General features: G+C 65.0%; 53 protein-coding genes and 1 riboswitch (2 of these 54 cut by a window edge). Of the genes, 18 read left to right on the top strand and 35 right to left on the bottom strand.

The genetic code is table 11. From position 1 onward, the window contains the following. Positions 1-1,233, bottom strand: the 5' portion of a protein-coding gene (locus HV765_RS17635) for a GDYXXLXY domain-containing protein (protein WP_175170475.1). It extends 1,395 nt beyond the left edge of the window; 1,233 of the gene's 2,628 nt are visible here — the first part of the coding sequence; the start codon lies at positions 1,231-1,233; the stop codon falls past the left edge of the window. Positions 1,234-1,295: 62 nt separating this feature from the next. On the opposite strand from HV765_RS17635, the gene HV765_RS17630 reads away from it, so the two are divergent. The 5 genes from HV765_RS17630 to HV765_RS17610 all read left to right on the top strand — a co-directional run bounded on the left by HV765_RS17630 (position 1,296) and on the right by HV765_RS17610 (position 7,663). Beyond that, positions 1,296-3,944: a DNA topoisomerase III gene (locus HV765_RS17630; protein ID WP_175170474.1), complete on the top strand. Its 2,649-nt coding sequence runs from the start codon at positions 1,296-1,298 to the stop codon at positions 3,942-3,944. 172 nt (positions 3,945-4,116) lie between these two features. Next, a complete protein-coding gene (locus HV765_RS17625; RefSeq protein WP_054420951.1) occupies positions 4,117-5,175 on the top strand; it encodes an ABC transporter substrate-binding protein in 1,059 nt (352 codons plus the stop codon). Then, complete coding sequence (locus tag HV765_RS17620) at positions 5,175-5,945, top strand: ABC transporter ATP-binding protein (RefSeq protein ID WP_054420950.1); 771 nt, start codon at positions 5,175-5,177, stop codon at positions 5,943-5,945. The genes HV765_RS17625 and HV765_RS17620 overlap by 1 nt, the downstream gene beginning before the upstream one ends. Before the next feature lie 13 nt (positions 5,946-5,958). After that, on the top strand, positions 5,959-6,813 hold the full coding sequence (locus HV765_RS17615) for an ABC transporter permease (RefSeq protein WP_054420949.1): 855 nt from the start codon (positions 5,959-5,961) through the stop codon (positions 6,811-6,813). A 70-nt stretch (positions 6,814-6,883) separates the two neighbouring features. Then, positions 6,884-7,663, top strand: coding sequence for an SDR family oxidoreductase (locus HV765_RS17610; protein ID WP_054420948.1), 780 nt, complete (start codon positions 6,884-6,886; stop codon positions 7,661-7,663). Positions 7,664-7,671: 8 nt separating this feature from the next. On the opposite strand, the gene ilvB is transcribed toward HV765_RS17610, so the two are convergent. Then, positions 7,672-9,498, bottom strand: coding sequence for a biosynthetic-type acetolactate synthase large subunit (ilvB, locus tag HV765_RS17605; RefSeq protein WP_175170519.1), 1,827 nt, complete (start codon positions 9,496-9,498; stop codon positions 7,672-7,674). Positions 9,499-9,591: 93 nt separating this feature from the next. Between ilvB and HV765_RS17600 the strand changes: the two genes are divergently transcribed. Further along, positions 9,592-10,062 carry an Lrp/AsnC family transcriptional regulator gene (locus HV765_RS17600; protein WP_006227770.1) on the top strand — a complete coding sequence of 157 codons (471 nt, stop codon included), beginning with the start codon at positions 9,592-9,594 and terminating at the stop codon, positions 10,060-10,062. 39 nt (positions 10,063-10,101) lie between these two features. On the opposite strand, the gene HV765_RS17595 is transcribed toward HV765_RS17600, so the two are convergent. Then, a complete protein-coding gene (locus HV765_RS17595) occupies positions 10,102-11,022 on the bottom strand; it encodes a bestrophin family protein (protein WP_054420946.1) in 921 nt (306 codons plus the stop codon). Positions 11,023-11,149: 127 nt separating this feature from the next. Between HV765_RS17595 and HV765_RS17590 the strand changes: the two genes are divergently transcribed. After that, positions 11,150-11,803, top strand: coding sequence for an SET domain-containing protein (locus HV765_RS17590; RefSeq protein ID WP_175170473.1), 654 nt, complete (start codon positions 11,150-11,152; stop codon positions 11,801-11,803). A 486-nt stretch (positions 11,804-12,289) separates the two neighbouring features. After that, a riboswitch (FMN riboswitch) is annotated at positions 12,290-12,441 on the top strand. A gap of 116 nt (positions 12,442-12,557) precedes the next feature. Next, entirely contained in the window at positions 12,558-13,271 is a 714-nt protein-coding gene (gene ribB / locus HV765_RS17585; protein ID WP_175170472.1) for a 3,4-dihydroxy-2-butanone-4-phosphate synthase, read from the top strand. A gap of 85 nt (positions 13,272-13,356) precedes the next feature. Here the strand turns inward: ribB and HV765_RS17580 are convergent, their stop codons facing one another. Beyond that, positions 13,357-14,556 (bottom strand): MFS transporter, encoded by a 1,200-nt coding sequence (locus HV765_RS17580; protein WP_054420943.1) that lies wholly within the window; start codon positions 14,554-14,556, stop codon positions 13,357-13,359. A gap of 150 nt (positions 14,557-14,706) precedes the next feature. Between HV765_RS17580 and HV765_RS17575 the strand changes: the two genes are divergently transcribed. Then, complete coding sequence (locus HV765_RS17575; protein ID WP_254600618.1) at positions 14,707-15,444, top strand: TetR/AcrR family transcriptional regulator; 738 nt, start codon at positions 14,707-14,709, stop codon at positions 15,442-15,444. A gap of 33 nt (positions 15,445-15,477) precedes the next feature. Here HV765_RS17575 and HV765_RS17570 read toward each other — a convergent pair whose 3' ends face one another. The 6 genes from HV765_RS17570 to HV765_RS17545 all read right to left on the bottom strand — a co-directional run bounded on the left by HV765_RS17570 (position 15,478) and on the right by HV765_RS17545 (position 19,842). Then, complete coding sequence (locus HV765_RS17570) at positions 15,478-15,987, bottom strand: nucleoside 2-deoxyribosyltransferase (protein WP_175170471.1); 510 nt, start codon at positions 15,985-15,987, stop codon at positions 15,478-15,480. Positions 15,988-15,992: 5 nt separating this feature from the next. Then, on the bottom strand, positions 15,993-16,562 hold the full coding sequence (locus tag HV765_RS17565) for a flavin reductase family protein (RefSeq protein WP_054420940.1): 570 nt from the start codon (positions 16,560-16,562) through the stop codon (positions 15,993-15,995). A 10-nt stretch (positions 16,563-16,572) separates the two neighbouring features. Then, positions 16,573-17,031, bottom strand: a complete 459-nt coding sequence (locus HV765_RS17560) for a nuclear transport factor 2 family protein (RefSeq protein ID WP_054420939.1) — start codon at positions 17,029-17,031, stop codon at positions 16,573-16,575. Positions 17,032-17,168: 137 nt separating this feature from the next. Then, positions 17,169-17,780: an NAD(P)-dependent oxidoreductase gene (locus HV765_RS17555; RefSeq protein WP_054420938.1), complete on the bottom strand. Its 612-nt coding sequence runs from the start codon at positions 17,778-17,780 to the stop codon at positions 17,169-17,171. A 156-nt stretch (positions 17,781-17,936) separates the two neighbouring features. Beyond that, positions 17,937-18,863, bottom strand: a complete 927-nt coding sequence (gene panE / locus HV765_RS17550; protein WP_175170470.1) for a 2-dehydropantoate 2-reductase — start codon at positions 18,861-18,863, stop codon at positions 17,937-17,939. Positions 18,864-18,909: 46 nt separating this feature from the next. Further along, a complete protein-coding gene (locus tag HV765_RS17545; protein WP_175170469.1) occupies positions 18,910-19,842 on the bottom strand; it encodes a DedA family protein/thiosulfate sulfurtransferase GlpE in 933 nt (310 codons plus the stop codon). 430 nt (positions 19,843-20,272) lie between these two features. Here HV765_RS17545 and HV765_RS17540 point away from each other — a divergent pair, with 430 nt between their 5' ends. The 5 genes from HV765_RS17540 (at position 20,273) to HV765_RS17520 (ending at position 26,395) form a co-directional block, all read left to right on the top strand. Continuing rightward, complete coding sequence (locus HV765_RS17540) at positions 20,273-21,307, top strand: BMP family protein (RefSeq protein WP_054420935.1); 1,035 nt, start codon at positions 20,273-20,275, stop codon at positions 21,305-21,307. Beyond that, entirely contained in the window at positions 21,304-22,833 is a 1,530-nt protein-coding gene (locus HV765_RS17535) for an ABC transporter ATP-binding protein (RefSeq protein WP_175170468.1), read from the top strand. The genes HV765_RS17540 and HV765_RS17535 overlap by 4 nt, the downstream gene beginning before the upstream one ends. 70 nt (positions 22,834-22,903) lie before the next feature. Beyond that, positions 22,904-23,977, top strand: coding sequence for an ABC transporter permease (locus HV765_RS17530; RefSeq protein WP_050728326.1), 1,074 nt, complete (start codon positions 22,904-22,906; stop codon positions 23,975-23,977). Between the two features lie 10 nt (positions 23,978-23,987). After that, entirely contained in the window at positions 23,988-24,938 is a 951-nt protein-coding gene (locus HV765_RS17525; protein ID WP_046804007.1) for an ABC transporter permease, read from the top strand. Positions 24,939-25,081: 143 nt separating this feature from the next. Then, positions 25,082-26,395 carry an amidohydrolase family protein gene (locus HV765_RS17520; RefSeq protein ID WP_175170467.1) on the top strand — a complete coding sequence of 438 codons (1,314 nt, stop codon included), beginning with the start codon at positions 25,082-25,084 and terminating at the stop codon, positions 26,393-26,395. On the opposite strand, the gene HV765_RS17515 is transcribed toward HV765_RS17520, so the two are convergent. From HV765_RS17515 to HV765_RS17475, 9 genes are read right to left on the bottom strand one after another with little or no spacing between them, the layout of a single operon-like run. Beyond that, complete coding sequence (locus HV765_RS17515; RefSeq protein WP_054420932.1) at positions 26,337-26,726, bottom strand: RidA family protein; 390 nt, start codon at positions 26,724-26,726, stop codon at positions 26,337-26,339. The genes HV765_RS17520 and HV765_RS17515 overlap by 59 nt on opposite strands. After that, positions 26,723-27,886 carry an NAD(P)/FAD-dependent oxidoreductase gene (locus tag HV765_RS17510; RefSeq protein WP_175170466.1) on the bottom strand — a complete coding sequence of 388 codons (1,164 nt, stop codon included), beginning with the start codon at positions 27,884-27,886 and terminating at the stop codon, positions 26,723-26,725. The genes HV765_RS17515 and HV765_RS17510 overlap by 4 nt, the downstream gene beginning before the upstream one ends. 4 nt (positions 27,887-27,890) lie before the next feature. After that, a complete protein-coding gene (locus HV765_RS17505; RefSeq protein ID WP_175170465.1) occupies positions 27,891-29,333 on the bottom strand; it encodes an FAD/NAD(P)-dependent oxidoreductase in 1,443 nt (480 codons plus the stop codon). Further along, positions 29,330-29,638 carry a (2Fe-2S)-binding protein gene (locus HV765_RS17500; RefSeq protein ID WP_046804012.1) on the bottom strand — a complete coding sequence of 103 codons (309 nt, stop codon included), beginning with the start codon at positions 29,636-29,638 and terminating at the stop codon, positions 29,330-29,332. Before HV765_RS17500 ends, HV765_RS17505 begins: the two co-directional genes overlap by 4 nt. Further along, positions 29,622-30,779 carry an NAD(P)/FAD-dependent oxidoreductase gene (locus tag HV765_RS17495; RefSeq protein ID WP_175170464.1) on the bottom strand — a complete coding sequence of 386 codons (1,158 nt, stop codon included), beginning with the start codon at positions 30,777-30,779 and terminating at the stop codon, positions 29,622-29,624. Before HV765_RS17495 ends, HV765_RS17500 begins: the two co-directional genes overlap by 17 nt. Then, positions 30,779-31,579: an ABC transporter permease gene (locus HV765_RS17490; protein ID WP_054420928.1), complete on the bottom strand. Its 801-nt coding sequence runs from the start codon at positions 31,577-31,579 to the stop codon at positions 30,779-30,781. Before HV765_RS17490 ends, HV765_RS17495 begins: the two co-directional genes overlap by 1 nt. Before the next feature lies 1 nt (position 31,580). After that, positions 31,581-32,447, bottom strand: a complete 867-nt coding sequence (locus tag HV765_RS17485) for an ABC transporter permease (RefSeq protein ID WP_175170463.1) — start codon at positions 32,445-32,447, stop codon at positions 31,581-31,583. After that, positions 32,444-33,505: an ABC transporter ATP-binding protein gene (locus tag HV765_RS17480; protein WP_054420927.1), complete on the bottom strand. Its 1,062-nt coding sequence runs from the start codon at positions 33,503-33,505 to the stop codon at positions 32,444-32,446. Before HV765_RS17480 ends, HV765_RS17485 begins: the two co-directional genes overlap by 4 nt. Positions 33,506-33,560: 55 nt before the next feature. Continuing rightward, positions 33,561-34,592 (bottom strand): ABC transporter substrate-binding protein, encoded by a 1,032-nt coding sequence (locus tag HV765_RS17475; RefSeq protein ID WP_175170462.1) that lies wholly within the window; start codon positions 34,590-34,592, stop codon positions 33,561-33,563. A 131-nt stretch (positions 34,593-34,723) separates the two neighbouring features. On the opposite strand from HV765_RS17475, the gene HV765_RS17470 reads away from it, so the two are divergent. Beyond that, on the top strand, positions 34,724-35,527 hold the full coding sequence (locus tag HV765_RS17470) for a GntR family transcriptional regulator (RefSeq protein ID WP_175170461.1): 804 nt from the start codon (positions 34,724-34,726) through the stop codon (positions 35,525-35,527). Positions 35,528-35,542: 15 nt separating this feature from the next. On the opposite strand, the gene HV765_RS17465 is transcribed toward HV765_RS17470, so the two are convergent. From HV765_RS17465 to HV765_RS17455, 3 genes are read right to left on the bottom strand one after another with little or no spacing between them, the layout of a single operon-like run. Then, positions 35,543-37,261, bottom strand: a complete 1,719-nt coding sequence (locus HV765_RS17465; protein ID WP_175170460.1) for a hydantoinase B/oxoprolinase family protein — start codon at positions 37,259-37,261, stop codon at positions 35,543-35,545. Continuing rightward, entirely contained in the window at positions 37,254-39,311 is a 2,058-nt protein-coding gene (locus HV765_RS17460; RefSeq protein ID WP_175170459.1) for a hydantoinase/oxoprolinase family protein, read from the bottom strand. Before HV765_RS17460 ends, HV765_RS17465 begins: the two co-directional genes overlap by 8 nt. Before the next feature lie 39 nt (positions 39,312-39,350). Beyond that, the gene (locus HV765_RS17455) at positions 39,351-40,331 is read right to left on the bottom strand and encodes a Bug family tripartite tricarboxylate transporter substrate binding protein (RefSeq protein WP_175170458.1); all 981 of its coding nucleotides are present in this window, start codon (positions 40,329-40,331) and stop codon (positions 39,351-39,353) included. A 159-nt stretch (positions 40,332-40,490) separates the two neighbouring features. On the opposite strand from HV765_RS17455, the gene HV765_RS17450 reads away from it, so the two are divergent. Beyond that, positions 40,491-41,387 carry a LysR family transcriptional regulator gene (locus HV765_RS17450; RefSeq protein ID WP_254600617.1) on the top strand — a complete coding sequence of 299 codons (897 nt, stop codon included), beginning with the start codon at positions 40,491-40,493 and terminating at the stop codon, positions 41,385-41,387. A gap of 15 nt (positions 41,388-41,402) precedes the next feature. Here the strand turns inward: HV765_RS17450 and HV765_RS17445 are convergent, their stop codons facing one another. The 9 genes from HV765_RS17445 to HV765_RS17405 form a co-directional block, all read right to left on the bottom strand. Next, entirely contained in the window at positions 41,403-42,236 is an 834-nt protein-coding gene (locus HV765_RS17445) for an AraC family transcriptional regulator (RefSeq protein WP_054420921.1), read from the bottom strand. Between the two features lie 540 nt (positions 42,237-42,776). Beyond that, positions 42,777-43,712, bottom strand: a complete 936-nt coding sequence (locus HV765_RS17440) for a 2-hydroxyacid dehydrogenase (protein ID WP_175170457.1) — start codon at positions 43,710-43,712, stop codon at positions 42,777-42,779. A gap of 209 nt (positions 43,713-43,921) precedes the next feature. Continuing rightward, the gene (locus HV765_RS17435) at positions 43,922-44,992 is read right to left on the bottom strand and encodes an ABC transporter substrate-binding protein (protein WP_054420919.1); all 1,071 of its coding nucleotides are present in this window, start codon (positions 44,990-44,992) and stop codon (positions 43,922-43,924) included. After that, on the bottom strand, positions 44,989-46,158 hold the full coding sequence (locus tag HV765_RS17430) for an NAD(P)/FAD-dependent oxidoreductase (RefSeq protein WP_175170456.1): 1,170 nt from the start codon (positions 46,156-46,158) through the stop codon (positions 44,989-44,991). Before HV765_RS17430 ends, HV765_RS17435 begins: the two co-directional genes overlap by 4 nt. Next, entirely contained in the window at positions 46,155-47,540 is a 1,386-nt protein-coding gene (locus tag HV765_RS17425) for an FAD/NAD(P)-dependent oxidoreductase (protein ID WP_054420917.1), read from the bottom strand. Before HV765_RS17425 ends, HV765_RS17430 begins: the two co-directional genes overlap by 4 nt. Further along, positions 47,537-47,878, bottom strand: a complete 342-nt coding sequence (locus HV765_RS17420; protein ID WP_054420916.1) for a (2Fe-2S)-binding protein — start codon at positions 47,876-47,878, stop codon at positions 47,537-47,539. Before HV765_RS17420 ends, HV765_RS17425 begins: the two co-directional genes overlap by 4 nt. Before the next feature lie 37 nt (positions 47,879-47,915). Next, positions 47,916-48,710: an ABC transporter permease gene (locus tag HV765_RS17415; protein ID WP_054420915.1), complete on the bottom strand. Its 795-nt coding sequence runs from the start codon at positions 48,708-48,710 to the stop codon at positions 47,916-47,918. An 18-nt stretch (positions 48,711-48,728) separates the two neighbouring features. Further along, positions 48,729-49,610 (bottom strand): ABC transporter permease, encoded by an 882-nt coding sequence (locus HV765_RS17410; RefSeq protein ID WP_054421372.1) that lies wholly within the window; start codon positions 49,608-49,610, stop codon positions 48,729-48,731. A 1-nt stretch (position 49,611) separates the two neighbouring features. Next, positions 49,612-50,742 carry an ABC transporter ATP-binding protein gene (locus HV765_RS17405; RefSeq protein ID WP_175170455.1) on the bottom strand — a complete coding sequence of 377 codons (1,131 nt, stop codon included), beginning with the start codon at positions 50,740-50,742 and terminating at the stop codon, positions 49,612-49,614. 192 nt (positions 50,743-50,934) lie between these two features. Here HV765_RS17405 and HV765_RS17400 point away from each other — a divergent pair, with 192 nt between their 5' ends. Next, positions 50,935-51,777 carry an IclR family transcriptional regulator gene (locus HV765_RS17400; protein ID WP_175170454.1) on the top strand — a complete coding sequence of 281 codons (843 nt, stop codon included), beginning with the start codon at positions 50,935-50,937 and terminating at the stop codon, positions 51,775-51,777. A gap of 55 nt (positions 51,778-51,832) precedes the next feature. Here the strand turns inward: HV765_RS17400 and HV765_RS17395 are convergent, their stop codons facing one another. Together HV765_RS17395 and HV765_RS17390 are read right to left on the bottom strand one after the other, a co-directional pair. Further along, the gene (locus tag HV765_RS17395) at positions 51,833-52,996 is read right to left on the bottom strand and encodes an alpha-hydroxy acid oxidase (protein ID WP_054420912.1); all 1,164 of its coding nucleotides are present in this window, start codon (positions 52,994-52,996) and stop codon (positions 51,833-51,835) included. Positions 52,997-53,206: 210 nt separating this feature from the next. Beyond that, positions 53,207-54,103: a phytanoyl-CoA dioxygenase family protein gene (locus HV765_RS17390; RefSeq protein WP_175170453.1), complete on the bottom strand. Its 897-nt coding sequence runs from the start codon at positions 54,101-54,103 to the stop codon at positions 53,207-53,209. 161 nt (positions 54,104-54,264) lie between these two features. Between HV765_RS17390 and HV765_RS17385 the strand changes: the two genes are divergently transcribed. After that, positions 54,265-54,573, top strand: coding sequence for an acylphosphatase (locus tag HV765_RS17385; protein WP_054420910.1), 309 nt, complete (start codon positions 54,265-54,267; stop codon positions 54,571-54,573). Positions 54,574-54,657: 84 nt separating this feature from the next. On the opposite strand, the gene HV765_RS17380 is transcribed toward HV765_RS17385, so the two are convergent. Together HV765_RS17380 and HV765_RS17375 are read right to left on the bottom strand one after the other, a co-directional pair. Next, positions 54,658-55,566: an EamA family transporter gene (locus tag HV765_RS17380; protein ID WP_054420909.1), complete on the bottom strand. Its 909-nt coding sequence runs from the start codon at positions 55,564-55,566 to the stop codon at positions 54,658-54,660. 41 nt (positions 55,567-55,607) lie between these two features. Continuing rightward, positions 55,608-56,462: the 3' portion of a threonine aldolase family protein gene (locus tag HV765_RS17375; RefSeq protein WP_175170452.1), read on the bottom strand. 204 nt of this gene lie beyond the right edge of the window; the window shows 855 of its 1,059 coding nt (coding positions 205-1,059); its start codon lies off the right edge, out of view; the stop codon is at positions 55,608-55,610.

The raw sequence follows: 56,462 nt of genomic DNA, 5'->3' as shown, positions 1-56,462 counted from the left end.
GCCGCATTGCCGCCAGAACGGCCCGGCGTCGCTGCGCAGCACCGCCACGCCCGCCCCGCACAGCACCAGCCCGGCCACCAGGGCGCCTTCTTCCGACGTGACGAAGCCCGAGAACGCAACGAACACCAGCAGCAGCAAGGTGGCCAGCCAGGCGCTCAGGCCCAGCAGGCATTGGACGTACCAGGGCGGTTCGGCATGCGGCTTGGCGGCCGGGGCCAATTGCACCACGGGCGTGCCCGCGTCGCCGGACTCGACCGCATTGCCCGCCGAGGCGGCGGCCGGTTCGGCGTCAGCAGGCGCCACGGCGGCGCCGGGTTCGGCCGCCAGCTTGCGCAGCCAGCGCGCAGCCAGCACGGCTTCGGCCATGAGCAGGGCGGCCAAGGGCAGCGCGGCCCAGACGCCGGGTTCCAGCCGCAGCAGCCATTCGCCCACCACACGCAGCGACACGCAGATGACGCCCGCCGCCAGCATGGCCAGAATGACCAGATCGCGCCGGCCGCGCTGATAGAAAAAGCCCAGTCCCAGCGTGACGGCAACCCACGCCACGGCGTTCAGCGAACCCGCCCCGCGCAGAATGAAGAAACCGAACATCAGGGACAGCACCAAAGCGCTGATGGCGATGGCCGCCAACACGCGGGGACCGATCAGCGTGCTGGCCTGCCAGCGGCGCGCGGCCAGCTCCCAGCCCAGCAACAAGGTCAGGTTAAGCGCCGCCATGATCAGGTTGGGCAGGCCGGTGCCGTCGTAGATGGCGTACCAGGTGAACACGCGTTCGCCCAGCCACAGGGCGGCCGCGACGTTGAGCACCAGCACCCACAATAACCACACGGCCTGGCTGGATGCAGCAAGCGCCCAGGGCAGCAGCAATAGCGCCCACCAGGCGAACAATTCCCAGGTATCGGCGCCAGTCTGGTAAGTTTGGCCTAATAACGCGAGCAAGGCGCCCAGCAACATGCCGGCCAAAGCCAGAAGCGCGCCAGGGATGCTGCGCCGCACGCCGGGCGTTCCCCGTAGGCGCAACCCGGTCCAGGCGGCAGCAAGCGCAGAAAACGCCAGCAGGCCTTGTGTGCCGGCAAAGCGTTGCACTTTTGTCATGTCCTGCCAGTTGGCGGCGACCCAGCAAACCGCAGCGCTGCCAAGCAGCAAAACGCCTAGCCACAAGGTGCTTCGCGCCAAGAATTGACGCCAAGCGTGCAGTTCGGATCCCGCTTGTCTTTCAGTGCCGACTTGCATCTGGCGAATCTCCGATCTTATTATCCGCGCTACTAAGGCGGGACTACCGCCACTGGATACACATGAATAAAACGCTGATTATTGCCGAGAAGCCCTCGGTGGCCCTTGATATATCACGCGCCTTGGGAGGCTTTGCGCGCGAGGGCGACTATTTTGAAAGCGAACGTTACGTACTCGCGTCCAGCATCGGCCACTTGCTGAGCTTGGTCGCGCCCAATGATCCGGTCAAGGGAAAGTGGAGCTTCACGCACCTGCCCGTGATTCCGCCGGAATTCGAACTGGGCCCCACCGACAAGAAATCCGCCGAGCGCCTGAAGCTGCTGGTCCGCCTGGCCAAGCGCAAGGATGTGGATTCGATCATCAACGCCTGTGACGCGGGACGCGAAGGCGAACTGATCTTCCGCTACATCATTCAGTACGCAGGGGTGAAGAAGCCCATCCAGCGCCTCTGGCTGCAATCGATGACGCAGGCCGCCATCCGCGACGCCTTCGCCAATCTGCGCGACGACGCCCAGTTAAAGCCGCTGGAAGCGGCCGCCCGCTCGCGCGCCGAAGCCGACTGGCTGGTCGGCATCAACGGCACCCGCGCCATGACCGCCTTCAACAGCAAGGACGGCGGCTTCTTCAAGACGCCGGTGGGCCGGGTGCAGACGCCCACGCTGGCAATTGTGGCCGAGCGCGAAGAGCGCATCCGCCGCTTCGTGCCGCGCGACTACTGGGAAGTGCGCGCGCAGTTCGTCGCTGCCGCCGGCCTGTACGAAGGCCGCTGGATCGACCCCCAATTCAAGAAAGACGACCGTGACCCGGAAAAGCGCGAATCGCGCCTGTGGTCGGCCGCTGCTGCGCAAAGCGTGGTTGCCGCCTGCCGCGACCAGCCGGGCAACGTCACCGAAGAATCCAAGCCGTCGACCCAGATGTCGCCGGCCCTGTACGACCTGACGTCGTTGCAGCGCGAAGCCAACGGCCGCTTCGGCTTTTCGGCCAAGACCACGCTGGCGCTCGCCCAGACCCTGTACGAACGCCACAAGGCGCTGACCTATCCGCGTACCGATTCGCGCTATCTGCCCGAGGACTACATCACCACGGTGCAGGAAACGATGCGCGCGCTGGCCAAGGGCGGCTCGAACGCCGTGGGCGGCCTGGCGCGCCACGCGGACACCGTCGTCAGCCAGCAATGGGTGAAGCCGAACCGCCGCATCTTCGATAACAAGAAGGTGTCGGATCACTTTGCCATCATCCCCACGCTGCAAATCCCGCACGACCTGAGCGAAGCCGAAGCCAAGTTGTATGACCTGGTGCTCAAGCGCTTCCTTGCCGTGTTCTTCCCGGCCGCCGAATACCGCGTCACCACCCGCCTGACCGAAGTGCAGGGGCACCGCTTCCGCACCGACGGCAAGGTGCTGGTCACCCCGGGCTGGCTCGCCGTCTACGGCAAGGAAGCCCAAGGCGAAGACGCCAACCTGGTGCCCGTGGCGGACGGCGAGACCGTGCGCACCGAGGAAGTGGAAGCCGTCGGCCTGTCGACCAAGCCGCCCGCCCGCTTCAACGAAGGCACCTTGCTGTCCGCCATGGAAGGCGCCGGCAAGCTGGTGGACGACGAAGAGCTGCGCGAAGCCATGTCCGAGCGCGGCCTGGGCACCCCGGCCACGCGCGCCGCCATCATCGAAGGCCTGCTCAACGAGGTGTACCTGCGCCGCGAAGGCCGCGACCTGGTGCCGACCGCCAAGGCGCGCCAGCTGATGACGCTGCTGTCGGGCCTGGACGTCACCGAACTGACCTCGCCTGAACTGACTGGCGAGTGGGAACACAAGCTCAAGCAGATCGAGCAGGGCGGCCTGGGCCGCGAGGCCTTCATGCGCGAAATCGCGCAGATGACGCAAGTCATCGTCAAGCGCGCCAAGGAATACGAGCGCGACACGGTGCCGGGCGACTACGCCACGCTGCAAACGCCGTGCCCCAAGTGCGGCGCGGTGGTGAAGGAAAACTATCGCCGTTTCGCCTGCACGGCATGCGACTTCTCGATCGGCAAGCACCCGGGCGGCCGCACGTTCGAACTGCCGGAAGTGGAAGAACTGCTGGCCAAGCGCGAGATCGGTCCGCTGCAAGGCTTCATCAGCAAGATGGGCCGGCCGTTTGCCGCCATCCTGCGCATCAGCGATGAGTACAAGCTGGAGTTCGACTTCGGCCAGAACGACGAAGACGACACCGAAGCCGTGGACTTCTCCGGCCACACGCCGGTGGGGCCATGCCCCAAGTGCCAGTCGCGCGTGTTCGAACACGGCATGAGCTACGTGTGCGAAAAGTCGGTCGGCCCCGAAAAGTCCTGCGACTTCCGCTCGGGCAAGGTCATCCTGCAACAGGAGATCTCGGCCGAACAGATGGGCAAGCTCTTGGGCAGCGGCCGCACCGACCTGCTTGAAGGCTTCGTGTCCAGCCGCACCAATCGCAAGTTCAAGGCGTTCCTGGTGCGCCAGCCCGACGGCAAGATCGGCTTCGAGTTCGAGCCGCGTCCTGAGAAGCCGGGCCGCGCCGGCGCGAAGACCGCGACCAAGACGGCAACTAAGACGGCAACGAAGACGGCGGCCAAGAAGGCGCCGGCAAAGAAGGCAGCGGTGAAAAAGACCGCTACCAAGACGGCCACTAAGACAGCAACTAAGACCGCTGCCAAAAAAGCCGTCAAGAAAGCCGCTCCCAAGAAAACCACCGCGTAGCAGGGGCGCAGCGCGATAAGCCCGGCACAAAAACCCCGACGCTGATCGCGCGAACCCATTGCTCGCAAACGCCCAACGCCCGGCACCGCCGGGCGTTTTCCATTGTTGGACGGCAATCGCTGGGGTATTGTTTACGCCAAACAGCTGCAACCAAACTCACTTCGAGGATGACATGAATCACCGCCCCGACTTCACTACCCGCCGCCGCGTGCTGGCGGCCGCTGGCGCATTGGCCGGCGTCACATTGCTGAACGGGCGCGTCGTGTTCGCCCAACCCAAGCTGGGCCGCGTGGTCTACGGGCAAGGCAGCATCGACCCATTTTTCGCAGCTGGCTATGTCGCGCTGAAGAAGGGTTATTTCGGTGAAGGCGGCCTGGACGTTGAATACCTGAACTCGCAAAGCGGCCCGCGCACCAACCAGTTGCTGGCGGCTGGCCAGATTGTGTTCGGCGCCACGGCGGCCACCGCCGCGCCTGCGCTGACCATTGCCGGCAAGCCCGCCGCACTGGTGTTCGGCTTTGACCGCAAGCTCACCTACGCCAACGTCATCGTGCGCCGCGAAGACTTCGACAGCGGCAAGATCAAGTCGCTGAAAGACCTGGCCGGCAAGCGCGTGGGCGCGACCCAGCCGCAGTCCAGCACCTGGCTGATGGCGGTGTACCTGATGCAGAAGGCGGGCGTGGCCGACAAGGTCGACATCCGTCCGCTGGGTGACCTGGCCACGATGCTGGGCGCGCTGAAGACGGGCTCGGTGTCGGCCAGCATGGCCACCATGTCCATGATGGAACAGGCCCGCCAAGAGGGCTGGGGCGTGCCGATTTTCGACGCCACCACCGAAGCCTCGTGGAATGAATTCATGGGTGGCGACGTACCCGGCATCGCGGCCCTGACCCTGGAAGACACCATCCAGAAGCGGCCCGAAGTGGTGCAGGCGTTTGTGACCGCGATGGTCAAGGCGCAGGACTTCATCACCGCCAACAGCGCGGCCGGCATCACGGATGTGATCTACGACGACTACCTGAGCGCGTTCCCGCGGGCCGCCATCGAGAAGACGTTGGGCGTCTACAAGGACACGGTGTTCCTCAAAGACAACCTGATCACCGAAGACGCCTACAACCGCATGACGGGCATCATGGGCGACGGCCGCCAGTTCTCGAACGACGAAATCAAGACCGTGCCTTACACCCGATGCGTGAACATGAGCTTCGTGCGTAAAGCCCGGGGCCTTTGATGATCACGCTGGACAAGGTCGGCAAGGCGTACCAGTCGCGCCAGGGCACGACGCATGCAGTGGGCGACGTCAGCCTGACGATCGAAGCCGGAGAATTCGTTTCCATCGTCGGCCCGTCGGGTTGCGGCAAGAGCACGCTCTTGAACATGATCGCGGGCTTTCTGCGGCCCACCACCGGCACGATCCGCGTCGATGGCAACGTGGTCGACGGGCAGGTGCCGCCTGCGCTGGGCTACATCTTTCAGAAAGACACGCTGCTGCCCTGGTTCAGCGTCAAGAAGAACGTGGCGCTGGGCCTGAAGTTTCAGGGCGTAGCCACCGACAAGATCGAACGCCGCGTGGCCGAACTGCTGGAGCTCGGCCATCTCAGCGCCTTTGCCGACGCCTATCCGCATCAATTGTCGGGTGGCATGCGGCGGCGCGTGGCGTTGCTGATGAGCCTTGCGGTTGAGCCCCGCATCCTGTTGCTGGACGAGCCTTTCGGCGCGCTGGACACGCATACCAAGACGCACCTGCACCGCGAGCTGATGGAGATCTGGCGCAAGCTGGGCCAGACCATCGTCATGGTCACGCATGACCTGGACGAAGCCATCCTGCTGTCGGACCGCGTGGTGGTGCTGTCCGGCCCGCCCAGCCGCGTGCTGCTGGATGAACGCATTCAGATTCCGCACCCGCGCGATGTCTTCACCCTGCGCGAAACGCCGCAATTCGTGGCGCACGTGCAAAGCTTGTGGAGCGTGCTGGGCCAGCAGTTCCGCGCCGCCGCCTGACCCTCTACGCACCATGATCCCGACCGAAACATCCGATTCCCTGCAGGACCAGCTGCGGCTGGACCGCCGCGCCAGCGTCGCCCGGCGCGTGCGCATCACGCTGTGGCAAGTGCTGATCCTTGCCATCATCCTGGGCTCCTGGGAGACGCTGACGCGCATCCCGTGGTTCACACAAAACACGCTGTTCGACCCCTTCTTCATCAGCCAGCCATCACGCGTGGCGGTGCGGCTGTGGGAATGGGTGCAACCTGGGCCGCGCTCGGTCTGGCCCCACTTGTGGCTGACCCTGCAAGCCACGCTGGTGGGGCTGGTCGTGGGTGTGGGCAGCGGCTTCATCGTTGGCATGACGCTAAGCCGCAGCCGCTTTCTGGCCGACGTTTTCAACCCCTTCATCGTGGCGTTCAACTCGATGCCGCGCATCGCGTTCGTGCCACTCATCACCATGTTCTTCGGCCTGGGGCTGGCGTCCAAGGTGGTGACTTCGTGGTTCGTCGTGTTCTTCCTGGTGTTCTTCAACACCTACAAGGGCGGGCGCAGCGTCGAACGCGAACTGGTCGACTTCTGCCGCACGCTGGGCGGTTCACCGCGCCAGATTCTGTGGCGGGTGCGCATCCCCACGGCCGCGGCATGGACGTTCGCCGCCTTGCCCAACGCCATCAGCTTTGCGCTGATCGGCGTGGTGCTGGCCGAATTTGTCGGGTCCACCACCGGCATGGGGTATCTGATGATCACCGCACTGGCCACGCTGAACGCCACCGACATGTTCGCCGCCGTGACATTGTTGTCCATCGTTGGCATCGCACTGGTTTATTGTGTGACCTGGCTGGAACGCCGGCTGCTGCATTGGGCGCCGGAGTTCCGCGAATAGGCGTTCAAGAAGTAAGCGCTCAGCAAATGAGCGCTCAGCAACTAAGACGGCAACAAGCGGGATAGCACTGATGACGACACTACCTTATCTGCGCAACTTCGATCTGACCGGCCAGGTCGCACTGGTGACCGGCTCCGCGCGCGGGCTGGGCTTTTGCATCGCGCGTGCGCTGGCGGGTTGCGGCGCGCGCGTGCTGATCAACGGCCGCAACGCCGCGGCGGTAGACGCCGCCGTGGCAGACCTGGCCAGCGCCGGCCTGGACGCGCACCCCTTGCCCTTCGACATCAGCGACGATGCCGACATGGAACGCGCCTTCCAGCGCATCGACGACGAACACGGCCGGCTGGACGTGCTGGTGAACAACGTGGGCGCGCGCAACCGCAAGACCTTGCGCGACACCAGCCCCGCTGAAATCCGCGACCTGATCGACACAGACCTGGTGGCCGGCATGCTGCTGGCGAAGTTTTCCGCCGAGCGCATGGTGCGCCAGGGCGGCGGCCGCCTGATCGCCATCACGTCGGTGGTGGGTGAGCTGGCCCGCGCGGGCGATGCCGTGTATCCCGCGGCCAAGCAGGGCCTGACCGGCATGGTGCGCGCGTTGGCCGCGGAATTCGGCGGCCACCACATCACCAGCAACGCCATCGCGCCGGGTACGTTCGCCACGGAAACCAACGCCGACATGGTGGCGGACCCGAAGGTCGGCCCGCGCATCGCGGCGCGTAACCCTACAGGGCGCTGGGGTGAGCCCGAAGAGATCGCGGGCGCCGCCGTGTTTTTGGCCTCACCGGCCGCGTCGTATGTGAACGGACACGTGTTGGTGGTGGACGGCGGCTTGTCGATTCAGTTTTAGAGGCCGAATCAGGTCGTCTCGTCCTGATACCAGACGCCTTCGGCCAGCATCATCTTCTGATGCCCGTGCCCGGCCGGCATCATCGGGAAGCAGTTTTCCTGCGCCGTCACCGCCACGTCCAGGAAATACGGCCCGTCATGCGCCAGGCATTCGGCCAAGGCGGCATCCAGCTTCGCCGGGTCATCCACCCGCGCCGCGCCCCAGCCGAACGCACGCGCCAGCGCCACGAAGTCGGGCAATGACGCGTTGTAGCTGTGGCTGTAGCGGCCGCCGTGGATCAGTTCCTGCCATTGGCGCACCATGCCCATGTAGCCGTTGTTGCACAACACGACCTTCACAGGCGTCTGGTGTTGCATGGCGGTGGACAATTCCTGGATGTTCATCAGCACCGACGCATCGCCGCTGACGCACACCACCGTCTTGTCCGGATGCGCCACCTGCGCGCCAATCGCGGCCGGCACGCCGTAACCCATCGTGCCCGCACCGCCCGACGTCAACCAGCGATGCGGCTTGTCGAAACGCAGATACTGCGCGGCCCACATCTGATGCTGGCCCACGTCGGTCGAGACGATGGCATCGCGATCAGTCAGCGCGGTGTTCAGGCTCGACATCAGGTGTTGCGGCAAGATCGCGTCGGCCGCGGGCGTGAAGCCCAGGCAGTCCTGACGGCGCCACGTGTCGATACGCTGGAACCACGGCGCCAGCCGCGCCGCGTCCATCGGCGCATCGCCAAGCTCGGCGCGCAGCGCGCGCACCAGCGGCAGGCAGTCGCCCACCAGCGCCACGTCCACGCGCACCACCTTGTTGATCGACGCCGGATCGATGTCGATATGGATCTTGCGCGCATGCGGGCAAAACTCCGACAGCTTGCCGGTGATGCGGTCGTCAAAGCGCGCGCCAATGCACACCACCAGGTCGGCGTTGTGCATGGCCAGATTGGCCTCGACCGTGCCGTGCATGCCCAGCATGCCGACGAATTGCGCATCAGACGCCGGGAACGCGCCCAGCCCCATCAGCGTCAACGTGCACGGCGCGCCGGTGTGGCGGACCAGGTCAGTGAAGGCCTCGCAGGCCTCGGGGCCGGCGTTCACCAGCCCGCCGCCGCCATAGAAAATAGGGCGCTTGGCCTGGGCGATCAACGCGGCAGCGCGGCGCACGGCCGACTGCGGCAACTTCGGCGCCAGCTTGCCTGCCTGACGGCGCGCACGCAGCGCGGCCAGCTTCTGCTGCGAAGGCAGGCCCATGCCATCATCATCCGCATCGCGCGGCACAGCCAACTGCACGTCTTTCGGGAAATCCACCAGCACGGGGCCGGGGCGGCCCTGGCGGGTCAGCTCGAACGCTCGCGACACCACGTTGCCCACATCATCCACGGCGCGGATCTGGGTATTCCACTTGGTCACGGAACGCGAGATGCCGATGGCGTCACATTCCTGGAAAGCGTCGGTGCCGATGGCGGCGGTGGCGACCTGGCCGCTGATGCACAGCACCGGAATCGAATCGCACATGGCGTCCAACAGACCCGACGTGGTGTTGGCCATGCCGGGGCCAGACGTCACAAACACCACACCCGTGCGGCCCGTGGTGCGGGCATAGCCTTCCGCGGCATGCACGGCGGCCTGCTCATGGCGCACCAGCACATGGCGCAAGCGCGGCTCGGCGTACAGCGCGTCGTAGAGCGGCAACACGGCGCCCCCGGGATACCCGAACACGGTGTCGACACCGTGCGCAATCAGCGTATCGAGCAGAATTTTCGCCCCGTTTTCAACGGGGCGATCAGTGGCGGCAAGCGCGGCGGCGGCGGTGGGGTGCAGGCGATCGTTCATGCTATCTATCTTATTCGTAGGCTCGGAGAATTTTTATCTTCTTTTCCACGAATACCGACGGATCGGAGTAAATTTATCTTCGATTTGGAGGAATCAAAGAAAATGAACCTGGACAAGTTTGATCTGGCCATTCTGAAGGTGCTGCAAGAGAACGCGCGCGCCAGCCTGAACGACATCGGCGCGGCCGTGGGATTGTCATCCACGCCCTGCTGGAACCGCATCAAACGAATGGAAAGCGCCGGGGTGATCCGCGGCTACACCGTGGACATCGACCCGGCCAGCCTCGGCTTCATGGACACGGTGATCGTGCACGTCACGCTCGAGAGCCACAGCGAAGAAACGCTCTATGAATTCGGCCGCGCGCTAGCGGCCATTCCTGAAGTGTTGGAAGCGTTCCTGGTGTCGGGCGACTACGACTATTACATCCGCATCGCCGTGCGCGACACCCGCGACTACGAACGCCTGCTGCGCGAACAGCTCTACCGCATTCCCGGCATCCGCCACAGCAAATCCTGCTTCGTGCTGCGCCGCCTGAAGGAAACCATGCTGCCGCTGACGGGTCCGGCAGGCTAAAGGGGAGGGGGAAGGTGAAGATGCCTGCGCTCCCCTCATTTAACGCAACACGTAATCCTCGGGCACCACCGCATCGGGCAACGGACGCACGCCCAGACCTTCCAGCAGATCAATCTCGATCACCCGCGCCAACGCCGACAACGGCAGGTCGTTCTCTTCCAGACCGAAGGGGTCTTCAAGCTCGTCGCCCAACGCGTCCAGCCCGAAGAACGTATACGCAATGATGATGACCGCCACCGGCGTCAAATACTCCAGCGTACCCACCAGCCCGAACGGCAGCAGCAGACAGAACAGCCATGCCGTGCGATGCAGCAGCAGCGAATACGCGAACGGACAAGGCGTGAACTTGATGCGTTCACAGGCCGCCTGAATCGCCGCGCACTGCGCCACGCGCTGGGTCAGCCCCTGATAAAGGATGTCGCTCAACTCACCGCGCCGCAAACACGCCGCCAGATCGCGGTTAATCGCCATCAGCAGGGCATCCGGCACATTGCGAACCCCGGCCAACGTATCCAGCTCATCCTGCTGCACCCACGGGCGCACGGCGTCCACCATATCCTGACCGCGCAAGCGCGCCGCCAATCCATATCCAAAACCGATACACCGCCGCACCAGCCGTTCCTGCACCGGATTCGCCGTGCTCGCCGCCAACAGCACCGCACTTTCACGCGCCAGACTGCGCGCCTGCACAATCAGATCGCCCCATTGCTTGCGAGCTTCCCACCAGCGGTCATAGCAGACGTTATTGCGAAAGCCCATGAAGACCGACAGCGCCAGCCCGAACAGCGAAAACGGCACCGCCGTCAGATGCGCGGGCGAAAACAGCTGGCGGTGATACATCCACACCACCACACAGGACAACAACGTAATGACGATGAGCCTGGCGAGAATGCGCGGGATGATGGAGCCCCGCAACACAAAGAACAAAGCCAGCGCAGAGGGACGCGGACGGACGATCATGATAAATATCAACGAGGAACAAGGCGGCGCTCACTATACGCCTGTCATCCTGTCAAAGACGCGTCGATATAATTCTGTTTCGTCTGTTCGCCTTCTTATCGACTAAACCCGCCTCCCACACGCCTCCATGACCACCGAAGCCACCCCGATCAAGCCCTGGCACGTCGTGCGCCGCTCCAAGCTTCACGGCACCGGCGTCTTCGCCGCCCGCAAGATCCCCGCCGGCACGCGCATCATCGAGTACGGCGGCGAACGCATCAGCGCCAAAGAAGCCGACCGCCGCCACCCCACCAACCCGGACGACCCCTTCCACACCTTCTTCTTCGCGCTCAGCTCCGGCCGCGTGATCGACGGCGGCGACAACGGCAATGACGCGCGCTGGATCAACCATTCCTGCGAACCCAACTGCGAGGCGCAGGAAGGCAAGCACGGCAAGCGCGTCTACATCGTCGCCCTGCAAGACATCCCGCGCGGCACTGAACTGTCGTACGACTACGGCCTGGTCCTGGACGGCCGCATCACGAAGGCGCTGAAGGAAGGCTACCGCTGCCTCTGCGGCACCCCGCCGTGCCGCGGCACGATGTTGGCCCTGCCCAAAAAGAAGACGAAAAAAGAAGCCCCGGCCGAAGCAGAAGCGAAGGCAACAGAAGCAGCAAAAGAAACAAAAACAGCAAAAGCAGATAAAGCGACAAAAGCGACAAAGGCAGCCGAAGTGAAAGCACCCGCGAAAACAAGCGCGAAAGCAGAAGCAGAAGCCAAAACGCCCCCCGCCAAAGCCTAAAAAGCCCGCGAGCGAAGCGACGCGCCGCCGCGCGCAGCGTCATCACAAACCGCAAGACACCCCAAAGCCAAAAAAGGTCGCCCGCGCGACCGGCTTTGGCGACCCCGCAAGATCTTCCCCCACCAAACCGCCTGGCAGCAAAAGGCCAAGCAAACCACCCGCCCCAGCACCCGTAATGTTCCCCGCAGCGCAGTCAGGCGTGTGGGCGGGCCGGGGTGCGCGGGGCGTCGATAAGCCCGAGGGAATCTGAAGGAACCCGCCAACGGCGGGTGACGAAGATGACAAGGGGGCAGTCCGGAGCGAAGGCTCCGGACCGCAATCGTTGCCCCGCGCACCCCGGCCCGCCCACACGCCTGACGTCAAAAGAACCCATAGCCCGTCCCCAAAACCAAGCCACCCAAAAACAAAACCCCACCCACATAACGCCCATTCCAACCACAACCCCAGACAGGCGTACAATCCGCAAAGTCGTTAACACGACATGCAGTACGTCTTCAGGGCGGGGTGCAATTCCCCACCGGCGGTATGCCATGCAATGTGGTGAGCCCGCGAGCGCCCGGCGTCTTCGGACATCGGGGTCAGCAGATCTGGTGAAATGCCAGAGCCGACGGTCATAGTCCGGATGAGAGAAGATGTGCCGACACAACGCCGGTCACCCGGGCGCCACACGCGCCTGGCAAGCCGTATTGCGTTCGGCTGTCGATTAGCCCTGAAACGTTTTTCGCCCCCTTAAATTTGCGAGAGCGTTTCAACAATGTCCAACCTCAATACCCCGCAGTCCCTTCCCAGCCTGGCTTCACAACCGTTCGCCGCTCGCCTGCAGCGCGCCTTGCATCACCTGCGCCTGGGCCGCCCCGTCATCCTCATGGATGATTTCGATCGCGAAAACGAAGCCGACCTTATCGTCGCCGCCGACAAGCTCACCGTGCCCGTCATGGCTCAGCTGATTCGTGACGGCAGCGGCATCGTCTGCCTGTGCCTGCCCGGCGAAACGCTTGACCGCCTGGAACTCCCCCCCATGGTCCAGCGCAACCAAAGCCGCTTCGCCACCGCCTTCACCGTCTCCATCGAAGCCCGCGAAGGCGTCAGCACCGGCGTATCCGCCGTTGACCGCGTCACCACCATCCGCGCCGCCATCTCGCCGTCGGCACAAAGCGAAGACATCGTCAGCCCCGGCCACGTATTCCCCTTGCGCGCCCAACCCGGCGGCGTGCTGACCCGCCGCGGCCACACCGAAGGCTCCGTTGACCTGGCCGTGCTGGCCGGCCTGCGTCCCGCCGGCGTCCTGTGCGAACTGATGAACGCCGACGGCACCATGATGCGCGGCGCATCTCTCGAACGTTACGCCGCCCAACACGGCCTGGTCGCCCTGACCATCGCCGAACTCGCCGACCACCTGCAAAAGCTGAAAGACGGAGAAGCCACCCCCGTCGACGACGAAGTCCTGGAAATGGCCGCCACGGTCTAAGCGAGACCTTCGCGCCAAAACGCAGCGGGGCGGCGATCGGGAAACCACCCCAACCGCCGCCCCGCTGCGTAGTGACTCAACGAGACTACGCTGAACGCTTAAGCACCCACGCCACCCCCACCGCGGCCAGCGCGCACGCGCCGCCCATCGCATACACCGCGCCATACCCCTGCAACGCGGCAAGCCAACCCGCCGCCGGGCCACTGATGCCCAAGGCCACATCCAGAAACGCCACATACGCTCCCATCGCCGCGCCACGGCTTGCCGCCGGCACGCGCCGCACGGCCTCTACGCCGAATGCCGGGAACGCCAGCGAATAGCCCGCACCCGTCAAGAACGCGCCCGCGTACGCCCACCACGGCGTTGCGCCTGACCAGATCAGCCACTGACCCACGGCCTCGATCACCACGCACACCAGCGCCACACGTGCGCCGCCCAGCTTGTCCGGCAGCCCCGCAAAAAACACGCGCGCAAGAATGAAGCCCACGCCAAACGCGCTGAACATCCACGCTGCCCCGTCCCAGCCGCGTTGCGCAAAGAACAGGCTGACAAACGCGGTAATCACGCCAAAGCCCACGCTCGTCAACGCCAGGCCCAAACCCGGCAACAGCACCATCCCCACCACGCGGTAAAACGGCGTGCGCACCCCGTTCAACGCAGGCGACCCGGTCTGCGGCAACACCAGCGCCAAAGCCGCCAGCGGAATCAACACCGTCGCCCACGCAATGCCCCCGAAACCGGCAGCGTCATACAGCCGCATGCCGGCGGGTGCGCCCAGCGCATACGCCGCATAGATCGCCACGCCCACCCACGCCATCACCCGGCCCGCATTCTGCGGCCCCACGCGGCCCACGCCCCAGCTCAGCGCGCCCGTGACGATCAGGCTTTCCGCGCAGCCCATCACCGCGCGGCCCGCCAGCAACACCGTCAGCGCCGCCTGCGGCTGGGCCGACAACATATTGGCCAACGCATACAGCAGCCCCGCCGCCGAACCCAGCAAGAAGCCGGCCACCACCGCGCGCTTGGCGCCGCGACGGTCGGCCAGCGCGCCGGCGTAGGCGCGCGACAACAAGGCGGCGGCGAACTGCAAGCCTGCCACCACCCCCACCACCACCGCCCCCATCGCCAGCGTGCCGTCCACATACAGAGGCAGCACCGGCATCGGCAGCCCAACCATGAAAAATCCGATGAACACTGCCAGGACCAATGGCAGCAATTGCGCAAAAACAGAGCGCACGGGTCCACGGGCCGTGGGCATAGCCCCGGCCGTCGAAACGTTCGACATGAAAAATCCTTGAAAGGGTCATGACAATCCGAAACCATCGCGGAGAATTCGTCGATGGCATAATCCGCGCTTGCGGGTGACAACTCGGGTTGCCTGCTGCAAATTTTATGAGCCATTGCTCAGGTTTGATACTCGCCTTTCATCGCATCCATGACCGCCATCCCCCAGCCCCGGAAATCACCGCGCCAACTCCGGTCCCAGCACACCGTCGACACGATTCTGCAAGCCACGGCTCGCGTTTTGGCCACGCACGGCTATGCGGGCACCAACACCAACCTGATCGCTGAAACCGCGGGGGTGAGCGTCGGCTCCCTGTATCAGTACTTTCCGAACAAGAACGCACTGATCGCCGCGCTGCATCAGCGCCACGACAACCAGATGCTGGATGTCATTGACGACGTCCTGAACAGCAACCCCGCCGCCACGCTGAAAGAGCGCGTGGGCGCCATCGTTCAGGCCATGCTGCACGCGCACCTGCTGGAACCCGCGCTGCACCGCGTGCTGGAGCGTGAATTCCCGTTATTCGATACGCCGCGCGAACACAGCCTGGCGGATCAGGACATCCACCGCCGCATGCGGCACCTGCTGGAATTACACCGCGCCGAAATCGCGCAACAAGACCGGGACTTGGCGACCTACGTCGTGCTGCGCATCATGGAATCCCTGGTGCACGCGATGGCGCTGGAACCGCCCGCGGGTTTCGACGCCAAGCAGCTTGAACAAGCCGTGGTCGATGCGGTGATGGGGTATCTGGCGACGCCGGGCGGCGCCGCGCCGCAGAAAGCGGTGAAGGCGGTCAGGGCCGTGAAAGCCGTGAAGTCCGCCGCCAAAACCGGCGGCGCCACGGCAGCGGTGAAGAAAGCACCGCGCCGCAAAACTGCCGCCTGATCAGATTGACGCCTGATAAAACGCGCGCCTGATCTATCGCGCGGCGTCTTGCGCCATGCGGGCCAGGCAATCGGATGCCTTGCCCACCACGATGCGGGCGCTGCACGCCAGCATCAGATTCAGGTTCAGGCCGAAGTCTTCCACCGTGTAGCCTTCGGCATCCACCATGCGCGACGCGCCATCGTCCGCCGCCGCGCCCACGGCCACCTGGTCGATCAGCGATCCGGCGTGGCTCGTGTAGCCCCACACCGGTTTGCCGCAGGCAATGGCGTAACCCACTTCAAAGGCCGTGCCCGAATCGGGCTCGGCGCCGCGAAACGGATTCAGGTTGGCCATCACCATGTCGGCGCGGCGAATCAACGCCACGTTTTCACGATAGATCCATTGCGCCAGCGCCTGACCCGACAAGTCCTTGGGCGCCAGGTTGTCCAACGGGAACAAGCCGTCAAACCCGTACGTGGCGCACAGCGCCTTGAGCCGCTGGCCATGCGCCACGGCATCGGGCAGGAATACATCGAAACCCGCGAGATACACGCTGCGCATAAGGGCTACTCCGGTTCTGAAACGTTGAAGGCCTCGCCGGTGGCGAAGAACGAGCCGCCGGCCAGATAGTGGACCGAACGCCGGTCGTCTTGCGGGAAGTGCCAGCGGTTCTGCGAGAACACATCCGGCGCCGCCCAGGCGGCCACGACTTCGCCGATGAACAGATCATAAGCCTGCTGGTTGTGCGGCTCGGGCACGACCTTGCATTCCAGCCAGCCCAGGCAGTCAGCCACCAACGGTGCGCCGATCTTGCTGGCCGGAAACGTGGCCAGGCCGCTGGCCTGAAACTTGTCTTCATCGCGGCCGGATTCCGAGCCCACCTTCAACGTAGCAGCGGCCTGCGCGCGCGACGGAATGCACAACGCAAATTCGCCCGACGCTTCGATGAGCTCGCGCGTGTAGGTGTTCTTGTCCACCACCACCAGCATCTTGGGCGGGCTGAAATCCAACGGCATCGCCCACGCCGCCGCCATGACGTTTTGCGCATCGCCATGGGCGCTGGTGACCAGCACCGTCGGCCCGTGGTTCAACAGCAGATACGCGCGGGCCAGTTCGACCGGTTCAATGTGGGACATGGTTCGCTCTTTAGAACATGCCGTTCTGGTTGGCGGGGTTCTCGGGAATTTCCTGGCTGACGTCCCAGTGCTCGACGATCTTGCCTTTTTCAACGCGGAAGATATCCACCACCGCCTGGCCACGGTCTTCCGGCGAATCGCGCCATTGGTTGTGAATCACCACCAGATCGCCCTCGGCGATCACGCGCTTGATGTCGACGATGGCTTGCGGATGCTGATCGAAATAGGGCGGAAAGAAATCCACCATCGGGCCGACGCCATCGCGCATGTACGGGTTGTGCTGCACGTAGTTGGGGCTGACGTACAGGCGCACCGCTTCGTCGACCTCGCGGTCTTGGAACATCATGCGAAAGAACGCGACAACGATCTCCTTGTTCGACTGGGGCGCAGCCGCAAGCGCCGGCGCAACCGCCAGGCAGTGGGACGCGGCCAGTACACAGGCGGCCAAGGATTTCCACTTCATACGCATACAGAACAACTCAGGGTGACGCCGGTTGGCGGTCTGCCAGTTTACAAACAAAAGCGCGGGATTCGGCCCCGGCGCACAATGAAAAAAGGAGCCCTTTGCAGACTCCTGGGCTCCTTTTTCCTTGCACAGCCTGCTGCTTAGTACCCGACGGTAAAGCGGCGGCGCGAATGCTTCGGCGTTTCCAATTCATCGGCCAGGGCGATGGCGTAGTCTTCCATCGAGATCCAGCTCTTGCCTTCGTCGTCGGCCAGCAGATAGTCATCGCCCACGCGGAACGTACCCGTGCGCTCACCCGGTTCGAACAATGCCGACGGCGAGATGAACGTCCAGTTCAGCACTTTTTCCTGACGCAACGTGTCCAGGAACACAACGCCCCCGCGGGCTTCGGGCTTGTAGGCGTCGGGGAATTCGGGCGTGTCGATCAGCAGCTTGCCGGGCGCCACCAAGAGGCTGCCCGCGCCGCCCACCACCAGCAGACGCGGCACGCCCGCGTTCTTCACGGCGGCCAACAGCGGCTTGGCGTCGGTTGACACAAAACGCGTAGCGCTGATGACGGCGTCGTGGCCGGTCAAGAGCGGGGTCAGGGCTTCGGGGTCGGTGGCGTCGCCTTGCTGGACGGTCAGGCCGGGCTGGACGTTGACGTCGGCCGGATTGCGGGCGATGCCCGTCACTTGATGGCCGCGCTTGAGCAGTTCGTCTGCAACGCGGGAACCGACGCGGCCGGTAATGCCGATCAATGCAATTTTCATGGTCTTGCTCCTAGGGAGGAAGAACCGGGGCGGGCGGCGCAACATGCGCCACAACACGCCCCGGTTCAGGCAAATCCATACTATTCGGTCAAATCCGAACAAAAAACCCAGAAAATCGGAAGAGTTTTTTGCAAGTTATGCACCAATCGACCGAACTCAAGCCGCTGCGCGCTGCGCTTGATAGACCTGCAAGTGCGCATACGCCACGCGCAGATACGTCGCGTCCACGCCCAGCGCGCGGGCGCGGTGAATCATGTCGCCCACGATGTGGTCGGCCTCGACCGGCAGCCCTTGGCGCAGGTCGCGGAACATGGACGCCGTCATCGGTTGCGTGCGGTCGGTCATCAGCTTTTGTGCGGCGGCATCCGCTTCCGGACGCACCGCATAGCCGGACGCGGCGGCCACGGCTTGCGTTTCTTTCAGCAGGCTGAGCAGGATGCCGATGCCATCATCGGTGGACGCAATCTGCCCGACCGAGCCACGCATCATGCAGGTGGCGGCGGCCAGCGTCGTCAGCATGACGTACTTTTCCCAGATGTCCTGGTAGATGTCTTCGCTAAGACGGCTGGCGTATTCGCCGCCCGCCAAGGCCTGCTCCAGCGCCACGCAGCGCTCGCTGCGCGGCGCGCCGGCGCGTTCGCCAAAGACGATGTTGGCGTGCTTGCCCAGATGCACCACTTCGCCTTCAGGGCCGAGCGTGGCGTTGATCTGGCACAGCCCGCCCAGCACGCGCTGCGGTCCAAACTCGCGGTCCAGCACGTCGTACTGCAACACACCATTCATGATGGGCAGCACGGCCGTGTCGGGGCCAACGGCCGGACGGATGGCGTCAATGGCGCTGGCCAGGTCATACGCCTTACAGCTGAGCACGACGACGTCGTAGTGGCCTTGCAAGGTCTGCTGCGTGACCACCTTCGGGTGCAGCGTCACGTCGCCCAGCGGGCTTTGAATACGCAAGCCTTGCTCGCTGATGCGCGCCGCGCGCGGCTCACGCACCAGAAACGTCACGTCCGCGCCCGCCTGGGTGGCGCGTCCGCCGAAATAACCACCCGTGCCGCCGGCACCCAAAAACAACAACCGCATTCGTATCTCCTGTTGCCGCCCGCCTGTCTTGCGGGCTGATGTGAAATTATGCGCTTGGCGCAGCGGGTGGCGCGTGATTGCGTTCCATCCACGCCTCGTAACCGCCGCGCAGCGCCCAGGTCTTGGGATACCCCGCCGCGCGCAGGCGCGAGGCCAGCAGCGCGGCCGAGACCTCGTTCGGGCAGGCGCAATAGACCACGATGTCGGAGTCCAGCGCGTGGGCGTCCAGTGCAGGCAAGGGCGCCTTCAAGTCCACGGCGATGGCGCCGGGGATGCGCGCAGCGTCGCGCTGCGCTTCGGGGCGCACGTCAAAGACCAGCGGGTTGCGGCCGTCTTGCCGCCACTGCATCAGCTCGTCGACCGACACACGCGGAATGATGCGCAGGCTGCGCAGCAGAATGCGGCGGCGCAAAAAACGCGTCAGGATATACAGCGCCAACACCGCAGCCAGCACGCCCAGCCCCATCGCGCCGTAGGTGCCCAGAATCTCCAGCACATCATTGACCACGCTGTGGAACAGCCCGCCCAGCAGCAACGCGGAGCCAGCCCAGATCATCGCGCCCACCAGGTCGTACAGCAGAAAGCGCCGGTAGGCGGTGCCGGTCAGGCCCGCCATGACGGTGGACAGCGCGCCCGCGCCGGGCAGGAACTTGCACACCAGCAAGGCCCGCACACCAATGCGCAAATACAGGCGTTGCGTCTGGCGGATGCAGGAATCCTGCGACAGCGACATCTTGCAGATCACGCCCAGCAGCCGCGAACCGTAGCGCCGGCCGGCCACATACCAAAGCGAGTCCGCGAGCAAGCAGGCGACGGTGGCAGCCAGCCAGGGCACAAGCCACCCCGCCGCGCCGCCCAGCGCGCCCGCCGCAATCAGCATCGGGTACGCAGGCACGGGCAAGCCCGCCTGTTCGACGAGCACGTTGGCGAACACCAGCCACCCGCCGTATTGCTCGAGCAGCAATTGAATGTCTTGCATGGAATTTCCAGCTTGCCGCGCCTCGCGCAGCTTATGGCGGGATTTTAAGTGCGGCGGGCGGCGCCCCAGGGGATACGCACAACGTTGACGCGGGAACTCACCGTTTCGCAGCAAGGGTGTCCACGCTTTGGGACAACCCGCACCACCTTGGTGCCACGAATCCCCGCCAGGGTGCCTATAATCCTGCCCGTCCATCAGGTTTCCCCGACTTGTCGCAGGAATGCCCCATGGCATACAACTTGCTTCGCCAGGACTGGCTGCGAACCCGACCATTCGGGTGGGACGCGCCTCCCGGCGCCTCCATCCGATGACCGATCCCTCGCCTACGTTTCCGCCCGTTCGCCCCGGCACGCCTGCCGGCGACCGCGATTTTCAAACGTCTGGCCGCCATTCCCATTCTGTTTCCATCCCCCGCGAAGGAGTCACCCGCATGAAATCCTTGTCCACCCCGTCCGCCGGCGGCATCGCCCGCCGCGGCCTGCTCAAGCTGGCGGCCGCCGCCGCTGCCGGCGCGCTGCTGTTCTCGGGCGCCGTGCAAGCCCAAGCCCCCGCCAAGACCAAGGTTGCCGCCATCTACACGGTGCCGGTCGAGCAGCAATGGGTGTCGCGCATCCACAAGGCGCTGACGGCCGCTCGCGACCGTGGCGAGATCGAATACACCTTCTCGGAAAACGTCACCAACGCCGACTACGAACGCGTCATGCGCCAGTACGCCGAGCAGGGCAACAAGCTGGTGGTGGGTGAAGCCTTCGCCGTGGAAGCCGCCGCCCGCAAGGTGGCCAAGGACTATCCGCAGACCGCCTTCCTGATGGGTTCTTCGGGCAAGCCGCAGCAGCCCAACTTCTCGGTGTTCGACAACTACATCCAGGAACCCGCCTACCTGACCGGCATGATCGCCGGCGGCATGAGCAAGTCCGGCAAGATCGGCCTGGTGGGCGGCTACCCCATCCCCGAAGTGAACCGCCTGATGCAGGCCTTCATCGAAGGCGCCAAGGAAGTGAACCCGAAGGCTGAATTCACCGTGACCTTCATCGGTTCGTGGTTCGATCCCCCGAAGGCCAAGGAAGCCGCCTTCGCCATGATCGACAAGGGCGCAGACGTGCTGTACGCCGAACGCTTTGGCGTGTCGGATGCCGCCAAGGAACGCGGCAAGCTGGCCATCGGCAACGTCATCGACACGCAGCCGCAGTACCCCGAGACCGTGGTGGCTTCCGCGCTGTGGAGCATGGAACCCACCATCGACGAGGCGCTCAAGCAGGTCAAGGCGGGCACGTTCAAGGCCGATGACTACGGCCAGTACTCGCTGATGAAGCACAAGGGCTCGTCGCTGGCGCCCTTGGGCACCTTCGAAAAGAAGATCCCCGCTGAGCTGATCGCCCAGGTCCAAGCCAAGCAAAAAGCCATTCTGGACGGCAGCTTCACCGTCAAGGTCAACGACAAAGAACCCAAGTCCTCGGCACGATGAATCAAGCGCCTCTCGCCCTGCAACTGACAGGGATCACCAAGCGTTTCGGCAGCCTGACGGCCAACGACGATATCTCGCTGACGCTGCGGCAAGGCGAAGTGTTGGCCTTGCTGGGCGAGAACGGCGCCGGCAAATCGACCCTGGTGTCGATTCTGTTCGGCCACTATGTGGCCGATGCCGGCAGTATCGACGTCTTCGGCAAACCCTTGCCGCCCGGCCGGCCCGACGCCGCGCTGGCGGCGGGGGTGGGCATGGTGCATCAGCACTTCACCCTGGCCGACAACCTGACCGTGCTGGACAACATCATGGTCGGCACGGAATCGCTGTGGAAACTGGCGTCCGGCCGCAGCAAAGCGCGCCGCCGCCTGGTTGAACTGGGCCAACGCTTCGGCCTGGGCGTGGACCCGGACGCGCGCGTGGGCGGCTTGTCCGTCGGCGAAAAGCAGCGCGTGGAAATCCTGAAGGCGCTGTATCGCGGCGCGCGCGTCCTGATCCTGGACGAGCCCACGGCAGTGCTCACGCCGCAGGAAGTGCAGGACCTGTTTGCGACCCTGCGCGGTTTTGTTGACGAAGGCTTGGCCGTCATCTTCATCTCGCACAAGCTGGACGAAGTGATGGCCGTGTCGCGCCGCGTGGCCGTGCTGCGCCAGGGCAAGCTGGTGGCCGAACGCGACACCGCCGGCACCAGCCCCGCCGAACTGGCGGAGTTGATGGTGGGCCGCAAGGTCGTCATGCCGCGCGCGGAAGCCGTGGCCGCCGCCGAACAGGCGGCGCCCGTGGTGACCTTGTCGCAAGTGACGGTGCGCGACAGCCGCGATGGCGCCCCGCGCCTGGACAGCCTGGACCTGACCGTCCACAAACATGAAATCGTGGCGATTGCGGGCGTGGCCGGCAACGGCCAGCAGGCGCTGGTGTCGGTGTTGACCGGCCTGCGCCAACCCAGCGACGGCACGATCCGGCTGGGTGCGGAACACGCAGCCGCGCCCACGACACCCGCCGGATGGACTGCGGCCCGCGTCGGCCGCATTCCCGAAGACCGCCACGGCGAAGGCATGATCGGCGACAGCCCGCTATGGGAAAACGCCATCGTTGAAGATTTGAAGGACAAGCGCTTTGCGCGCTACGGCCTGATCCGCGCACGTGCCGGCCGCGCTTACGCGGCATCGTTGGCCAAGCAATTCGACGTGCGCGCGGCCTCGCTGGATGTGCGCACGCGCAGCCTGTCGGGCGGCAACATGCAGAAGCTGATTCTGGGCCGCACGCTCGCACGCGAACCGCGCTTCATCGTGGCCGACCAGCCAACCTGGGGCCTGGACATTGGCGCGGTCGCCTATGTGCGCGAGCAGTTGCTGGCCGCCCGCGCACGCGGCGCCGGCGTGCTGCTGGTGTCCGAAGACCTGGAAGAAATCTTCGCCTTGGCCGACCGCATCGCCGTGCTGTGCGGCGGCAAGCTCGTCGCCGTCAAGCCGGTGGCCGAATGGACGCCCGCCACCGTGGGCCTGGCCATGACGGGAACGCGCGCATGAGGGCCAACCCCGGGCCACCCCGGGGCCGTTCCCTCCCACGCCGCTTCCCCCTCTATTGAGCATCACTCGCATGAAACTGATCCTGGAACGCCGCCCCGAGCCCAGCCGCATGGCGCTGGCCTTGGCCCCGATTGCGGCCATCCTCTTCACCCTGGCGGTCTGCACCTTGCTGGTCGCCTGGGCCGGCGCGCCGGTTGGCCGCACCTACGCGCTGCTGTTCGAAGGCGCGTTCGGGTCGCGCTTCGCCTTGTCTGAAACGCTGACCCGCGCCACACCCTTGATGCTGACCGGCCTGGCCTGTGCCGTGGCGTTTCGCGCGCGCTTCTACAACATCGGCGCCGAAGGCCAGCTGTATCTGGGCGCGCTGGCGGCCGTGGCCATCGGCGGCCTGCATGACGGCACGGGCTTTGACCTGCCGGTGCCGGTGCTGTTCGGCGGCATGATGCTGGCGGCGGCGCTTGCCGGCGCCTTGCTGCTGCTGATTCCCGCGCTGTTGAAAACCCGTCTGGGCGTGGACGAAGTCGTGACCACCTTGCTGGGCAACTTCATCGTGCTGCTGTTCGTGTCCATGATGCTGGACGGCCCCATGAAAGACCCGATGGCGATGGGCTGGCCGCAATCCGTGGCGCTCAATGGCGACCTGGAACTGGGCAAGCTGATTGAACGCACGCGCGCCCATACCGGCCTCTTGTGGGCGGCCGGATTGGCCCTGGGCTTGTGGCTCTTGAACCGCTACACCGTGTTCGGCTTTCAGATGCGCGCCGTGGGCGCCAACGCGCACGCCTCGCGCTTCCTGGGGCTGCCGGTCAACCGCGTCATGCTCGGCACCGCGATGCTGTCCGGCGCGCTCGCGGGCCTGGCAGGCGCCATCGAAGTGGCGGGCCGCACCGGTTACGTCACGCTGGATATGTCGCCGGGCTACGGCTACACGGGCGTCGTCGTCGCCATGCTGGCCGGCCTGCATCCGCTGGGCGTGATTCTGGCCAGCATCTTTGTCGCCGGCATGCTGGTGGGCGCCGACAGCATGAGCCGCGCTATCGCCGTGCCGAACTACATCGCCGACGTCATCGTCGCCACCTCGTTGCTTGCCATGCTGGTCGCGACGCTATTTGCGCAGTACCGCCTGCGCCGCAACCGGGCTTGAGGAGCACGCCATGGAATGGATGGATCTGTTGAGTTCCTCGGCCTTCTGGGTCGCCGTGCTGCGTCTGGCGACGCCGCTGATTCTGGGCACCTTGGGCGTGCTGCTGTGCGAACGCGCGGGCGTCTTGAACCTGGGCATAGAAGGCATCATGGCGGCCGGTGCATTCACCGGCTGGCTCGTCGTGTATCTGGGCGCGCCGCTGTATGTGGGCGTGCTGGCGGCGGCCTTTGCCGGCGCCGTGTTCGGCCTGCTGCACGCGGTGTTGACGGTGCCGCTGGGATTGTCGCAACACGTGTCGGGGCTGGGGGTGACGCTGCTGGCGACCAGCCTGTCGTACTTCGCGTACCGCGTCACTTTCCCCAGCGTGAACACGCCGCCTACGATCACGCCGTTTGCCGAAATGAAATTCCTGGACGGCATTCCGCTGATTGGCCCGGTGCTGGCCGGGCAGACGCCCATGACGCTGATTGCGCTGGCCGCCGTGCCCATTCTGGCCTGGGTGCTGAACCGCACGCCGGTCGGCCTGGCGATTCGCATGGTGGGCGAAAACCCCGCCGCCGCCGAAGGGCAGGGCCTGTCGGTCACGCGCCTGCGCATCGGCGCGATCGTGGCGGGCTCGGCGCTGATGGGGGTTGCCGGCAGTTTCCTGACGCTGGCCGCGTTCAACGCGTTCTTCTTCAATATGGTCAACGGCCGAGGCTGGGTCTGCGTGGCGCTGGTCGTGTTCGCCTCTTGGCGGCCCGGCAAGGCGCTGCTTGGCGCGCTGATCTTCGCCTTCTTCGATGCACTGCAACTGCGGCTGCAACAGGGCGGGGCCGCCTTGCCCGGCCTGCCCGAGCTACCGTATCAGGTGTACCTGATGCTGCCGTACATCCTGTCCATCCTGGCCCTGGTGGTGATGGCGCGCCGCGCCGCCTACCCGCAGGCCCTGATGAAGCCCTACCGCAAGGGCGAACGCTAAGGGTGTGACCCACCCCCGAAGCGCTGCGCGCTTCCCCCTCAAGGGGGCGTCGCGACGGACCGGCGGAGCCGGCTCCGTGCGACCCCGATGCTGGGGTACTTTTGCAGCACTGTGAAATACTGAACTTCCACTAGGATCCCCCAATGCTCGATCTCATCATCAAGAATTGCACGCTGCCCGATGGCCGCACGAACATCGACATCGGCGTGGCTCAGGGCCGCATCACGGCGGTGGAACCTGCGCTGAAGGCCGAAGCCGGCCAGGTGATTGATGCCGCCGGCCAGCTGGTGAGCTCGCCCTTCGTGGACGCGCACTTCCACATGGACTCGACCTTGTCCTTTGGTCTGCCGCGCGTGAACCAGTCCGGCACCTTGCTGGAAGGCATTGCGCTGTGGGGCGAACTGAAGCCGCTGCTGACGCAAGAAGCGCTGGTCGAACGGGCGCTTGCGTATTGCGACTGGGCCGTGGCGCGTGGCTTGCTCGCCATCCGCTCGCACGTTGACGTCTGCGACCCGCGTCTGTTGGCAACCGAAGCGCTGCTGCACGTGCGCGAGAAGGTCAAACCCTATCTGGACCTGCAACTGGTCGCCTTCCCGCAAGACGGCGTGCTGCGCGCGCCGGGCGCGATGGACAACCTGAAGCGCGCGCTCGACATGGGCGTGGATGTGGTGGGCGGCATTCCGCACTTTGAACGCACCATGCAGGACGGCGCCGAGTCCGTGCGCATCCTGTGCGAACTGGCCGCCGAACGCGGCCTGCGCGTAGACATGCATTGCGATGAAAGCGACGACCCCTTGTCGCGCCACATCGAAACGCTGGCCTACCACACGCAACGCCTGGGCCTGCATGGCCGCGTCACCGGTTCGCACCTGACGTCCATGCATTCCATGGACAACTACTACGTGTCCAAGCTGATTCCGCTGATGCGCGAAGCGGGTGTCGCCGCCATCGCCAACCCGTTGATCAACATCACGCTGCAAGGCCGCCACGATACCTATCCGAAGCGCCGCGGCATGACGCGCGTGCCGGAACTGCTGGCCGCTGGCGTGCCGGTGGCCTTCGGCCACGATTGCGTGATGGACCCCTGGTACAGCCTGGGTTCGGGTGACATGCTGGAAGTGGCGCACATGGGCCTGCACGTGGCCCAGATGACGGGCCAGGACGCCATGCGCGCCTGTTTCGAAGCCGTGACGACCACGCCCGCGAAAATTCTTGGGCTGGACGAAACCGGCATCGCGGTCGGAAAGCGCGCCGACCTCGTGCTGCTGCAAGCGCGCGACCCCGTCGAAGCGCTACGCTTGCGTGCGACCCGTCTGATGGTGCTGCGCGCGGGCCAGGTGATTGCCACCACGCCGCCCGCCACCGCCACCTTGAACCTGCCGGGCCGCCCTGGCCAGGTCAGCTTTCAGACACCGGCCCGCTCACGTATGCCGGCCGCTTGGCGGCCGTCACGATGATCTCCACCAGCAGCTCCGGCGCGGCCAGCTTGGCCTCGCAGGTGGCGCGGGTGGGCATCGCGTCCGGCAGCGCCCACTCGGCCCACACGCTATTCATGCCGGCGAAGTCGCGGTCGATGTCCTTCAGCCAGATCTGCACCGACAACAGCCGCGACTTATCGGTGCCAGCCTGCGCCAGATAGCCGTCGATCTTCGCCAACGCGTCGCGCGTTTGCGCCGCGATGCCGCCTTCAGCCGCAGACGTCACGCCCGCCACGTACACCGTATCGCCATGGATCACGATGCGGCTCAGGCGCTGGTTGGTTTCCTTGCGCACGATATCGTCATTCATTCGTCTTGCTCCTTGTTTGATGGGGAGGACGCGATAGCCGCGTCCGAAAAACGGTCAATCCGGAATGGCGCAATCGGCATGCCCGTCGCGCCAGTCGTGATCAGGTCAGCCATGATGCGGCCCACAATCGGGCCCAGCTCAAAGCCATGCGCCGAAAAGCCGAACGCGTGAAACGCGGTCTCGTGACGGCTGCTGCGTCCGATGACAGGAATCTCATCCGGCATGGCCGCCTCGATACCCGCCCAGCCCCGGTTCACGATCGCATCGCGCATGTGCGGAAACAGATCGCAGACCGTGCGTGCGCCTTCGGCCAGCGAGCGGAAATCCAGCTCAGTCCATTCCGCGTCGCGATCCACCCAGGCGCGCCGTCCGCCGCCAATCAGCACGGTGCCATTTGAGCGCTGCTTGAACGACAACGCGCGGCCCGTGCCCAGCACGACGGGGTCCAGAAAGTGATCCATGCGCAGCGTCACCAGCATCATCGGGCTAATGGCCAAAAGCGGCACCGGCTCGCCCCATTGCGCCGCGATGCGGTCGGCCCACGCGCCCGCGCAGTTCAACACTTGCGGCGCAGTGTAAGTGCCCGCATCGGTGTCCACGCGCCATTGGCCGTCCACGCGCGCAACGCCCTGCACGCGCACGCCTTCCAGAAAGCGCGCGCCCAGGCTCGCCGCCTTGGTGCGGAACGCCAGCGTCGTGCGATACGGATCGGCCGCCGCGTCCTCGCGTGCAATCAGGCCGCCCTGGATGGTGGGCGCAAGCGCCGGAATCATCTCCCGCAAATCCTCGGCGCTGATCCATTGCTCGTGCGTGTAGCCGTGCGCGGTCATCGTCTGTAAGCGCGTCTGCAACGCGGATACGTCGGCGGCGTTTTCGGCCACGCGCACCTGGCCGTGCTGCTCGAAACCGCAATCGTCATCCACCAGATCGCCAATGCGATACCAGAGCTCGCGCGAGGCCAGCGCCAGCGGCACCTCGGCCAGATGCCGCGACAAGGTGCGCACGCCGCCCGCATTCACGCCCGACGCGTGCCGGCCCACGTAGTTCTTTTCGATCACCAGGGCAGACACGCCCGCACGCGCCAGATGCAGCGCCGCCGAGCTGCCGTGCAGGCCTCCCCCGATGATGATGACTGCTGCCGACCGCGTTGCACCGGTCATGGCATTACTTTTTCAAACGGACCACAGCCTGGCGGGAATCGTCCGTCTGCGGCAGCGACGCGAGTTCTCCCAGGGTCAGCGGCTTGGTCGGAAAACGCAGCCGGTAATAGCCCACTTCCTGCGTCGGCACGCCCCGTTCCTCGGCGATGATCTCGGCCACGGTCAGCCCACAGAAGCGCCCTTGGCACGGCCCCATGCCGCAACGCAGAAACGCCTTCATCTGGTTCGGGCCGGTGCAGCCCAGCTTGACCGTGTCGCGCACCTGCGCGGCGGTGACTTCCTCGCAGCGGCACACGATGGTGTCGCCGGTCGGGCGTCTGAACGCGTCAGGCGCCTTGTAGAGCGCGTCGAAGAACTCGCGGCCTCTCACGGCACGGGCTAGCGCAACGCGCGGCGCCACGGCCTCGCTATCGCGTTTGGCGGCATCAATGCGGCCCAACAGATGCGCGGCTTGCAGCGCGGCCAGCCGGCCACGGTGCTCCGCCGCCAACGCGCCCGCGATTCCTGCGCCATCACCCGCCATGCCGATGCCGTCCACCGACGTCAGCCCCCATGCGTCAACCTGCGGCTCCCAACAGTCCAGCGCATCATTCCAGCGGTGTTCCGCACCCACCGCGCGCGACAGGTTCACGTTGGGCACCACGCCTTGATGCAGCATCAGCTGTTCGGCGGGCAAAGTCTTGGTGACGCCGCCTGCCGTGTAGCGCACGCTTTGCAGCTTGCCATCGCCCAGCGCTTCCAGCGCGGTGACACCGCGCGTGATCGGCACCGCGGCCTTCACCGCACGCAGCAGCTTCAAACCCTTGCCCAGATACGGCGAACGCAGAAAGCCCCACACCTTGGGCAGCGCCTGGCTCATGCGGCCGGGCGGCGTGGTTTCCAGCAGCGCGTCAATCTTCACGCCCGCGTTCAGGTATTGCCACGCCACCAAATACAGCAGCGGGCCGCTGCCGGCCAGCACCGTGCGGTCGGCCGGCACCACGCCCGACGACTTCAGCAGAATCTGCGCCGCGCCTGCGGTGATGACGCCCGGCAGCGTCCAGCCCGGAATGGGGAAGGGGCGCTCTTGCGCACCGGTTGCCAACAGCAGCCGGCGCGCATGCACGATGCGCGCTTCGCCCGCCACCGAGTACGCCACCTCGAAGCCCTTGTCGGGATGCGGCGCGGTGTGCTCGGCCACGGCCCAGACGGTGGCGCCCGGCACATAGCGCGCGCCCGACTGCTTGAACGGGCCGACAAGCGACGCGCCATGCCAATAGTCTTCGCCCAGAATGCTGCGGTCGGTGACGGGCGTGGTCGTGATGGCGCGATAGATCTGTCCGCCCGGCGCCGCCTGCTCATCCAGCAGCACCGTGTCCACGCCCAGCTTGGCCGCCAGCGTCGCCGCCGCCAATCCTGCGGGGCCTGCGCCCACCACCAGCAAATCACATTGCGTCGTATCGATCATGCCTGCACCTTGCGCGCGCCCAGCTGGCGCTCGATCTTCATGCCTTCGCGCACGGCCGTCATGCAGCCTTGCTGATTCGCCTGGCCGTCAATGGTGACCAGGCAGTCGTAGCACACGCCCATCATGCAATAGGGCCCGCGCGGCACTTCGTTGACCGCTGTGTCGCGACAGGCCGACACGCCGCCTGCAAACAGCGCCGCCGCCACGCTGTCGCCTTGGCGGCACTGCAGCTCGGCCCCGTTGACCGTCACGCGCACGGGCGCGCCTTGCGCCTGGCGCTGCGCCTCGTCAAGCCTCTTGAACATGGAACCTCCGGGTCGAGAAGGGCGCCATGTCGTCGGCAAGCTTGCCGGCCACGATCATGGGCGCCAGATTGAGAGCATGCGCGGCGGCCAGCGTCACGCCGCTGTGACAGGTGGCGACGAAAGCGCCCGGGCACGTTTCAGATTGCTGATAAATCGGAAAGCCATCCTTGGACATCACGCGCAGCGCGGCCCAGCTGCGCACCACGCGCACGTCGCGCAAGGCAGGCAGCGTGCGCACCGCGCGGTCGGCCAGCGTGCCCAGAATCGGCAGGCCCACCAGGTTGTCCACATAGCCGGCCTCTTCTTGCGAATCGCCGATCAGCCACGTGCCTTCATCGGTTTGGCGCAAGGTGGAGAGCGGCGTTTCCAGCATGCGGCGCGTGCGTTCCAGCACCACGATCTGCCCACGCTGCGGGCGCACCGGCACGTCCAGGCCAACTTGCGCACCCAGGTCTTTGTTCGACAAGCCCGATGCCAGCACGACCTTGCGCGCACGCACCGTGCCTGATGGCGTGGCGATCTCGAACACCCCGTCGCGCTGCTTGATGCTTTGTGCCGGCCGGCGCGGCAAGTAATCCACCACCCGCTGTGCAAAACTCATGTGCAGCGCGCGCAGCAGCTTCAGCGGGTTGGCAATGCCGTCCACCGGCGTCCAAGTGGCGCCGCGCACCTCGGGGCCAATGCCCGGCACCAAGTCCGCAACCTCGGCGCGGTCCAGCAGTTTCCAGTCGTACTGTGCCATGCCCGGTTGCGCCAGCAAGGTCTGCATGAACTTGCCGCGCGCTTCCACCTCTTCGTCACTCAACAGCGCGTGCAGTCCGCCGCGCTGTTCCAGGTGCACGTCCACACCGGTCTCGTCCAGCAGTTGCGCAGCCAGCCGGGGCCAGCCGGACGCGGACGTCATCGTCCACACGCCGTAGCGCGGCAGCCCCATGCCTTTGCTCTGCACCCACACCAGCCCGAAGTTACCGCGCGACGCCCGGTACGCCACGTCGCCTTCGTCCAGCACGGCCACATGGTCCAGCTCGCGCCGCAAGCCATAGGCAATGGCCGACCCCACCAGCCCGCCGCCGATCACCACAGCGTCATAAATGCCGCGATGCACGGGCGCGCGGGGCGCCAGTTCTTTCTCGTCCGTCATTAGCGTCCCTTTCCTACAAACAGCTTTTCCAGGCCGACCACGCGGTCCAGAATGAAGATGGCGATGATCGTTACGTAGATCAGCACGGCCGACACGGCCGTCACGAGCGGGTCGATGGTGTCTTCGATATGCAGGAAGATACGCACCGGCAGCGTCGTCGTGGACGGCGAGGCGATGAAGATCGACATGGTCAATTCATCGAAGCTTGTGATGAAGGCGATGACCCAGCCGCTGACCACCCCCGGCAGCAGCAAGGGCAACACCACGCGCCGGAATGCCGTCCAGTTGGACGCGCCCAATGATTGCGCAGCGCGCTCCAGCGCCGGATCGATCCCGGTGGCGGAAGCCAGCACCAGACGCAACGCGTAGGGCATCACCAGAATCACGTGCGCGACCACCAGCCCCACATAGGTGCCGGCCAGGTCCACAGTGGTGAAAAACTTCAGGAACGCCAAGCCCAGCACCACATGCGGAATCATCAGCGGCGACAGAAAGAACGCCACCAACGCCTCGCGGCCACGGAAGCGGTTGCGGGCCAGCGCCAGCGCGCTTGGCACCGCCAGCGCAATGGCCAATGTTGCCGACAGCGTGCCCAGTCCCAGACTGAACCAGAAGGCTTCCACAAAGCGCGGGTTGTCCAAAATGGCGCGGAACCAGCGCAGCGACAGCCCGCTCGTCGGCAACGAGATAAAGCCTTCTGACGTGAACGCCACCGCGCACACCATCACGATGGGCGCCAGGATGAAAAGAATGAACAGCGTGTGGAACAGCAGGCCGATGGGGCCGTTTCGGAATTGCATCTCAGCCTCCGGCCTGGTTGAAGACGGCGCCGTACTTGCGCTCGATGATCCGGTTGGCCGACAGCAGCACCACCACGGTCGCCAGCAGCAGCACGACCGCCAGCGCCGCGCCCAGCGGCCAGTTCAGCGTGTTCAGGAATTCGTCGTAGGCGGCTGTGGCCACGTTCTTCAAGCGGCGTCCGCCGATGATGGCCGGCGTGGCGAACGAGCTTGCCGCCATCGCAAACACCATGATTGCGCCCGATAAAATGCCCGGCATGACTTGCGGCACGATCACGCGGCGGATCACCGTGAATTGCGATGCGCCCAATGACAGGGCCGCGGCTTCCGTTGACGGGTTGATCCGCTGCAACGACGCCCATACCGAAATCACCATGAATGGCACCAGCACGTGCGTGAGCGCAATGGCCACGCCCAGATTGCTGTACATCAGGTCCACCGGCGTTGAGATGATGCCGATCCCCATCAACGCCTTGTTGATCAAGCCCGTCGAACCAAACAGCAGCGCCCAGCCCAAGGTGCGCACCACCACCGAAATCAGCAGCGGCCCCAGCACCACCATCAGGAACAAGCCTTTCCACGGATTGGCCATGCGCGACAGCACGTAGGCCTCGGCCGTGCCCAGCACCAGGCAGGCTAGCGTCACGGCGGCGGCGACGCCGAACGTGCGGGCGTAGATCTCGTAGTAGTAGCCGTCAGTCAGGATCTCGATGTAGTTCTTCCACGTAAACGTGGCCTGCATGCCGCCATAGAACTGGAAGTCAAAGAAACTGATCAGGAACACCAGCGCCATCGGCACCACCAGGAAGGTGGCGTACACCACCAGCGCTGGCGCGCTCAGCACCCAAGGGTTGACGCGCGCGCTCATGACGCGCGGCCCTGCGGCGCGGCCGCCACCACACACATGTCCTGCGCGCGCCAGCGCAGGTGCACGGTTTCCCCTTCGGCCGGCACGGGCACGCCGTCGTTCTGCCGGATCACCATGACTTCGCCCACGGATGTTTCCACCTGGCACAACCAGTGGTTGCCCTGGAACACGCGCGTCTTCATGCGGCCGGGCAGGGCACAGGCGGCGGGCTCAGAAAACAGGATCTTCTCGGGCCGCACAATCACCGCGCCTTGCGGCACGGGCGCGCCGTCCATCGAGATGTGCGCCTCGCCCACACGGGCGCGCGTTTCATCGTTGTACTGCTCGGACTGCGGCGTGAACACATTCGCCTTGCCCAAAAAGCCGCCGACGAAATGGCTGGCCGGCCCTTCATAGGCCTGGAACGGTTCCGCCACCTGTTCCACCCGGCCCTGGTTCATCACCACGATGCGGTCCGACAAGGCCAGCGCTTCGGACTGATCGTGCGTCACCAGAATCGTGGTGGTGCCGATGGTGCGTTGAATGCTGCGCAGCTCCAGCTGCATTTCCTCGCGCAGCTTGGCGTCCAGGTTCGACAGCGGCTCATCCAGCAACAGCACGCTGGGGCGGATGACCAGCGCGCGCGCCAACGCCACGCGCTGCTGCTGCCCGCCGGACATGCGCGCCGGATGGCGGTCAGCCAGATGCGACAAGCCCACCAGCTTCAACGCTTCCGCCACGCGCGCCTCGCGCTCGTCCTTCTTCACCCGCTGCATCTCCAGGCCGAACGACACGTTTTCAGAAGCGGTCATATGCGGGAACAAGGCGTAGTTCTGAAACACCAGGCCCAGGCCGCGCTTGTTGGCCGGCACGCGGCTGACGTCGCGGCCATCCAGCACGATGCTGCCGCCCGTGGGTTCGACAAAGCCCGCAATCATTTGCAGCGTGGTGGTCTTGCCGCAGCCGGAAGGCCCCAGCAGCGAAATGAATTCGCCCCGGTTTACCGACAGGCTCAGCTCTTCGACGGCAGTCGTGTCGCCATAGCGCTTGCTCAGGCGGTTCAACACTAGATAGGTCATGAAAGCTCCCGTGGGCGGCGCGGTGCGCCGCCCCGTTTTCACTGCCGGCTGCGCGTCAGCGCTCGATTTCCCGCGTCCAGCGCTTGTTCCAGTCGTCGCGGTTCTGGTTCACCGTGTCCCAATCAATCACGATGAGGTCCGCAGCACGCTTGCCAATCGGCAGCGGCACGCGCGGGTCATCCTCGATCTTGGCTTTCTTGTTGACCGGGCCATAGCCGTAGGCCGACGCCAGTTTCTGTTGCACCTCGGGCGTCACCAGGTACTGCACGAAGGCTTGCGCAACCGGGTTGGGGCTGGCCTTGGCGATCGGGCACACCGACGACAGCAGGGCGTAAGCGCCTTCCTGCGGATAGACGAAGCCCACCGGGAATCCGGTGTCGGCGAACGCCTTCGCGCGGCCGCTGCCCCACACGGAAATCACGGCCTGGCCGCTGGAGAACAGCTCGGTCATCTTGCCGGGCGACGGTTCATAGACCAGCACGTTGGGGCCGACCTCGTTCTTGAACGTGGTGAAACCCGCGTCGATCTTCTTTTCGCTGCCGCCGCCTTCGCGGGCGTATTCCACCAGCGCGTGCAAGCCGTAGGTGTTGTTCAGCGGCGGCACGACCAGCTGCTTCTTGTACTTGGGGTCCTTCAGGTCTTTCCACGACGTGGGCGCAGCCCATTTCTTTTCATCGAAGACTTTCTTGTTGTACATGATGCCGGTGGCCACGATGCCGATGGCGACGGCCTTGTCATCCTTGTAGCGTGCGGTGCTGTAGATGTCGTCGGCGGGCAGGCCCGTGATCGGGGCGCAGAAGCCCAGCGCAATGGCCTGGTACATGGGGCCGTCATCAATGATGGCGACGTCGATCTGCTGATTGCTTTTCTGCGCTTGCAGGCGCGCCACCGTGTTGGTGGAGTTGCCCGCCACATAGTCCAGCTCGACGCCGTGCTGCTTGGCGAAGGGCGGGAAGATGTCTTTACGCATGATGTCTTCGAACGAGCCGCCGTAACCGGCCACCACCAACTTCTGCTGCGCTGCTGCATTGGCGCTGAGTCCGGCTGCCACCGTCGCCGCCACGATCACTGCAAGTACCTTGCCCATGAGAACCCCCGAATTGTTGGTACACTTTGTCCGTACATGAATGTCCGGACAAATAATGAATCCCACAAGACACCGCTGTCAATCGGTTATTGTCCGTACAAACCCCATATAACAATTCAAGGAGCCTCCCGATGACCCGATCCTCCGAGCGCGCGGCGGGCCCTGGCGGAGCACGGCAGGCGCGCGGCAAACCGGAATCGCACGCGCCGGATGCCGACGCCAGCGGCCCCCGTTACAAGAGCATTTTCCAGACGCTGTCCCAAGACATCAGCACCGGCCGCTACCCCGTCATGACGCTGCTGCCGACGGAACACGAGCTTTGCGATCAGTTCAACGCCAGCCGCCACACCATTCGCGAAGCCATCCGCATGCTGACCGTGGCGGGCATGGTGTCGCGCCGCCCCGGCGTCGGCACTCGCGTGGAAACCGCCCGTGCCAGCACCCGCTTCACGCAGCGTATTTCGCAGTTTCCTGACCTGCTGCAATACGCGCGCAACGCCGCGCTGCTGGTGCAAGACGTACGCACCATCAAGCTGCCCAAGCGGCTGGCCGAAGCGCTGGGCTGCTCGGCTGATAAATCCTGGCTGCACATCAACTCCATCAAGACCCTTGACGACCCGGACACCGCCGCCGCCAGCACGCTGATCTACGCCGACCCCGAACACTCGGATGTGCGCGTCGAGGTCAAGTCGCGCATCTCGCTCTTGCGCCTGATCGAAGACCACTTTGGCGACCGCATCACCGAGGTCAACCAGGAGTTCTCGGCCACGCCCATCAACGCGACGATCGCCAAGCAACTCAAGGTTGAACCCAAGACGGCGGGCTTTGTCATTACCCGCCGCTACTACGGCGAAGGCGGCCTGCTGCTGCTTGCCACCATCACCACGTTCCCGCACGACAAGATGAAATACTCGATGACGCTCAACGTGGGGTAACTGGGCTGCCGAGCCCTAGACAGCGCCCTGCACAGCGCCATAGTCCTTTCTAGCGGCCTCGGCGCTGATCTTTCCATCCGCCAGATCTTGCTCGATACGGGTGCGCAACCGCTCGGCAGGCGCGCCGTAACCGCCACCGCCCGGGGTTTCAATCCGCACGCTGTCACCCGGCGCCAACGCGATGTTCGCCGTCTTCGAAAACAGTTCTTCCGCCTGGGGCGTGCCGAAGTTGCGGATCAGGCGCGCACGGCGTCCGTCACCGCCGCCGTCCACCCCGGCTGCGACGCCTACCGTATGGCTGTCCGATCGCGCCGAGAACACGATGCCCGGCCCCACCGCGCGAATCTGCTTGGCAATCGCCAGCCCGCCGCGTGTGCGGCCCGCGCCGCCCGAATCCGGAATCATCGCGTACTCGTCCATCATCAGCGGGTACTCGTTTTCCAGCGCTTCCACCGGCAGGTTCGACGTGTTGGTCATGTGCACATGCACCGCGTCCATGCCATCGGCATCAAAGCGCGCACCCGCGCCGCCGCCCAACGTTTCCAGGTACACGAAGTGCCCCGCGCGTTCGCGCCAGCGGCCTGAAAACACAATGGCGGGGCAGCAGTCGTTGCTGGACGCCATGGTCTTTTCCGGCGGCAGCAAACCACGAAACGCACCGAAGATGGCGCCCGCCACTTTCTGCGCCGTAATCGACCGCGCGCCCACTGCCGCCGGATGTTCCGGGTTGGTAATCGTGCCCACCGGCGCCGACACCGAGATGGGATCGAACAAGCCCGCATTCGGCGCAAGATCCGGGTCAAGCAGCGCTTTCACGGCGTAGTACACGCAAGCGCGCAAAGCGTTGAAGGGCAGGTTCATCGCGCCACGCGCCTGCTTGCCCGAGCCTTCGAAATCGAAGTGCAGATTGCCGGGGTTCACGGTCAGCGTGACTTGTATCGGCACCGGGTCGCCACCCATGCCGTCGTCGTCCAGATCGCTGCGGAACGTGTAGCTGCCCTGACGCAATTCAGCGATGCGATTGAGCAGGCGTCGGCGCGTGTACGCGATGACGTCGTCAACCGAACGCAGCACCGCATCCAGCCCCATCTGGCGGATCAGGCCTTGCACAGCGGCCGCGCCCCGGCGGTTGGTGGCCATCTGCACGCGCAAGTCCAGCACGCGTTCTTCCGGGTCGCGGGTGTTCGCGCAGATCAGGCGCAGCATGTCTTCGTCGGTCTCGCCGTGCTTGGCGATGCGGCACGCGGGAATGCGTATGCCTTCCTCAAAAATGGATTTCAAGCCGCCCGCGATCGACCCCGGCACCGCGCCACCCACATCCGAATGGTGCGCAATATTGGCGGCGAAAAAGCGCAGCACGCCGTCCCAGAACACGGGCGTGACGATGTTGATGTCGGGCAGATGGCTGCCGTCCGCCAGGTACGGGTCATTGCAGATAAAGACATCGCCTTCGCGGATGTCGTCGGCCTTGAACGTGCGAAGAATCGCGCCCATTGCGCCATCCAGCGACCCCAGGTGCAACGGAATCTGCGTGCCTTGCGCCACCAGCCTGCCAGCCGCATCAAACAGTGCGACGGAGCAGTCCTTGCGTTCCTTGATGTTGGTGGAGAACGACGCGCGCACGAGCGTGTTGTTCATGTCTTCGGTGATGGACAGCAGGCGGTTGCAGAACACTTCCATGCCGATGGGGTCGGCCAGTGCCGCGCCGGCGTCGTGAGGGTTGGGCTTAGTCATTCAAGCCTCCTTGCAAACGGATGATCAGGTTGCCGTATTCGTCCACGCTGACGTGCTGGCCCACGCCCACCACGGTGGTCGAGCTCATTTCTTCCAGCAGCGCGGGGCCGGTGAAGCGGGCGCCGGTTGGCACGCGGTCGCGGTCGTACACCGGCGTTTCACGCCAGCCGTGTTCGGCGCCGAAGTACGCCTTGCGTACGCCCAGCCTGGCGTCTTCCAGCACCCCGCCGATATGGCGCGGCGCAAGCGGGGCCTTGACCACCTGGCCCACGGCCTGCATGCGGCAGTTGATGATCTGCACGTTGCGGTCGTCGACGGTGTAGCCGTATTCGCGCTCGTGTGCTTCAGCGAAGCGGCGCGCAAATTCGGCGTAGCCGCCCGCGCCCGTATCGTCCAGGCTGACCTGCACTTCAAAGTTCTGGCCTTCGTAGCGCGCGTCGATGGCGCTGTGGCAGATCCGCAATGCGGGGTCCACACGCTCGTCGTCCAGCCAGTTCTGGGCTTGCGTGCGCAGCCCGTCGAAGAGGGTTGAGATTGCGGGCCAGGCCGCTTCGCTTGCCAGCGAGATTTCGCTTTGCACGAAGTCAAACGAGATGTCGCTTAGCAAGATGCCGCGTGCGCACATCGTGCCGGGTTCCTGCGGCACGATGACGACAGGAATGCCGCATTCCTCGGCCACTTCGACGGCGTGCAATGGCCCCGCGCCGCCGTAGGCGTAGAGCGCGAAGCGCGACAAGTCATAGCCGCGCTCGGTGGACACGGCGCGGATGGCGCGGCTCATGTTCGCTGCGGCAATGCGCAGAATGCCTTCGGCTGCGGCTTCGCGGTCCAGGCCCAACGGTTCGGCCACGCGTTGTTCAATCACACGGCGCGCCGCTTCTGCATGCACGGGCATGCGGCCGTTCAACAACGCGACCGGGTTCAACCGTTGCAGCGCGATCTCGGCATCGGTGATGGTTGGCTCCTGACCGCCGCGGCCATAGCCCACCGGCCCCGGCACCGCGCCCGCGCTGTGCGGGCCTACCTTCAATGCACCGGCGTCGTCCAGCCACGCAATGCTGCCGCCGCCCGCGCCAATCACATGGATATCCACCATCGGCGTCTTCACCGGGTAGCCCGCCACATGACGATGCGAGGTAAACAGCGGACGTCCGTCGCACACCAAGGACACGTCGGTGCTGGTGCCGCCCACGTCGAAGGTGACAAGATTCAGGCTGCCGATGGCGCGCCCCACGGCCGCCGCGCCCACCACGCCCGCCGCCGGCCCGGACAAACACGTCCGCACTGGATATTGGCGCACGGTGGCAATCGACATCAGGCCGCCGTTGGAATGGATGGTGTGCGGTTCGTGGCCGATATCCAGATCGCGCACCCGTTGCAGGAAGCGTTCAAGATAGCGCGCCATCTTCGGGCCTACAGCCGCGTTCAGCACGGTGGTGGACAGGCGTTCGTATTCGCGGAATTCCGGCAGCACATCCGACGACTGGCTGATGTAGGCATCCGGCATGACTTCCGCCACGATGCGCGCCGCGCGCCGCTCGTGTTCAGGGTTCCGGTAGGCATGCAGAAAGCAGATCGTGACGGCTTCGATACCGGCGGCGGCGAACTGCTTCGCCGCCGCCAGCACCTGCTCATCATTCAGCGGCGTCAGCACGTCACCGGCGGCATTCACGCGTTCGTCGACTTCCACGCGAAACTCGCGCGGCACGGCAACGGGCGGCTTGCCCACGCTGTAGTCATACAAATGCGGGCGCGTCTGCCGGCCTATTTCGAGCACGTCGCGAAAGCCGCGCGTGGTGATCAGCCCAACACGCGCGCCCTTGCGTTCAATGATGAGGTTGGTGGCGACTGTGGTGCCATGCCCCACGTGCGACACCTGCGAGGGCGCTACGCCGTGGTCCGTGAGCATCTGGCCGATACCGGTGGCGATGGCTTCCGAGGGGTCGTGCGGCGTGGAAGGCACTTTGTGAAAGTGCACCACGCCGGCGTCCTCGTCGATCATCGTGAAATCGGTAAACGTGCCTCCGACGTCTATCCCTATGCGATACATATCGTTCTTTCCAATAAAGAATGTTGTGGAGCGGGACGATCAATCCAGACGGATGTCGGCCTTCTTGACCACCTGGCACCACTTGCTGATTTCGTCTTTGATCATCGTGCCGAACGCGGGGCCGGCTACGTCTGACACCTGCGCGCCTTGCTGCTCCAGATAGGTTTTCATGGCGGGCGCGTGCAAGGTTTGCACCAGGCCGTCAGTGAGCTTTTGGCGCAGCGGCTCGGGCAAGTTGGCGGGCGCCAGCATGCCGAACCACACCATGGCCTCGTAGCCGGGGTAACCGGATTCCGCCACGGTGGGCACGTCGGGCAACATCGTCGACCGCTGCGGCGACGTCACTGCCAATGCTTTGAGCTTGCCGTCCTTGATGTAGGGGTAGGACGTCATCACCACGTCCATCATCATGTTGATCTGGCCGCCCACCAGGTCGATCAGCGCGGGACCGGAACCGCGATACGGCACGTGCACCATCGACACGCCAGCGGTGGTCTTGAAGAGTTCGGCCGCCAGGTGGTTCGACGTGCCTTGGCCGTTGGAGGCGAAGGAGTACTTCTCAGGGTCTTTCTTCAACAGCGCCACGAACTCTTGCAGGGTGTTGGCGGGCACCGATTGATTCACCGACATCACGTTGGGAATCGTGGCCACTACCGTCAGCGGGGTGAAGTCTTTGATGGCGTCGTAGGGCAGTTTGGAATACACGCATGGGGCGCTTCCGTGCGTGCTGACCGAGCCCATCAGAATGGTGTAGCCGTCGGCCGGCTGGCGGGCGACGTATTCGGTGCCGACAGTGCCGCCTGCGCCGGGGCGGTTTTCGACGATGACGTTGGCGGACAGGCGCTGGCCCAATCCTTCGGCCACCTTGCGCGCAATCAGGTCGGTGGACCCGCCCGCCGCAAACGGCACGACGATGCGGATCACTTTATCCGGCCAGGCGGCGCTGGCGGAACCCGCGGCCGCAAACAACGCGACCCCGGCGGCAATGCGACAGCAACTGCGTATCAGCCCTGAGTTCATGGCTTGGTTTCCCCTTGTTGATAGAACTTCCTTGTGGCCGGATCATGCGTGTCCGACCTTGGTTCGCTGCAACAACGGGTCCATCCTAGGCCTGCGCATTGAATGACAGCAGTCCTACAGGTTTATATTTGTATAACTGCCATTTATAGGTGCGCGGCCGTGAAGAATCCGGACCTGAATCTGCTTCTGCATTTCGATGCCTTGATGGCGTGCCGCAATGTGTCGCGCGCGGCCGAGCAGCTAAACATCAGCCAGCCGGCGATGAGTGCGGCGATGAACCGGCTGCGGCAGTTGTTTGGCGACCCTTTGCTGGTGCGTGAAAGCGGGGCGTGGCAACCGACGGTGCGGGCGCTGGAGCTGCATCAGAATTTCAAGCCGCTGTTGGAAGGGTGGCATCGCGCAACGCGCACGCGAGAGGCGTTCGACCCGGCGCATTCCTCGCGCACGCTGTCGTTGTATGCAACGGACTATGTGCAGTACACGTTGCTGCCCAAGCTGATTCCCCGGCTGGCGGTGGATGCGCCGCATTTTCAGCTGCAGATTGTGCCGGCGCGGCCGCAGCATGGCTTGAGCATGCTGGACACGAATCATGTGGAGTTGATTGCGGGCTATTTTCCAGACCCGGCGCCGGATTTGCGCACGCGGTTTCTGTATCAGGAGCCTGCCGTGTGCATCGTGCGCGAGGGCCATCCCTGTTTGCGCAAGCGTTGGAATCTGGATGCGTACCTGAGCTATGGCCATTTGGATCTGGCGGCGCATACGCGGTACTTCAGTACGGCGATTGACCGCATCCTGATGGGGCAGAACCTCAGCCGCAAGATCGTGGCGACGCTGTCGAGTTATCTGGTGTGCCCGTTCATTGTTGAGGGTTCAGATTTGATTGCGACGATGCCGATCAGCATTGCGAAGGCGATGACGGGTGCGGCGCGGATTGTGACGCAGAAGGTGCCGCTGACGTTGCCGCCGATTGCGGTGTCGCTGTATTGGCACGAGCGCTATCAGGACGACCCCGCGCACGCCTGGCTCAGACAATATCTGGCGGGCGTGCTGGGGTAGCCTTTTTGCGGGGCGCTATTTCAGGGGCAGGCAGATGCGGGTTTGCAGTTGCGCGGGCGGGGTGGTGCGGGGGTCGTTCAGGTATTGCTCGAACATGGGGAAGTCGGCGGGTGTCATGCCGCTTGCGGGCAGCCATTCCGAGAACATCCAGTTGTAGGGTTTGCTCATTTCGTTGTAGGGGCCGGTGTAGGTCAGGATGGCGCAGCGGCCGGCGGGAATTTCAAAGCGTTCGAGTTCGCTGCCCAGGTCGGCGTCGGGGGCCACGGACATGCCGGCAAGGGATCGCAGCTGGCTTTCCGGGACTTGTTCGGGGTCATCGAAGTAGACGCCGAAGCCAATGGATTCAGGCGCGGCGATGCCTCGGCTTGCGGCCAGCATGAAGGCGCGGGTGAAGGTGGTGCCGATGTTTTGGTAGCTTCCGCGATGGGGCAGGACGGCGAGGGTGGCGCCGGGGAAGGTTTCGATGTCGATGGGGTACATGGCTTGCTCCTTGGGGGTGAAGGGTTGGGAGCGGGCGGCCCGATACCGGCCCGGAGAGATGCCAAATACGTTCCCAAACGCGCGGTTGAACGCGGCGTCGGAGTCGTAGCCGGCGCGTTGCGCAACGTTGCGTAGTGGGTCCTGCGTGCCAGCCAGTGCGATCGCGGCGCGATGCATGCGAAGGCGCTGGACAGTGGCGTTGACGGTTTCGCCCATCATGGCGCGGTAGACCCGGTGAAAGTGATACGGCGACAGGCAGGCCAAGTCGGCGAGTTGGTGCAGGTCGGGGTCGGCGTCAGGGTGGGCGGCTAGCCAGTGCAGGACGGGGGTTAGGCGCTGGGCGTATTGGGTTCGGGTTTCGGGCTTCATGCTGGCTCCTTGGAGGGCAATGTAGCTTTGGGCGGTTTGCAGATTTTGCGGTTTTTTTGGTGTTGTTGCTGACTCTGGTGCTGATGCTGTTGCTGTTGCTCTTGCTGATGCTGATGAGTTCTTTTGACGCATGGGGTGACGGGGGCCGGTGGGGTGCGGGTCAACGATTGCGGTCCGGAGCCTTCGCTCCGGACTGCCCCGTCGTCATCTTCGTCAGCGCCTGCGGCGCTTCCTTCAGATTCCCTCGGGCTTATCGACTCCCCGCACCCCACCGGCCCCCGTCACCCCATGCTCCGTCAATGGAAATTTCACGTCAGCTGGGGCGAGTGGTTTGCTTGGGGTGCTTGCCAACGGCGGGGTGTGATGGAAGATCTTGCAGGGCCCGCCCCAGGCCGGCCGCGCGGGCGGCCTTTTGGGGCTTACGCGTTGTGATGATTGGACGAGTTTGGGGGGGCTTACGCGTTGTGATGGTTGGACGAGTTTGGGGGGCTGTCTCGGTGCGTTCGAGATGTAGGACGCGCGGCCCAGCGTCGGGGTGGCTCAATATCCACGCACCGGGTCGAAGATGTTCGGTAGCGCTTCGCCGCGCTCATTCGCTTCGATCAACAACGCGGTGTGGCGCGCGCGTTCTTTGCGATCGGGGATCGCCGCGCAATGGGGCGTGATGATGATGCCGGGGTGCATCCACAATGGGGAATCTTCGGGCAAGGGCTCTTGCTCGAATACGTCGAGAATCGCCTGGTTCAACTGGCCGCTGTCCAAGGCGTTGATGACGTCTTGCGTCACCATGTGCGAGCCGCGGCCGGCGTTGATCAGGCTGGCGCCGCGCGGTAGTTGCGATAGCGTGGCGGCGTTCAGGATGCCTTTGGTGGCGTCCGTGGCGGGGAGCAGGCAGACGAGCAGGTCGGTGTTGGAGAGGAATTCGCCGAACTGGTCTTGGCCGGCGTAGGACGGCAGGCCGTCGAGTTTGCTGGCGCCGCGTGACCAGCCGCTGACGGGGAAGCCAACGCGTGACAGCAATTGCGCACTGGCGACGCCCAGGTGGCCCAGGCCCATGATGCCGACGCGCACGTCGGCGGCAACGCGCAGGGAGTCGAACACTTCCCAGTGGCGGCGCGCCTGGTTGTCGACGACGCGTTTGATGTCGCGGGTGAGCATCAGCGCAGAGGTCAGCACGAACTCGGCCATTTCGGTCTGGGTGCGGCTGGTGACCATGCGGGCGATGGACAGGTGGCGCGGCAGTTGCGGGTCGGCCAGGATGTGGTCGACGCCGGCGCCTGCGCTGATGATGAGTTTCAGGTTGGGGAAGGTGGCCAGCCGGCCGGCGTCGGGGGCCCAGACCAGGGCGTAGTCGATGCTGGCCGGGTCGACGTTTTCATGCCAGCCCACCACGTCCAGCGCCGGGGCGAATGTGCGGAATTGTGCGCGCCATTCGTCTATGGCTTGGGGGCCGCCGGAGTTGATGATGAGCCGCATGCTGGTTCTTCCCTGTGTGCGGGCGTGGGCAGGCCCGGAGCGTGGTGGGTGTTGCGTGGTGGGTGTTGCGTGGTGCGTGTTGCGTGTTGCGTGCTGCGCGGTGTGCGGTGTGCGGTGTGCGGTGCGCGCCTGCGGCTTGTCCACAGGCGGCGCGCCGCAAGATCTTAGCAACGTTTTCGTTGTCACCGTGCCAGATCTTGACCCGTTGTTTAACGTTCCACTGTGCGGTTCCAGCGGGCGTTGAAGGCGGGGCGTGCGGTGTTGATCTGGTCCCAGTCCAGGATCTTGGCGTTTTCCATGTAGCCCTGGAAGCGCTTGAGGGATTCGGCGTTGTCGGCGGGGGCCTTTACGTTTTTGTTCGACGGGAAGTGGCCGCCCATTTCCAGCGCCTTGGCTTGCGCGCTGGCCGACAGCAGGTACAGCGCCAGTTTCTGCGACAGCTCGGGTTCGCTGTTTTTGGCGATGACGCATTCACCCACCATCAGGATCACCGAGCCTTCTTTAGGCTGTGCGTATTCCACGGGGATGTCGCGCTTTTTCAAGCGGGCGATGGCGGTGGGGGTCAGCGGGAAGATGGCGGCTTCGTTGGACTGGATCATCTCGGCCAGCTTGGCCGAGTTGGGGATGTATTCCAGCACGTTGGGGCCGATGGTGTCGGGCCATTTCTTGAAGCCGGGTTCGTAGTTCTTGTCGTCGCCGCCCTGGATGCGATTGAACATCAGGAAGCCGTGCAGGCCGAAGGTGCTGCCGGATGCCGACTGGAATACGACTTTGCCCTTGTACTTGGGGTCGGCCAGATCCATCCATGACGTGGGCGGCGCCCAGCCTTTGTCGGCGAACATCTTGGTGTTGTAGCCCAGGCCCGTCATGCCGATGTCGATACCGGCGGCCATGCGGTCCTTCATCACGGCGGTGGGGTAGAGCTCTTTCAGGACGGGGTCGTCGTTCAACTGTTCGCACAGGCCCATTGAAATCGCGCGCGCCATGATGCCGTCGTCCAGGAACATGACGTGCATCTGCGGCTTGTCTTTGTAGGCTTGCGCCTTGGCCAGCACGTCGGTGGACGTGCCTGGCACCACAACGATTTTCACGTTGTTGGCCTTTTCGAAGTCCGGGAACACGTACTGCGTGAAGGCGCGTTCCATGTCGCCGCCGTTCATGCCGACGTACAACGTCTTCTGCTGCGCCATGGCGCCCGCAGACAGCAACGTCATCATCGCCGCGCCCAGCAGCCACTTCCCCTTGCTCAGGCGCGATGCGCCCTGTTTCTTATCCATCATGGTGACTCCAGCGTTTGCTCACGAACACTCTCAGGCCGAGCCGCGGCGCCGTGAGCGGCCACCGCGTATCGTTCAATGCGGAAGGCATCGATAGGAATGGAGGACTGGCCGCGCACGACCAATTCGGACAGCACTTCGCCCACGGCGGGGCCGATCTGAAAGCCCGCGCCCGACAGGCCGAAGGCGTGGAACAGGCCTGGCACGGTGGAGCTGGGGCCCAGCACCGGATTGTGGTCGGGCATATTGCCTTCCACGCCGGTCCAGAAACGGATGACCTGGGCGCCGCGCAGCACAGGCAGCAGCTTCGTGGCGTTGGCCATCAGCGTGCCCAGGCCGGCGCGGCCGGGCCTTGCGAAGTCGGGGTCTGACGACACGCCGCGTCCGCCGCCGATGACGCAGTTGCCGCGCGCAACCTGGCGGGCATAGATGCCGCCGCCTTGTATGCCCAAGCTGACGCTCATGAACACGGGCAGCGGTTCGGTCACCATCATCAGCGGGTGGATGGAGGTCTCGGGTACCGGCTCGCCGAAGCTTTCAGCGAATCGTCCCGCCCAGGCGCCCGCGCAATTGAGCAGGAAGCGCGAACGCACTTCGATATCGCCGGCGCGCACGATGAAGTGCGAGCCGTCGTGTTCGGCGGAGGTAACGCGCGCGCCCTCGCGCACATCAGCGCCCAATGCGCGCGCTGCCCGGCCGAACGCAGGGGACACCAGGCGCGGGTTGGCGTGGCCGTCTTCGGGGCAGAACGAACCGCCAGCGACGTCCTGGCCCAGCCAGCCGAAGCGTTGCGCAAGCGCACGGCGGTCCAGCATTTCCAGGTGCATGCCAAAGCCGCGTGTGCGTTCACGGTATGCCTCCAGCAGCGCCATGTCGGCTTCCGAGGCGGCCAGTTTCAGATGGCCGGAACGCACGTATTCGCCATCGATGCCGATCAGCGATGGCAGCTGGTCCCATAGCTCATGTGCGCGGCGAGTCAGCGGCATCTGTTCCAGCCCGCGGCCCTGGCGGCGCACGCCGCCGTAGTTCACGCCGCTTGCGCGCGCGCCACACAGCGCGGCTTCCAGCAGCACCACGGGTACGCCTAGCCGGCGCAGGAACAAGGCGGCGCTGCCGCCGACAATGCCGCCGCCGATGATGGCCACTTCGGTATCAATGCGCTGCATCATGCCGACACCTTCTCTTGCCGTTCCAGGCACACCACGCGCACCGGCACGGGTTTGACGGGCGGCTGGTTGCGCAAGCGGCCAACGTCGGCGGGGGATCGGCCGCAAGCGTGCGCCAGCACTTCCGCTGCCGCGGCGCCGCACATGCGGCCCTGGCAGCGTCCCATGCCGACGCGCGTCAATGCTTTGACGCGATTCAGTTCCTGCGCATCCGTGTCGCGCACGGCTTGGCGCAGCGTGCCGGCGGTGACTTCTTCGCAGCGGCACAGCACGGTGTCGTCCGCAATGCTGGCCGCCCAATCTTCGGGGAAGGGGAACGCGAGTTCCAGCGCGGTGCGCACACGGCTGTTGGCGGCGAGCCGTGCTTCGAGCACCCGCGCACGCGCGGCGTCGTGCGAATGGCCTGTGTCTTCCAGCAAGGCCAGCGCGGCGCGTTCGCCGGCCAGTTCGGCGGCATCCGCGCCGCCGATGGCCGCGCCGTCGCCCGCCACGTAAACGCCCGGCACGCTGCTGCGTCCGGCGGCATCGCGCCGTGGCGTCCAGTTGCGGTCGCGGGCATTGAATTCGAACGCGCAGCCGACCAGGCTGGCCAGCTGCGTTTCGGATCGCAAGGCCAGGCCATAGGCCACGGCGTCGCAATCAATGGTGTGCAGGCGCGCGCCCTGGCGATAGCTCAGCCCCGTCACGCGCGCGTCGCCCTGCACGGCCACCGGCCGCACGCCCGAACGCAGCGGCACGCCGTGTGCGCGCAGCCACGCCATGTAGTACAGGCCCTTGGCCAGCAGACCGGGTGCGCGCATGAGGCCCGGCAAGGCCGCCAGCCGATCCGTGAAGCGCGAGGTATCCAGCACCGCCGCCACCTGTGCGCCGGCCTTGGCGTATTGATACGCCACCAGATACAGCAACGGCCCCGTGCCCATGAAGACCACGCGCGAACCGATGGCGCAGCCCTGGAACTTCAGCGCCACCTGCGACCCGCCCAAGGTGTAGACGCCGGGCGTTAGCCAGCCGGGAAAGGGCAGCACGCGATCCGTCGCGCCCGTGGCCAGGATCAGGTGCGTGTACGGCACGGCCGTGCTGACGCCATCCTGCAAGACGTCCAGCGTCTTGCCTTCCACGTTCCACACCAGGCTGCCGGGGCGGTAGTCCACATGCGGCAATATGTCGGCCATGGTGCGGTGCACGGCATCGGCCTTGCGGTGTTCAAACCCGTAGAGTTCGGATTTCGCGCGTTGGAATCCGGGTGGAGGCTGGCGGTAGATCTGGCCACCGGCGCGTGGGGCTTCGTCCAGAATGACGGGGCGCAGGCCTTGCGCCACCAGCGCTTGCGCGGCGCGCACGCCAGCGGGGCCGGCGCCCACGATCACAGGCATCATCATGCTCATGCTGCGTCGTCCTCCGGCCATGCTGCGGCCGATAACGAACCCGGCACGGCGGCAGGCGCAAGCGGCGTGCTTTGCAGGCGCATGCCGGGTTCGATGAAGGTGGAACAGGCGCGCACGCGCGAGCCGTCTTCCAGCTGCATCCAGCAGTCTTGGCAGGCGCCCATCATGCAGAAGCCCGCGCGCGGGCCGCCGCCGAATTCAGACTGGCGCACGCGGTCGGCTTGGGTCAGCACGGCGGTCAGCACGGTGTCGCCAGCCAAGGCGCGGCAGGCTTGCCCGTCAAGCGTGAAGGTCACCGCAGGCCGGCCCGTTTCGGCCAGGCGTTTCAGAATTGCCATGATGCCGGCGCCTCTCTTTTTGCAAATGGCGGGGTGATCATTTCTGGCCCACCAGAACGCGGTCCAGTCCGTAGACACGGTCCAGCAGCAGCATGGTGACGGCGGTCAGGCCGATGACCAGGGCGGACACGGCGGCCATCATCGGGTCGATGGATTCAGTGGCGTACATGTACATGCGCACGGGCAGCGTGATGGTGGACGGCGCGGTGATGAACACCGACATCGTCAGCTCGTCAAAGCTGTTGATGAACGCCAGCAGCCAGCCGCCCGACACGCCGGGAATGATCAGCGGCAGCGTCACCTGAAAGAACACGGTGGCGCGGCTGGCGCCGAGCGACAGCGCGGCGTGTTCGATGGAGCGGTCAAAGCCAACCAGCGCGCCTATCACCAGCCGCATCACATACGGCGTGATGACGACCACGTGCGCGGCGACCAGCCACGGGAAACTTCCCGCCATGCCCATCAGCGCAAAGAAGCGCAGCAGCGCCACGCCCAGCACCAGATGCGGGATCATCAGCGGCGACAGGAACAAACCGTTCAACACGTCGCGGCCCGGAAAGCGGTAACGCGTGATGGCGATGGCCGCTGGCACCGCCAGGCACACCGCGATCGTGGCCGACAGAAACGCCAGCCACAGGCTGTTCTGAAAGGCCTGCATGAAGTTGGGGTGGTCGAACACGGCGCGGAACCAGCGCAGCGAAAAGCTCGTTGTCGGCACCGTCAATGTGGTGTCGGGCGTGAACGCCACGAGGCACACGATGACCAGCGGCGCCAGCACGAACGCCACCACCAGGAAGTTGAACGCCAGCGCGAAAGGACCGTTCTTCTGCATGTTGAATTCCTTTGCGGGCTAGCCGAGGCTGCGGCGGTAAGAGCGTTCAACAACGCGGTTGTACGCCATCATGATGATCACGTTGACCACCAGCAGCACGATCGCGATGGCCGCGCCCAGCGGCCAGTTGAGCTCGGTCAGGAATTCGTCGTACACGACGGTGGCCACCATCTTCAGACGGCGTCCGCCCAACAGCGCGGGAATGGCGAACGAGCTGGCCGACAAGCCGAACACGATCAGGCTGCCCGACAAGATGCCCGGCATCGCCTGCGGCAGCACGATGCGCGTCAGCGTCTGAAAGCGCGAGGCATTCAGCGACAGCGCGGCGTGTTCAACAGTGGGGTCGAGCTTTTGCAGCGAGGTCCAAACCGGAATCACCATGAAGGGCAGCATCACGTGCACCAGGCCGATGATGACGGCGGTGGGCGTGTAAAGCAGCGGCCCCATCCCCAACGCCGCAGCAGCTTTGCCAATGGCGCCGCCCGGGCCCAGCAGCATGCTCCAGCCAAAGGCGCGCACCACCAGCGAGATCAACAACGGCGACAGCACGACCAGCAGGAAGATGGAGCGCCAGGGCTTGCCCATGCGCGACAGGATGTAGGCTTCGGGTGCGCCGATCAGCACGCAGATCAGCGTGGTGACGCCCGCGATCCAGAACGTGCGCCAGAAGATTTCCAGGAAGTAGCTGTCGGTGACCACCGCCAGATAGTGTTCGAACGTATGGCCCGGCAAAATGCCCGCGCTGTAGTCGAAGGGGCGGAACGACAGCACGAAGGTCAACGCCAGCGGCGTCAGCACCAGCGTCAAAAAAACAATGGCCAGCGGCAGCGAACCCAGGATGGCGAGCGTGCCGTCGTTGCGCGGCTTGGGGCCGGCGGCGGCTTGAGTCAGTGTCGCCATGTCAGGCCCCGTGAACGTCTTGCGCGGCATGGGCGCCATGTGCGCCATGGACGTTTTGCGCAGGGCTGACGTCTGGCGCGCCCGGCGCGCGCAGCACGCGCAACACGCCTTCTGCCCAGTCCAGGCCGATGGTTTCGCCATCGTCGTGCGGGCGGCGGCCGTCGTTGGGCGTCAGGATGGTCAGCGTCCCCACAGGCGAATCCAGGTCGTACATCCACTGGCTGCCCAGGAAGTAGCGCGTGTTGACCACACAGGCCAGCTTGCCCTGGCCAGCCGGCACGGGCACGAGCTTTTCGGGGCGCAGCGACAGCTGCACGGTGTCGCCATGGCGCAGGCCTTCGCCATCCACCACGACACGCAGCGCGCCGGTTTCGATTTCGGCCTGCGCACCGCAACGCGTGACGCGGCCCGGCAGCAGATTGGTCTTGCCCACAAAGCGCGAGATGAATTCGGTTTGCGGATGTTCGTACATGCGAAACGGCGCATCGACCTGAGTGGCGCGGCCATCCTGCATGACCACGACGCGGTCGCTGATGGACAGCGCTTCGGCCTGGTCATGCGTGACCATGACGGTGGTGGTGCCGATCTTCTTCTGAATGCTGCGCAGCTCGAACTGCATGTCTTCGCGCAGCTTGGCGTCCAGGTTGGACAGCGGCTCGTCCAGCAGCAGCACGGGCGGGCGGATGACCAGCGCGCGCGACAGCGCCACGCGTTGGCGCTGACCGCCGGAGAGTTCACGCGGAAAGCGGTCGGCGTGCTTGTCCAGCTTCACCAGCGCCAGCGCTTCCCGTACGCGCTCCTGGCGTTCCGCGCGGTCCACCTTGCGCATCTTCAGCCCGAAGGCCACGTTGTCGGCAACCGTCAGGTGCGGAAACAGCGCATAGCTCTGGAACACGATGCCCAGCCCGCGCGTGTTGGGCTTGGCGTGGGTGATGTCGCGCCCATCCAGCGTGATGGTGCCGCGGGTGACGTCGGCAAAGCCGGCAATCATCTGCAAGGTGGTGGTCTTGCCGCAACCGGATGGCCCCAGCAGCGAGACAAACTCCCCTTGTTCCACTGTCAGGCTCAGATCGGAAACGACGCGCAGGTCGCCGTAGTTCTTGGAGACGTTGTCCAGCCGCAGAAATGACATTTTCCAAACCCCGTCGCCCGGTGCGGGCGTTGCGCCGCGCGTAGCGGCTTATTGATGGGGCAGTCTAGGATTTGCCAAAAGCCGGGGTCAATTAGGGTTTTCCGAAGAATCGAATTTTTTAACTATTAATTCCATCTAGCTGAATTTCCTGATAAAAATACACCCAGTAATTTTGATTATCGGAACCAAAGAATGAAGAAATCAGAAACAGCAGAAGATTCCGGTGGCCAGGGCGTGTTGCAGCGGGCCTTTGCCGTGCTGCGCGTGCTGGCTGACGCGAAAGGAGAAAAGCTGCGCCTGACCGATATCGCTGCGCGCACCGGCCAGGCGCAAGCCACGGTGCACCGCGTGCTGCAAGGGCTGATGCAGGAAGGCGTGGTCGAGCAGCCCGCGCAAAGCAAGGGCTACCAGTTGAGCGTGGCGTTCTTCTCGCTGGCGGCGGCGGCCGGCACCCACCAGTCGAGCCTGCGTTCGTTGTACCGGCCGGCCATGCTGCGTTTGTCAGGCATGTTGAACGACACGATTTTTCTGCTGGTGCGCAGCGGTTTCGATGCTGTCTGCGTGGACCGCGTAGACGGCGCGTTTCCCGTGCGTTCGCATACGGGCGACATTGGCGGGCGGGTGCCGCTGGGCATGGGCCAGGGCGGCCTGGTGCTGTTGGCGAGCCTGCCGGAAGCCGAGCGCGAAGAAGTGATCCGCTTCAACATTCCGCGGCTGCATCATCTGGGTTTTGTGGACGAGATCTCGATGCGCGTGCGCATCAAGGAATGCCAGGAACTGCAATACGCGCGCAGCCAGGGGCAGGGCGTGTTCCCGAATATCGCGGGGCTGGCGGTACCGGTGTATGACCCCAACGGCGTAACAGTGGCGGCGCTAAGCGTCGCCGCCCCCATCGAACGCATCAACGATGAGCGCCTGCCGTTGATCGTGGAAATGCTGCGCCGTGAGGCCGATGCGGTTGGTGCGCAGATCAACCCGTTTGATCCGGCGTTGCGGCGGCCCAGTCAGTATCTGGGCGCGGGCAACGGGAGGTAATTGGGGGGATGGCGGTTGAGGGGCGGCAACGTGTCACGTTCGCCGCCCTGACCGATCAGTTCGGATACGTGCCCGGCAGCAAAATGCTGCGGTCGCCCGGCTCGATCGAGCGGCGGCCGCACAGGGCCATCGTCGTGTCCATTTCCTTGTAGAGCAGCTCCAGCGCGCGGGTTACGCCCGCCTGGCCGTAGGCGCCCAGGCCGTACAGGAAAGCGCGGCCGATCATCGTGCCGCGCGCGCCCAGCGCCACGGCCTTCAGGATGTCTTGGCCGGAACGGATGCCGCCGTCCATCCAGACTTCGATCTTCGAGCCCACCGCATCGGCAATCGACGGCAGCGCGGCAATCGACGACATGGCGCCGTCCAGCTGACGCCCGCCGTGGTTGCTGACGATGAGCGCATCCGCGCCGCTATTGGCGGCCAGCTGCGCGTCTTCCACATCCAGGATGCCCTTGATGATGAGCTTGCCGCCCCAGCGCTGCTTGATCCATTCCACGTCGTCCCAGCTCAAGCGCGGGTCGAACTGTTCGGCCGTCCAGGCCGACAGCGACGACAGGTCGCTCACGCCCTTGGCGTGGCCGACGATGTTGCCGAAGGTGCGGCGCTTGGTGCCCAGCATGCCCATGCACCAGCGCGGCTTGGTCGCCAGGTTGATCAGGTTGCGGATGGTGGGCTTGGGCGGGGTCGACAGGCCGTTCTTGATGTCTTTGTGGCGTTGGCCCAGGATCTGCAAGTCCAGCGTCAACACCAGCGCGGTGCAGCCAGCAGCCTTGGCGCGGTCGATCAGGTTGGCCACGAATTCGCGGTCGCGCATCACGTAGAGCTGGAACCAGAACGGCTTCTTCGTGGCTTCGGCCACGTCTTCCAGCGAGCAGATGCTCATCGTCGACAGCGTGAACGGCACGCCGAAATCCGCCGCAGCCTTGGCCGCCAGGATCTCGCCATCCGCATGCTGCATGCCGGTCAGACCCGTGGGCGAAATCGCCAGCGGCATCACCACGTCATGCCCCACCATGGTGGTGCGCAACGACCGGCCTTCCATGTTCACCGCCACGCGCTGACGCAGCTTGATCTTCTGAAAATCGCTTTCATTGGCGCGGTACGTGCCTTCCGTCCAGGCGCCGGAATCGGCGTAGTCGTAGAACATGCGCGGCACGCGCTTTTGCGCAACGGCGCGCAAATCTTCGATGCAGGTGATCGTAGAAAGGTTAGCGGTCATGGGAGGTCTGAGGAGTGATAGAGGTGCGCCAGCTGCGTTTCGTATTTTTAGAATCTGGAGCCGCCGGCTGCGGGCGGCTGTGCCGCAACGCCTGGGTGACAGACCCTGCGGCGCCGCCCAGTATACGCGCCGAGGCCGGCAAGCGCTGCTTGCCGGCCCCGTTCGCCCCCCCCTCTCTGACCGGGGCTCTGCGGCCCCGGTCCACCCAAGCTATCGCGGCCAGACCTTGCTGACCGCGCGGATCGTCGCCCACGCCACCCAGCGCGGGCTGGTCAGCCGCGCGCCCGGCAAACGGCGCATCACATCCACCGCCAGGCCGCCGCGCTTGTGCCATTGCTTTTTGCGGGTCTGGCTATCGGTCCAGCGGCCCTCCAGCCATGGGAATTCGCGGCGGCCCGGCTTGTAGACCGGTGGCGTGTTGTAGATCAGGATGTACGCCAGCCGCGGCGACGGCGACGTGTTCGGCCCCGTGAAGTGCAGCGTGCGGGCGTCGTGCACGGTGATGCCGCCCGGGTCCAGCGGTTCGACCACCGCCTGGTCGCGCGCGAAATCGCCGCAGCATTCCAGCGGATGCAGGGTCTTGTCGCCGCCAGGCGAACGATGCTCCAGCACGTCCCACTTGTTGGACCCGGGGATGAACTGCATGCAGCCGTTTTCAACGGTAGCCGGTTGCAGCGCCAGCCAGATGCTCAGCTCGTTGTAGACAAAGTCGGGCGAACGGAACGCCTCGTCCTGGTGCCACGGCGTCTCGGGGCCGAACGGGCCGGGCTTGAGCAGGGCGTGTTCGCCATACAGCGCCGCCTCTTCGCCCAGCAATTGGCGAGCCAGGTCCAGCGTGCGCTCGTGATAGGCCGTCTTCAACAGACCGGGGGCATAATGACGCGGATCGTGCAGGCTGGGAAACTTGGCCGGCTTGGACGGATCATCCCGGCTGACAAAGTCGTACTGTGCGCCCTCGTTGTAGCCGGTCTTGTTCGCAAACAGGTCCAGCAACGTCCGCCGGATGTATCCCACTTCATCCTGCGGGCACATGTCCTTCAGGGCCAGGTACCCCTGATCCCTGTAGCGCGCTGTCTCAGCTTCCGACAACAAACTGGTCTCTTCCATAATGGCTTCTCCAAGCTCTAGTAGCGGGTGTTCCCGTTGGCACGTTTTGACATGAGCTCTAACGTATCGCTTCGGTGCCATCCGGGCCTATAGACCATCCGCCGTAGCCATTACCGCCTACGCACATCGCGCCGGGCGGCGCATCATCCGAAGGAAAATTCATGCAAGACCCTCAGCAAGCTCCGCAATCCGACACCCATTTCGAAACTGTCCTCGTCAGCATCAGCGGCACCGTGCAAGGCGTGGGATATCGCCACGCCACGGTCAGGCGCGCTCACATGCTGGGGGTGACGGGTTGGGTGCAGAATCTGCTGGACGGCACGGTCGAGGCCCTGGTGCAGGGCACGCCCGACCAGGTGGATCACATGCTGGAATGGTTGCGGCGCGGCCCGCCGGGCGCATCGGTCACGGAAATCACGACGCGCCGGGAGTACACCGACAAGCGTTACATTCGCTTCGAGCAGGTGTAGGCGGATGGGCCGCCCTCGGCAGGACGGTGTAATCCCATCAGCCGAGAGCAGGGCGCGGCAGCAAAGCTGCCGCTACGGCAACGGTCAGCGGCTGCGCAGCCAGCGCCCGCCCACCTGATTGACGACCAGGCCCGCCAACACGCAGGCAGCGCCCACCCATTGCAAGGGCTGCAAGCTTTCGCCAAACGCCGCCGACGCCGCCCACAGGCCCACGACGGGCACCAGCAACGAGAACGGCGCGATCTTCGCCGCAGGGTGGCGGGTCAGTAACTGGGTCCACAAGGTGTAGGCCAAGAGCGTCGCCAGCACCGCCAGGTACAGCACCGACAGCGCCTCGCCCCAGCCCATACCCGTCACCATGCCTACCACCGGCTCCCAGCCGTCGATCAGCACGGCCAGCAGCAGGAACGGCAGAACCGGTGCGGCGCTGCTCCAGGCGATGAAGGCGAAGGGGTCGTAGCCGGGCGCCTTGCGGCTGGCCAGCCGGACGATCAGGTTGGACACCGCCCACATGAACGCGCCGCCAAGTGTCAGCACAAAGCCCAGCATCGTCATCTGGCCAGGGCCTTCGCCGCGTCCGCCGGCAATCACCGCCAGCCCCAACGCGGCCACGCCCAGCCCGATCCAATGATGGCGGCGCGCCCGCTCGCCCAGCACAGGCGCAGCCAATAGCAACGTGAAGAACGCCTGCGTCTGGATCACCAGCGAGGCCATGCCAGCCGGCATGCCGAACTTCAACGCGGTGAACAGCAGGCCGAATTGGCCCAGCCCCTGCACCAGCCCGTAGGCGGCGATCCAGTGCCACGGCAGCTGTGGCCGCCGCACAAACAGGATCAGGGGGAAGGCCGCCAGCGCGAACCGGAGTGCGCCCAGCATCATGGGGGACAAGCCCCGCATGCCGACCTTCATGACAACAAAATTCAGGCCCCAGATGACCACCACCGCCAAGGCGCAGAAATAGTCTTTACGGGTGAGAGGGGTAGTCGTGGACATCCGGCATTATCGCATCGCCGGCCCCTGCCGGCGGCGATAACTCAACGCTTTTTCAGTACCGTGGCGAAGGCTTGCACCGCGGTATCGATGTCTTCATCGTCGATGTGCCGATGGGTCACGCAGCGCAGCCGCGTGCGCCCCCACGGACGGGTCAACAAGCCTTCCGCTTGCAACGCCGCCACCCACTGGGCGTTCGTCATGCCGGTGTTAGCGGTCTCGACCTGCACGATGTTGGTCTGCGGCACAGTTGCCGACAGCGCAGGCGCCAAGCCATTGATGCCGTCGCTCAAGCGGCGCGCGCGCACGTGGTCTTCGACGAGCCGGTCGGTCATCGTCTGCACGCCTTCCAAGCCGGCCGCCGCCATGATGCCGGACTGGCGCTGCGTGCCGCCCAGCATGCGGCGCAAGGTGCGCGTGCGGGCGATTACCGTCTTGCTGCCCGCCAGCACCGCACCCACCGGCGCGCTCAGGCCCTTGGACAGGCACAGCGACACCGTGTCGGCGTACTGCGTGATCTCAACGGCCGGCACGCCCAGCGCCACCGCGGCGTTGAACAGGCGCGCGCCGTCCAGGTGCACGGGGATGCCCGCCGCGTTCGCCATGCCGTACACGGCCTGCATATGATCCAGCGGCAAGACCGCGCCCCCGGCGTTGTTGTGCGACGTTTCCATCGCCACCAGCGACGTCTTCAAACGGTGGCCGCCGGACAAGAGCGCTTCGTCCAGCCGGTTCAGGTCCATCGCGCCATCGGTGCCGGACACGCCCTGGTAGAACAGGCCCGTAAAGGTCGCAGCGCCGCGTTCCGACGTGTACATGTGGGCGGACGATTCCAGCACCACCTGTTCGTTGCGCTGCGTTTGCGCCAGCACGGCCAGCAGGTTGGCCATGGTGCAGCT

It is taken from the genome of Achromobacter kerstersii (assembly GCF_902859595.1).
GTDB classification, from domain to species: Bacteria; Pseudomonadota; Gammaproteobacteria; order Burkholderiales; family Burkholderiaceae_B; genus Achromobacter; species Achromobacter kerstersii.
The sequence above is the reverse complement of the archived record's forward strand: the minus strand, read 5'-3'. Positions and strand labels throughout refer to the sequence as shown.

Excerpts from the sequence above, each read along its gene's own strand:
- HV765_RS17420 (WP_054420916.1), bottom strand. The coding sequence starts at position 47,878 with ATGGCAATTCTGAAACGCCTGGCCGAAACGGGCCGGCCTGCGGTGACC.
- HV765_RS17535 (WP_175170468.1), top strand. The coding sequence starts at position 21,304 with ATGAATCAAGCGCCTCTCGCCCTGCAACTGACAGGGATCACCAAGCGT.
- HV765_RS17380 (WP_054420909.1), bottom strand. The coding sequence starts at position 55,566 with ATGTCCACGACTACCCCTCTCACCCGTAAAGACTATTTCTGCGCCTTG.
- HV765_RS17455 (WP_175170458.1), bottom strand. The coding sequence starts at position 40,331 with ATGAACTCAGGGCTGATACGCAGTTGCTGTCGCATTGCCGCCGGGGTC.
- HV765_RS17540 (WP_054420935.1), top strand. The coding sequence starts at position 20,273 with ATGAAATCCTTGTCCACCCCGTCCGCCGGCGGCATCGCCCGCCGCGGC.
- panE (WP_175170470.1), bottom strand. The coding sequence starts at position 18,863 with ATGCGGTTGTTGTTTTTGGGTGCCGGCGGCACGGGTGGTTATTTCGGC.
- HV765_RS17570 (WP_175170471.1), bottom strand. The coding sequence starts at position 15,987 with ATGCGCAGCGTGTATCTCGCGGGTTTCGATGTATTCCTGCCCGATGCC.
- HV765_RS17515 (WP_054420932.1), bottom strand. The coding sequence starts at position 26,726 with ATGAATGACGATATCGTGCGCAAGGAAACCAACCAGCGCCTGAGCCGC.
- HV765_RS17600 (WP_006227770.1), top strand. The coding sequence starts at position 9,592 with ATGAACCTGGACAAGTTTGATCTGGCCATTCTGAAGGTGCTGCAAGAG.
- HV765_RS17545 (WP_175170469.1), bottom strand. The coding sequence starts at position 19,842 with ATGCAAGACATTCAATTGCTGCTCGAGCAATACGGCGGGTGGCTGGTG.
- HV765_RS17485 (WP_175170463.1), bottom strand. The coding sequence starts at position 32,447 with ATGAGCGCGCGCGTCAACCCTTGGGTGCTGAGCGCGCCAGCGCTGGTG.
- HV765_RS17480 (WP_054420927.1), bottom strand. The coding sequence starts at position 33,505 with ATGACCTATCTAGTGTTGAACCGCCTGAGCAAGCGCTATGGCGACACG.
- HV765_RS17495 (WP_175170464.1), bottom strand. The coding sequence starts at position 30,779 with ATGACGGACGAGAAAGAACTGGCGCCCCGCGCGCCCGTGCATCGCGGC.
- HV765_RS17520 (WP_175170467.1), top strand. The coding sequence starts at position 25,082 with ATGCTCGATCTCATCATCAAGAATTGCACGCTGCCCGATGGCCGCACG.
- HV765_RS17490 (WP_054420928.1), bottom strand. The coding sequence starts at position 31,579 with ATGCAATTCCGAAACGGCCCCATCGGCCTGCTGTTCCACACGCTGTTC.
- HV765_RS17620 (WP_054420950.1), top strand. The coding sequence starts at position 5,175 with ATGATCACGCTGGACAAGGTCGGCAAGGCGTACCAGTCGCGCCAGGGC.
- HV765_RS17395 (WP_054420912.1), bottom strand. The coding sequence starts at position 52,996 with ATGACCGCTAACCTTTCTACGATCACCTGCATCGAAGATTTGCGCGCC.
- HV765_RS17500 (WP_046804012.1), bottom strand. The coding sequence starts at position 29,638 with ATGTTCAAGAGGCTTGACGAGGCGCAGCGCCAGGCGCAAGGCGCGCCC.
- HV765_RS17405 (WP_175170455.1), bottom strand. The coding sequence starts at position 50,742 with ATGTCATTTCTGCGGCTGGACAACGTCTCCAAGAACTACGGCGACCTG.
- HV765_RS17475 (WP_175170462.1), bottom strand. The coding sequence starts at position 34,592 with ATGGGCAAGGTACTTGCAGTGATCGTGGCGGCGACGGTGGCAGCCGGA.
- HV765_RS17555 (WP_054420938.1), bottom strand. The coding sequence starts at position 17,780 with ATGAAAATTGCATTGATCGGCATTACCGGCCGCGTCGGTTCCCGCGTT.
- HV765_RS17425 (WP_054420917.1), bottom strand. The coding sequence starts at position 47,540 with ATGAGCATGATGATGCCTGTGATCGTGGGCGCCGGCCCCGCTGGCGTG.
- HV765_RS17465 (WP_175170460.1), bottom strand. The coding sequence starts at position 37,261 with ATGACTAAGCCCAACCCTCACGACGCCGGCGCGGCACTGGCCGACCCC.
- HV765_RS17595 (WP_054420946.1), bottom strand. The coding sequence starts at position 11,022 with ATGATCGTCCGTCCGCGTCCCTCTGCGCTGGCTTTGTTCTTTGTGTTG.
- HV765_RS17430 (WP_175170456.1), bottom strand. The coding sequence starts at position 46,158 with ATGATGCAGCGCATTGATACCGAAGTGGCCATCATCGGCGGCGGCATT.
- HV765_RS17580 (WP_054420943.1), bottom strand. The coding sequence starts at position 14,556 with ATGTCGAACGTTTCGACGGCCGGGGCTATGCCCACGGCCCGTGGACCC.
- HV765_RS17400 (WP_175170454.1), top strand. The coding sequence starts at position 50,935 with ATGAAGAAATCAGAAACAGCAGAAGATTCCGGTGGCCAGGGCGTGTTG.
- HV765_RS17525 (WP_046804007.1), top strand. The coding sequence starts at position 23,988 with ATGGAATGGATGGATCTGTTGAGTTCCTCGGCCTTCTGGGTCGCCGTG.
- HV765_RS17530 (WP_050728326.1), top strand. The coding sequence starts at position 22,904 with ATGAAACTGATCCTGGAACGCCGCCCCGAGCCCAGCCGCATGGCGCTG.
- HV765_RS17625 (WP_054420951.1), top strand. The coding sequence starts at position 4,117 with ATGAATCACCGCCCCGACTTCACTACCCGCCGCCGCGTGCTGGCGGCC.
- HV765_RS17440 (WP_175170457.1), bottom strand. The coding sequence starts at position 43,712 with ATGCGGCTCATCATCAACTCCGGCGGCCCCCAAGCCATAGACGAATGG.
- HV765_RS17445 (WP_054420921.1), bottom strand. The coding sequence starts at position 42,236 with ATGAAGCCCGAAACCCGAACCCAATACGCCCAGCGCCTAACCCCCGTC.
- HV765_RS17460 (WP_175170459.1), bottom strand. The coding sequence starts at position 39,311 with ATGTATCGCATAGGGATAGACGTCGGAGGCACGTTTACCGATTTCACG.
- HV765_RS17575 (WP_254600618.1), top strand. The coding sequence starts at position 14,707 with ATGACCGCCATCCCCCAGCCCCGGAAATCACCGCGCCAACTCCGGTCC.
- HV765_RS17590 (WP_175170473.1), top strand. The coding sequence starts at position 11,150 with ATGACCACCGAAGCCACCCCGATCAAGCCCTGGCACGTCGTGCGCCGC.
- HV765_RS17415 (WP_054420915.1), bottom strand. The coding sequence starts at position 48,710 with ATGCAGAAGAACGGTCCTTTCGCGCTGGCGTTCAACTTCCTGGTGGTG.
- HV765_RS17435 (WP_054420919.1), bottom strand. The coding sequence starts at position 44,992 with ATGATGGATAAGAAACAGGGCGCATCGCGCCTGAGCAAGGGGAAGTGG.
- HV765_RS17390 (WP_175170453.1), bottom strand. The coding sequence starts at position 54,103 with ATGGAAGAGACCAGTTTGTTGTCGGAAGCTGAGACAGCGCGCTACAGG.
- HV765_RS17505 (WP_175170465.1), bottom strand. The coding sequence starts at position 29,333 with ATGATCGATACGACGCAATGTGATTTGCTGGTGGTGGGCGCAGGCCCC.
- HV765_RS17510 (WP_175170466.1), bottom strand. The coding sequence starts at position 27,886 with ATGACCGGTGCAACGCGGTCGGCAGCAGTCATCATCATCGGGGGAGGC.
- HV765_RS17410 (WP_054421372.1), bottom strand. The coding sequence starts at position 49,610 with ATGGCGACACTGACTCAAGCCGCCGCCGGCCCCAAGCCGCGCAACGAC.
- HV765_RS17470 (WP_175170461.1), top strand. The coding sequence starts at position 34,724 with ATGACCCGATCCTCCGAGCGCGCGGCGGGCCCTGGCGGAGCACGGCAG.
- HV765_RS17565 (WP_054420940.1), bottom strand. The coding sequence starts at position 16,562 with ATGTCCCACATTGAACCGGTCGAACTGGCCCGCGCGTATCTGCTGTTG.
- HV765_RS17560 (WP_054420939.1), bottom strand. The coding sequence starts at position 17,031 with ATGCGTATGAAGTGGAAATCCTTGGCCGCCTGTGTACTGGCCGCGTCC.
- HV765_RS17630 (WP_175170474.1), top strand. The coding sequence starts at position 1,296 with ATGAATAAAACGCTGATTATTGCCGAGAAGCCCTCGGTGGCCCTTGAT.
- ribB (WP_175170472.1), top strand. The coding sequence starts at position 12,558 with ATGTCCAACCTCAATACCCCGCAGTCCCTTCCCAGCCTGGCTTCACAA.
- HV765_RS17615 (WP_054420949.1), top strand. The coding sequence starts at position 5,959 with ATGATCCCGACCGAAACATCCGATTCCCTGCAGGACCAGCTGCGGCTG.
- HV765_RS17385 (WP_054420910.1), top strand. The coding sequence starts at position 54,265 with ATGCAAGACCCTCAGCAAGCTCCGCAATCCGACACCCATTTCGAAACT.
- HV765_RS17610 (WP_054420948.1), top strand. The coding sequence starts at position 6,884 with ATGACGACACTACCTTATCTGCGCAACTTCGATCTGACCGGCCAGGTC.